At 35.3% G+C, this 44,663-nt stretch carries 40 protein-coding genes, 1 tRNA gene and 1 pseudogene (1 of these 42 only partly in view); 22 read left to right on the top strand and 20 right to left on the bottom strand.

Features of this window, described 5'->3' with window-relative positions; translation table 11 throughout:
• The first annotated feature begins 52 nt into the window (after window positions 1-52).
• On the top strand, window positions 53-214 hold the full coding sequence (locus CQA38_RS09235; protein WP_170999488.1) for a hypothetical protein: 162 nt from the start codon (window positions 53-55) through the stop codon (window positions 212-214).
• Between the two features lie 51 nt (window positions 215-265).
• On the opposite strand, the gene CQA38_RS07255 is transcribed toward CQA38_RS09235, so the two are convergent.
• From CQA38_RS07255 to CQA38_RS07245, 3 genes are all read right to left on the bottom strand, one after another.
• Window positions 266-2,047 (bottom strand): aminopeptidase P family protein, encoded by a 1,782-nt coding sequence (locus CQA38_RS07255; RefSeq protein ID WP_137633332.1) that lies wholly within the window; start codon window positions 2,045-2,047, stop codon window positions 266-268.
• A complete protein-coding gene (locus tag CQA38_RS07250) occupies window positions 2,044-3,555 on the bottom strand; it encodes a peptide MFS transporter (RefSeq protein WP_137633331.1) in 1,512 nt (503 codons plus the stop codon). Before CQA38_RS07250 ends, CQA38_RS07255 begins: the two co-directional genes overlap by 4 nt.
• A gap of 133 nt (window positions 3,556-3,688) precedes the next feature.
• A complete protein-coding gene (locus tag CQA38_RS07245) occupies window positions 3,689-4,957 on the bottom strand; it encodes a M20/M25/M40 family metallo-hydrolase (protein ID WP_137633330.1) in 1,269 nt (422 codons plus the stop codon).
• A gap of 135 nt (window positions 4,958-5,092) precedes the next feature.
• Here CQA38_RS07245 and CQA38_RS07240 point away from each other — a divergent pair, with 135 nt between their 5' ends.
• The 12 genes from CQA38_RS07240 to CQA38_RS07185 all read left to right on the top strand — a co-directional run bounded on the left by CQA38_RS07240 (window position 5,093) and on the right by CQA38_RS07185 (window position 18,502).
• Window positions 5,093-5,341 (top strand): hypothetical protein, encoded by a 249-nt coding sequence (locus CQA38_RS07240; protein WP_137633336.1) that lies wholly within the window; start codon window positions 5,093-5,095, stop codon window positions 5,339-5,341.
• Window positions 5,338-5,760, top strand: coding sequence for a 2-oxoglutarate:acceptor oxidoreductase (locus CQA38_RS07235; RefSeq protein WP_137633329.1), 423 nt, complete (start codon window positions 5,338-5,340; stop codon window positions 5,758-5,760). Before CQA38_RS07240 ends, CQA38_RS07235 begins: the two co-directional genes overlap by 4 nt.
• Window positions 5,729-6,886 (top strand): CCA tRNA nucleotidyltransferase, encoded by a 1,158-nt coding sequence (locus CQA38_RS07230; RefSeq protein ID WP_137633328.1) that lies wholly within the window; start codon window positions 5,729-5,731, stop codon window positions 6,884-6,886. Before CQA38_RS07235 ends, CQA38_RS07230 begins: the two co-directional genes overlap by 32 nt.
• A complete protein-coding gene (gene purU, locus CQA38_RS07225) occupies window positions 6,852-7,679 on the top strand; it encodes a formyltetrahydrofolate deformylase (RefSeq protein ID WP_137633327.1) in 828 nt (275 codons plus the stop codon). The genes CQA38_RS07230 and purU overlap by 35 nt, the downstream gene beginning before the upstream one ends.
• A 69-nt stretch (window positions 7,680-7,748) precedes the next feature.
• Entirely contained in the window at window positions 7,749-10,127 is a 2,379-nt protein-coding gene (locus tag CQA38_RS07220) for an autotransporter outer membrane beta-barrel domain-containing protein (protein ID WP_137633326.1), read from the top strand.
• A gap of 243 nt (window positions 10,128-10,370) precedes the next feature.
• The gene (locus tag CQA38_RS07215; RefSeq protein WP_249355236.1) at window positions 10,371-11,174 is read left to right on the top strand and encodes a ChaN family lipoprotein; all 804 of its coding nucleotides are present in this window, start codon (window positions 10,371-10,373) and stop codon (window positions 11,172-11,174) included.
• Window positions 11,175-11,357: 183 nt separating this feature from the next.
• Window positions 11,358-13,562 (top strand): TonB-dependent receptor, encoded by a 2,205-nt coding sequence (locus CQA38_RS07210; protein ID WP_249355234.1) that lies wholly within the window; start codon window positions 11,358-11,360, stop codon window positions 13,560-13,562.
• Window positions 13,563-13,726: 164 nt separating this feature from the next.
• On the top strand, window positions 13,727-16,018 hold the full coding sequence (locus CQA38_RS07205) for a TonB-dependent receptor (RefSeq protein ID WP_137633323.1): 2,292 nt from the start codon (window positions 13,727-13,729) through the stop codon (window positions 16,016-16,018).
• A gap of 9 nt (window positions 16,019-16,027) precedes the next feature.
• A complete protein-coding gene (locus CQA38_RS07200; RefSeq protein WP_137633322.1) occupies window positions 16,028-16,849 on the top strand; it encodes a MotA/TolQ/ExbB proton channel family protein in 822 nt (273 codons plus the stop codon).
• The gene (locus CQA38_RS07195) at window positions 16,843-17,244 is read left to right on the top strand and encodes a biopolymer transporter ExbD (protein ID WP_137633321.1); all 402 of its coding nucleotides are present in this window, start codon (window positions 16,843-16,845) and stop codon (window positions 17,242-17,244) included. The genes CQA38_RS07200 and CQA38_RS07195 overlap by 7 nt, the downstream gene beginning before the upstream one ends.
• Window positions 17,241-18,056, top strand: a complete 816-nt coding sequence (locus tag CQA38_RS07190) for an energy transducer TonB (protein ID WP_137633320.1) — start codon at window positions 17,241-17,243, stop codon at window positions 18,054-18,056. The genes CQA38_RS07195 and CQA38_RS07190 overlap by 4 nt, the downstream gene beginning before the upstream one ends.
• A 68-nt stretch (window positions 18,057-18,124) precedes the next feature.
• Window positions 18,125-18,502: a TM2 domain-containing protein gene (locus tag CQA38_RS07185; protein WP_137633319.1), complete on the top strand. Its 378-nt coding sequence runs from the start codon at window positions 18,125-18,127 to the stop codon at window positions 18,500-18,502.
• Window positions 18,503-18,518: 16 nt separating this feature from the next.
• On the opposite strand, the gene CQA38_RS07180 is transcribed toward CQA38_RS07185, so the two are convergent.
• A complete protein-coding gene (locus CQA38_RS07180; RefSeq protein WP_137633318.1) occupies window positions 18,519-18,914 on the bottom strand; it encodes a pyridoxamine 5'-phosphate oxidase family protein in 396 nt (131 codons plus the stop codon).
• A 146-nt stretch (window positions 18,915-19,060) separates the two neighbouring features.
• Between CQA38_RS07180 and CQA38_RS07175 the strand changes: the two genes are divergently transcribed.
• The 5 genes from CQA38_RS07175 (at window position 19,061) to dnaE (ending at window position 25,537) form a co-directional block, all read left to right on the top strand.
• Window positions 19,061-19,528: a tRNA (cytidine(34)-2'-O)-methyltransferase gene (locus CQA38_RS07175; protein ID WP_137633317.1), complete on the top strand. Its 468-nt coding sequence runs from the start codon at window positions 19,061-19,063 to the stop codon at window positions 19,526-19,528.
• 70 nt (window positions 19,529-19,598) lie between these two features.
• Window positions 19,599-21,047, top strand: a complete 1,449-nt coding sequence (locus CQA38_RS07170) for an alanine/glycine:cation symporter family protein (RefSeq protein WP_137633316.1) — start codon at window positions 19,599-19,601, stop codon at window positions 21,045-21,047.
• A gap of 2 nt (window positions 21,048-21,049) precedes the next feature.
• Window positions 21,050-21,193, top strand: a complete 144-nt coding sequence (locus tag CQA38_RS09230) for a hypothetical protein (RefSeq protein WP_170999487.1) — start codon at window positions 21,050-21,052, stop codon at window positions 21,191-21,193.
• The gene (locus CQA38_RS07165) at window positions 21,190-21,738 is read left to right on the top strand and encodes a DJ-1 family glyoxalase III (protein ID WP_137633315.1); all 549 of its coding nucleotides are present in this window, start codon (window positions 21,190-21,192) and stop codon (window positions 21,736-21,738) included. The genes CQA38_RS09230 and CQA38_RS07165 overlap by 4 nt, the downstream gene beginning before the upstream one ends.
• A gap of 214 nt (window positions 21,739-21,952) precedes the next feature.
• Complete coding sequence (gene dnaE, locus CQA38_RS07160; RefSeq protein WP_137633314.1) at window positions 21,953-25,537, top strand: DNA polymerase III subunit alpha; 3,585 nt, start codon at window positions 21,953-21,955, stop codon at window positions 25,535-25,537.
• A gap of 176 nt (window positions 25,538-25,713) precedes the next feature.
• Here dnaE and CQA38_RS07155 read toward each other — a convergent pair whose 3' ends face one another.
• Window positions 25,714-27,798: an RNA degradosome polyphosphate kinase gene (locus CQA38_RS07155; protein ID WP_137633313.1), complete on the bottom strand. Its 2,085-nt coding sequence runs from the start codon at window positions 27,796-27,798 to the stop codon at window positions 25,714-25,716.
• 160 nt (window positions 27,799-27,958) lie between these two features.
• Between CQA38_RS07155 and CQA38_RS09225 the strand changes: the two genes are divergently transcribed.
• Both CQA38_RS09225 and CQA38_RS07150 read left to right on the top strand, forming a co-directional pair.
• On the top strand, window positions 27,959-28,120 hold the full coding sequence (locus CQA38_RS09225) for a hypothetical protein (RefSeq protein WP_170999486.1): 162 nt from the start codon (window positions 27,959-27,961) through the stop codon (window positions 28,118-28,120).
• A 68-nt stretch (window positions 28,121-28,188) separates the two neighbouring features.
• Window positions 28,189-29,571: pseudogene (locus tag CQA38_RS07150) on the top strand (glycosyltransferase); the annotation flags it as partial.
• Between the two features lie 77 nt (window positions 29,572-29,648).
• On the opposite strand, the gene CQA38_RS07145 reads toward CQA38_RS07150, so the two are convergent.
• Both CQA38_RS07145 and CQA38_RS07140 read right to left on the bottom strand, forming a co-directional pair.
• Entirely contained in the window at window positions 29,649-30,302 is a 654-nt protein-coding gene (locus tag CQA38_RS07145; protein ID WP_137633311.1) for a TrkA family potassium uptake protein, read from the bottom strand.
• Complete coding sequence (locus CQA38_RS07140; RefSeq protein WP_137633310.1) at window positions 30,299-31,642, bottom strand: TrkH family potassium uptake protein; 1,344 nt, start codon at window positions 31,640-31,642, stop codon at window positions 30,299-30,301. The genes CQA38_RS07145 and CQA38_RS07140 overlap by 4 nt, the downstream gene beginning before the upstream one ends.
• 142 nt (window positions 31,643-31,784) lie before the next feature.
• Here CQA38_RS07140 and CQA38_RS07135 point away from each other — a divergent pair.
• A tRNA-Phe gene (locus tag CQA38_RS07135) sits at window positions 31,785-31,860 on the top strand.
• Window positions 31,861-31,908: 48 nt separating this feature from the next.
• Here CQA38_RS07135 and CQA38_RS07130 read toward each other — a convergent pair.
• From CQA38_RS07130 to glmU, 9 genes are all read right to left on the bottom strand, one after another.
• The gene (locus CQA38_RS07130) at window positions 31,909-33,144 is read right to left on the bottom strand and encodes an MFS transporter (protein WP_137633309.1); all 1,236 of its coding nucleotides are present in this window, start codon (window positions 33,142-33,144) and stop codon (window positions 31,909-31,911) included.
• A gap of 51 nt (window positions 33,145-33,195) precedes the next feature.
• Window positions 33,196-34,065, bottom strand: coding sequence for a cysteine ABC transporter substrate-binding protein (locus CQA38_RS07125; RefSeq protein ID WP_137633308.1), 870 nt, complete (start codon window positions 34,063-34,065; stop codon window positions 33,196-33,198).
• Window positions 34,066-34,182: 117 nt separating this feature from the next.
• On the bottom strand, window positions 34,183-34,899 hold the full coding sequence (truA, locus tag CQA38_RS07120) for a tRNA pseudouridine(38-40) synthase TruA (protein WP_137633307.1): 717 nt from the start codon (window positions 34,897-34,899) through the stop codon (window positions 34,183-34,185).
• On the bottom strand, window positions 34,900-35,925 hold the full coding sequence (locus CQA38_RS07115) for an LptF/LptG family permease (protein WP_137633306.1): 1,026 nt from the start codon (window positions 35,923-35,925) through the stop codon (window positions 34,900-34,902). It lies immediately after the preceding gene.
• Window positions 35,909-36,691 (bottom strand): A24 family peptidase, encoded by a 783-nt coding sequence (locus CQA38_RS07110; protein ID WP_137633305.1) that lies wholly within the window; start codon window positions 36,689-36,691, stop codon window positions 35,909-35,911. The genes CQA38_RS07115 and CQA38_RS07110 overlap by 17 nt, the downstream gene beginning before the upstream one ends.
• A complete protein-coding gene (uppS, locus tag CQA38_RS07105; protein ID WP_137633304.1) occupies window positions 36,688-37,356 on the bottom strand; it encodes a polyprenyl diphosphate synthase in 669 nt (222 codons plus the stop codon). The genes CQA38_RS07110 and uppS overlap by 4 nt, the downstream gene beginning before the upstream one ends.
• Window positions 37,357-37,358: 2 nt before the next feature.
• Window positions 37,359-37,976 carry a hypothetical protein gene (locus tag CQA38_RS07100; RefSeq protein WP_137633303.1) on the bottom strand — a complete coding sequence of 206 codons (618 nt, stop codon included), beginning with the start codon at window positions 37,974-37,976 and terminating at the stop codon, window positions 37,359-37,361.
• Entirely contained in the window at window positions 37,977-39,134 is a 1,158-nt protein-coding gene (coaBC, locus tag CQA38_RS07095; RefSeq protein WP_137633302.1) for a bifunctional phosphopantothenoylcysteine decarboxylase/phosphopantothenate--cysteine ligase CoaBC, read from the bottom strand. It lies immediately after the preceding gene.
• Window positions 39,131-40,423, bottom strand: coding sequence for a bifunctional UDP-N-acetylglucosamine diphosphorylase/glucosamine-1-phosphate N-acetyltransferase GlmU (gene glmU / locus CQA38_RS07090; protein ID WP_137633301.1), 1,293 nt, complete (start codon window positions 40,421-40,423; stop codon window positions 39,131-39,133). Before glmU ends, coaBC begins: the two co-directional genes overlap by 4 nt.
• Window positions 40,424-40,599: 176 nt before the next feature.
• Between glmU and fliP the strand changes: the two genes are divergently transcribed.
• Window positions 40,600-41,337, top strand: a complete 738-nt coding sequence (fliP, locus tag CQA38_RS07085; RefSeq protein WP_137633300.1) for a flagellar type III secretion system pore protein FliP — start codon at window positions 40,600-40,602, stop codon at window positions 41,335-41,337.
• A gap of 35 nt (window positions 41,338-41,372) precedes the next feature.
• Here fliP and CQA38_RS07080 read toward each other — a convergent pair whose 3' ends face one another.
• The 4 genes from CQA38_RS07080 to trmA all read right to left on the bottom strand — a co-directional run.
• Window positions 41,373-42,269 carry an EamA family transporter gene (locus CQA38_RS07080; RefSeq protein ID WP_137633299.1) on the bottom strand — a complete coding sequence of 299 codons (897 nt, stop codon included), beginning with the start codon at window positions 42,267-42,269 and terminating at the stop codon, window positions 41,373-41,375.
• A gap of 27 nt (window positions 42,270-42,296) precedes the next feature.
• Window positions 42,297-42,698 carry a CoA-binding protein gene (locus CQA38_RS07075; protein WP_137633298.1) on the bottom strand — a complete coding sequence of 134 codons (402 nt, stop codon included), beginning with the start codon at window positions 42,696-42,698 and terminating at the stop codon, window positions 42,297-42,299.
• A 14-nt stretch (window positions 42,699-42,712) separates the two neighbouring features.
• A complete protein-coding gene (gene ilvA / locus CQA38_RS07070) occupies window positions 42,713-43,924 on the bottom strand; it encodes a threonine ammonia-lyase (protein ID WP_137633297.1) in 1,212 nt (403 codons plus the stop codon).
• A 112-nt stretch (window positions 43,925-44,036) separates the two neighbouring features.
• A protein-coding gene (gene trmA, locus CQA38_RS07065) for a tRNA (uridine(54)-C5)-methyltransferase TrmA (protein WP_137633296.1) crosses the window boundary here: on the bottom strand, window positions 44,037-44,663 show its 3' portion. It continues 420 nt past the right edge of the window; only the last 627 of its 1,047 coding nucleotides appear in the window; the start codon falls outside the window, past its right edge — the gene reads right to left on this strand; it ends in the stop codon at window positions 44,037-44,039.

Genomic DNA, 44,663 nt, shown 5'->3' with positions numbered 1-44,663 from the left:
ATTGTATGAATGCAGATGAAGCAGGAAAGCTATGGAAGTAAGAGACTAAAAGATGAAAAATAAAAATAGCTATTTTAATGTTCAAATAGACAAAAACAACGATGAGGAATTTTTATATCTGCTTGAAAAAGCTCCTTATACTAGCGAAGAAGAAATAGGTGAGCTTTTTTCTCACCTTGCTGTTCTTGATGAAGTGCAAAATTTGATTGATTAAAGCCGTATTTAATTTTTAGTTTTTCTATAAAATACGGCTTTGTAAGCAAGTTTATAAAGCCTTTGTTTTTCTTTTCAGCCAAGCTAGAGCTTCGCCTTTGAGTTTTACAGAAAGTTTTTTAAATACAAGTTTATGATAGTCATTTAGCCATTTTTTTTCACTTTCATCAAGCATTTTAAGCTCTATGCAAGTCTTTTCAAAAGGACAAAGCGTAAGCGTTTCATAGCTCATAAACTCGCCAAATTCGTTTTTGTGCTCTTCTTTGATCACGACTAAGTTCTCAAGCCTTACGCCGTGCTTATTTGCTTTGTAAATTCCAGGTTCTATAGAGTGAAAAACACCTTTTAAGGCTATATTATGTGCGTTTAGGGGAGCATACACTGAAAGCACAGCTGGTCCTTCATGCACATTTAAAAAATACCCTACTCCATGTCCGGTGCCGTGCATATAATCAAGATGGTTTTGCCATAAATTTAATCTTGCTATGCTATCAAGCAAAGGCAAGGCGATATTTTTTGGAAAAACAGCCCTACTCATAGCAATCAACGCCTTTAATACTAAGGTGTAGTCTTTCTTTTGTTCTCTTGAAATTTGATGTATTGGCACTACTCTTGTGATATCTGTAGTGCCGTTTTCATACTGAGCGCCTGAATCAATAAGCAAAAGTCCATTACCTTTGATCTTGCTAAAACTTTCCTTAGTCGCTCTGTAGTGAGGCAAAGCCCCATTTTCATTAAAGCCAGCGATGACACTGAAGCTATTGCTTATAAATAAAGGATTTTTAGCTCTAAAGGCTGTGATTTGATCATTAATATCAAGTTCGCTAAGCTCTTGTTTTTGCTTTAAAGCCTTTTCTAGCCACGCAAAAAATTCGCATAGTGCAACTCCATCACTTATCATAGCGTTTTTGATATTTTGAATTTCTTTGTCATTTTTGCAAGCTTTAAGCAAAGTGCTAGGATTTGGTGCTTTAACGAGCTTTAAGCCTTGTTTTTTAAGAGCTCTTGCTATAAAAACGCTTGTTTTAAGTGGATCTATGAGTATATGGGATTTTGGAAGTGTTTTGATAGTATTTATGAGCTCTTCATACTCTTTAAGCTCAAAACCCTCCTTTAAAAGCTTCGCTTTAAGCTTCATATCAATACTTTTTAAAGAGGCAAATAAAACAGCTTCTTTTTTACCTATACACAAAAAAGATAAAAAAACGGGATTGCATTCTATATCTTTACCTCTTAAATTCGTGATATAAGCGATATCATCAAGACTTGAGATGAGATGATAAGAGGCGTTTAACTCTTTCATTTTGGCTCTTATTTGAGCTAGTTTTTCACTCCTGCTTGCACTGATAAAAGCCTTTTTTTGCTCATAAATTTCTTTTCTAGGTAAAGGAGGTTTTGGCACAAACAAAGGCTCGCTTAAGTCCTTAAAAATAAGCTTGTTTTTTTGAGCTTTTAAACTTTTTTTAAACTCCTTGCAAGCACTTACACTTAAGCTTTTTGAATCCACAGCTACGCAGGATTGTTTTAAATGCTTGCTTAGATAACTTATGTAAGAATTTGTCGGGCTAAGTTTCTCAAGCCTTATGCCACTTCCCTCAAGTTCTTTTAAGGCTTGCAAATGATAGCGCCCATCAGCAAAAAGCAAAGCCTCATTTTCAAGCACCACTAAAGTGCCAGCCGAGCCTGTAAAGCCACTGAGAAAAGCTCGCTGTTTAGCGCAAGCTGGCAGGTATTCATTAAAATGTATATCACTACTAAGCACCACAAAAGCTGAAATTTTTTCTTTTTTCATACTTGTTTGTAAGGCTTTGATGCGAGAGGCGTAAATACTCATTTTTCTTCCTTTTTAAGCATAGCATAAATTGGTTTTTTAACAATAAAAAGCACTAAAGCAATGATAAAAAGAGCTAAAGCGCATTGAAAAAACAATGTTGGCAAATTTTCTATCTCATCAGCTCTTACGCCCCCACCTATAAGTCCAGCGACTATATTTCCAAGTGCTGAAGTTACAAACCACAAGCCCATAACTTGATTTTGTATGATTTTAGGAGCGATTTTTGACATTATAGAAAGCCCTACTGGACTAAGACAAAGCTCACCCATAGTCAAAAACCAAATACTCACAATAAGCCAAAGCATAGACACGCTTTGTCCCCCACTTGCTAAAACAAGCTTAGCTGCAAAAATCATCACACCAAAGCCAAGCCCAGCACCGATAACACCTAATGCAAATTTCGTAATAGAACTTAACTCAAAGCCTTTTTTAGCTAAAAATATCCAAAACGCGCTCATCAAAGGTGCAAAGATAATGATAAAAAGAGGATTTAAGGCTTGAGACCAAGCAGCTGGAATTTCATAACCAAAGATAATCCTATCTGTAAAATCTTGCGCAAAAAGGTTGAAAGAGGTTGGTTTTTGCTCAAATGCACCCCAAAAAAACACGGCTGCTATAAAAAGCACGATTAAAACGATAAGATTTTTCTTTTCGCGTCTATCAAGCTTTAAAAAGATGAAAAGATATGCAAAATACACTAATGTGCAAACTAAAATGATAAATATCATATTTTTAGAAAGGCTGACTGAATTGATAGTTAAAAAACCGCTCACACACAAGATAAAAAGTAAAGCAAAAATTGATACTATAGCGACAATAAAGCCTTTAGCAAGACGTGAATTTGTGCCTGTGATCTTGTCCCATTGGGCATTTATAAGGTGCAAGTTTTGAAATTCATAAAAGTCTGGAATAGTTTTAAAATAAAATATAATCAAAGCCACAAGCATACCAAGCCCACCTATACCAAAACCAAGATGGTAGCCAAAATTTTGTTGCACAGCCCCACAGATTAAAGGAGCTACAAACGCACCGATATTTATCCCCATATAAAAGATAGTAAAACCAGAATCCCTTCTTGCGTCCTCTTTGGTATAAAGCATACCCACCATCACAGAAGAACAAGTCTTAAAAAGCCCTGTGCCAGCGACGATAAAAGCAAGCCCTAAGAAAAATGAAGCATGCCAAAAAAAGGACAAGGCGATAAGCAAATGTCCAAGAGCAATGATAACTGCTCCATAAAATACAGCCTTTTTTTGCCCAAAAAGATTATCTGCTAGCCAGCCACCCGGTAAGGCTGCAAGGTATAAACAACCTCCAAATATACCCACAATCGCCGCTGCTTCGCTCCTATCTATGCCAAGCCCACCCTCAAAAAGTGTAGCAGCCATAAAAAGTACGAGCAAAGGACGAATTCCATAAAATGAAAATCTCTCCCAAAGCTCAGTCATAGAAAGAGAAAAAAGCGGTTTTGGGTGCCCTAAAAAAGAAGTGTTAATCTTGTCTTTCATTGTGTATCCTTGTGTTGTTAAAGTTTTATTGTAGCAAATTTTAAAATCATTGTTATGGAAAAACACTTTTTTAAAGCTTTAAATTTCAAATTTACCCTTTTTTGAAAATAAAATTTTCTTTCTTTAAATACTTTCACTGAAAACGAGCGCACAAAGCTTGCACAACTTTGTAAATTTTAACTGTAGAAGCAAGATCAAGACGCTCATCTACAGAATGAGGATTAAAGATATTTGGTCCTATAGAAGCACACTTTAAGGTTTGTTTTTTCTCAAGCACCCCGCATTCAAGCCCAGCATGCACAGCTAAAATTTGAGCTGTTTTAAATTCCTTCTTAAGCTCCTCAAGCACAGCTTCGGTAAAATCATTCTCCTGCCCTTCCCAAGGAGCATAAAAATTTGACGAGCTGGTTTTAAAGCCAAAACCTTCAAAAAAGGTTTTGGTTTCAAACTCTAAGTTTCTTAGTCCCTCAAGTGTATTTGATCTTGCAAAAAGCTCGATTTGTATGGTGTTTTCTTTCATTTTAAGCAAGGAAAGATTAATGCTTGTTTGCACTATGTTTAAATGCTTATCAAATGCTCTTACACCTTGAGAAAAAGCATTTATAGCATAAAGCAAGTTTTGACTTTGCGCGCAAGCTAAAAACTCGGCTTCGTTTATAAATTTACACTTAATATGCTCGCTTTGCAAAGGTTCATTTTCAAAACAAACTAAGGCTTTAGCGTGTTTTGGTATAGAGTTTATCCTCTCACCACCCTCAAATTCTACTATCACTCCATCATTTTTAAAGATAAAGGCTACAAGTTCTTTGATCGAGCTTTTGACATTGTTGATTATATCCATACCAGAATGCCCGCCTTTAAAGCCTACGGCTTCAAGTTCATAAAGTTTTCCTCTCATTTTTTCCCTAGTAAAAGGCAAAATAGCTTCTATATCCACGCCCCCAGCACAGCCAATAACTACTTCATCATCAATCTCGTGATCTAAATTTAAAAGCTTATTTGCTACAAGCTTACCCTCAAAAGCATTTGCCCCTAAAAGCCCTACTTCCTCATCATTTGTCAAAAGACATTCTAAATTTTTAAACTCGCGCATAGCGGCTAAAATCATGGCTAAACCTATGCCATTATCCGCTCCAAGACTTGAGTTTTTAGCCTTTAAAAAGCCCTCTTCCTCAAAAAGTTCTATCTTTGGAGCCTCGCCCATACAAACCATATCATAATGAGCTTGCAGACAAATTTTTGGCTCACCTTTGATACAATGGATATTGCCAGCCTTATCACTTATTACCTTAAAACCAGCTTCTTTTGCAAATTGCTCTAAAAACTGCTTGAGCTTTATGGTATCAAAGCTGCAATGTGGAATTTGGCTAATTTGTGTAAAATATCCTAAAACTTCTTGCATAAATTTTCCTTATATTTTTTTAATTTTTGATTTAAAAGTGTAGCATAAAATTTTAATTTTATCTTAAATTTAAACAACACTTAACTTCTTTTACGCTATAATTTGTCTGCATTTTTTTGAAAAAAGCGAGCGATGATGATTAAAAACACCATAACAGAAGCGTCTATTTATGAAGCTCAAGGGCTTAAAAATGAAGCTTTGGAAATTTATAAAAATATACTTAAAAATGATCCAAATAACCAAAATGCTATTGATGCGATTCGTCGCTTAAGCGGCTTGCGATCAAAGCATCCGGATTTAAATACACAAATGCTCGATTTTTTCTTAAGAATGAAAAGCGAAGAAGAGATTAATGAGTTTAAAAGGTGGTTGATAAAGATATGAATTTGCACGATTTAGCAAAAAAAACTATAGATGAAGTCAGCAAAGAAGAGTTACACGAAGAGGTGGAAAATAAAATCGCTTTAGCCAAAGAGCAAGAAGAAAGCAAGCTTGAAGAAACTCAACTTGATGAGCCAGAAGTAATTGATTTTAATGCCTATGAAAAAGAAATAAACGAGCTTATAGAGAAAAAAAGTGAGGAAAGTAAAGAACCTCAAGTCCTCATCAATGACAAACAAGACGAATTTGCTGGACTTTCTTTTAATGAAGAAGTGTTTTTAAAAAATATAAGAGAACGCGTGTTGGTGCTTTTTGAGGGTTTAAGCAGTAGCGATGAAAAAGATTTGCGTTCAAGGCTTGATTTAACCATAAATTTCTTAGAGTTTTTGCTTGCAAATATCGAAGATAAGCTTAAAAAATAAAGCAAATTTAGATTTTATCAAAGAATACTTCAAGCCTTACACCAAAAGAGCGTATCTTGTGGGCGGAAGTGTAAGAGATATGCTCTTAGGACTTGAGCTTAATGACTTTGATATAGAATTTTATGATATAAGTTTAGAGCTGTTTGATGAACTTTGTATAAAGCTTGGTGCAAGCGGAGTTGGAAAAAGTTTTTTTGTGTATAAATACAAGAATTTTGATCTTGCCTTAGCACGCACGGAAAATAAAATCGCTTACGGACATAAGGGCTTTAAAATCCATATTTGTAACGATGAAAAAGTGGCTGCTAGACGCAGGGATTTTACTATCAATTCGATGATGATTAATATCTTTACAGAAGAGTTTTTGGACTTTTATCAAGGCAAAGAAGACTTGGAGCGAAAAATTTTGCGTTGTGTTGATACCAAAAGCTTTGTGGAAGATAGTTTAAGAGTGCTTAGAGCGGTGCATTTTATCGCAAGATTTAAGCTTAATATCGAACCAAAAAGCCTAGAACTTATGCAAAGTATGGATATAAGCGACTTAAGCCTTGAAAGAATCAATGCTGAACTATATAAATTCTTTAAAGCGAGTAATTTGGTCTTTGGTTTTGAGGCTTTGCAGAGTTTAAATTTAGAACAAAAGCTCTTTTTTTACGATACAAGCAACAATGAAAAATTACCATTTTTAAAACAAATTCTACGCAGTGCAAGAGAATTTATCGCTGATGAAGCTTTGTTTTTATATGTATATCTTAATCTTTTTTGTATCGATAAAAAGGCTTTTTTTGAGAGAACAAAGCTGAAAAAAGAACTTTTGCAAAAAACAAAGCAAGACTTTTTTCAAGATGAAGTAAAAGACTTTGAATTGCTTTATATAGCGTGTCAAATGCCACTTTGTCAGTGGCTTGGACTTTGGGATAAAACACGCATACAAAAGGCAAAAGAACTCAATGTGTATCATCAAGCTTTTCAATGCAAAGTCAATGCAAAAGAACTTGAAAAACAAGGCTTTAAGGGCAAAGAACTTGGTGATAAAATCAAGCTTTTGCGACAAGAGAAAATCAAAAACTATCTTCAAAACAAGGAAAAAAATGAAAAATTATATACTCAAAATCACAACGCATGATGAAAAAGGTTTGATTTACAAAATCTCTGAAATCATTTTCAAGCACCATATCAACATCATTAAAAACGATGAATTTGTAGGTGAAGGGCGTTTCTTTTTTAGGGCAAGCTTAGAAGGCGAGCTTGATGAAAATGCCTTTTTAAACGCCTTAAAACAAACTCTTCCTCAAAATGCAAGCATTAAATTGAGCGAAAAAAGAAAGAAAAATATCATCATTTTAGCCACAAAAGAAGCTCATTGTCTGGGGGATTTGCTCATTCGTCATTATAGTGCTGCTTTGTTTGCTAATATTAAGGCTGTAATCTCAAATCATGATACTTTGCAAGAACTTGTAAAGAAATTTAATCTACCTTATCACAGCATAAAAAGCGAGGGTTTAAATAGGCAAGAACATGAAAAAAAGGTGCTTGAATGCTTAAAACAATACGAATTTGATTATATAGTTTTAGCTAAATATATGAGAATTTTAAGTGCTGAGTTTGTGGCTCATTATGAGGGCAAGATCATTAACATTCATCATTCATTTTTACCTGCATTTATCGGTGCAAATCCTTATAAACAAGCTTATGAACGAGGAGTAAAGATCATCGGTGCAACCGCTCATTTTGTCAATAACAACCTTGATGAAGGACCTATCATCACTCAAGCTGTTTTACCAGTAAGCCATCAACATAGCTGGCAAGAGATGAAAGAAGCTGGAGCAAATATCGAAAAAGATGTGCTTGCAAAGGCTTTAAATTTAGTTCTTGAGGATAGAATTTTTATCCATGCAAACAAAACTATCGTTTTTTAAGCCTAAACAAAGTCAAGTGTAACATTTTTGTGTTAGAATGGAGTTTAAAATACAAAAAAGAGAACTTACATGAATACAAAGATTTTAACCCTGTCTCTTATCTGCGCAAATGCCTTATACGCAGCTGACATCAGTGCTTTATCAGGCTCTGTGAGTTTAAAAGCAGGCGAACAAAAGCAAGATAGTGCCATTTCAAGACAGGGCACTGGACAAGCTAGTATTTTTGGTGAAGTAGGAGGAGTACATAATTTTACCTTAAATGGAGCAAATAACGCAAGCTATACTCTTAGCGCCAAAGATATTACCACTACTTTTTACATGGGTAGTATCACCTTAAATCAAAATTCACAATTTGCTTTAAGTGGTTTTCATACACTAGCTATTGAAAAAACAGGTGTAAGCGTAGGTGCAAACTCGACATTTGCTGTCATTTCAAGCGGAAATACTATTAATCCTCAAGGCACCGATTATGGCGGAGCTTCAAAGGTAAGATTTAGCGATAAATCTACACTTTCACTTCAAAATAATGCAAAGGCAAAATTTTCAAATGCTGATTTTTTTATCCATGATGGAAAGATTATCCTTCTTGCAAACTCAACCCTAGAAGTTGAGGCAAGTAAAGGTATAAGGATACAAAGAACCTTAGAAAGCACAAATGCTACGATTAAATTTGGTGGCGATGTATATAATATAGGTAGTAAACTCTTCGGCTTTCAAACTTCTTCTTCAACCTGGACTAGCAATGGTAGCAAAATAGAAATCAATGGAGATTTTTATAATGGCGGTAATGCTAAGGTTGATGATGGTGGATCAGTAGCAGGTGGCTTTCTAGTCTTTGATCCATATTATGATGGTGGAGGAAATTTGATCTTAAATAACACCACAATGAGTGTTAGTGGCAAGTTCGTATCTAAGGCAAGCAACGATCTTAGCCAAGAATCAAATGTAAAAATTTATGGCAGCACGCTTAGCGTTACGGGTGGCTTTGAAAACAAAGAAGGTTCAAATTTAACCTTTGGTGTGCTTAATAACACTATGGGTAAGCTAGAAGGTGATTTAAGCAATGATAAAGGCAAGGTGTTTATCGATACAGATAATATACAATTTGACACAGCTTATCAAATCGTTACTGGTAGCATTAGCGGTGTTACAAGTATTGAGCTTTTAAATCCAAATTCAAGCTTTTTGAATGTGATTTGTCAAAATGGTTCAGTTACTATTACCCAAAAAACCTCAAGCGGTGGCAGTGGCTCTTGCAATGGTAGTTCAAGTGGTGGATCAGGCGGAGGCGGTAGTTCAGGTGGTGGAAATTCAGGTTCTGGCGGTGGCAACTCAAGCGGAAGCTCAAATCAAACTGCTCTTGATGAATACAAAAGCTCGCTTAATACCCAAGATCAAAAGCTTCTTAGCTCCCTAGTTAATCGTTTTGGCGGAGCAGACAAGCTTTTAACTAGCGATCTTGATGTCAAAGAAACAATGAAAACGATTAACAAAAGCGTAGAGGATAATCTCATCACGCGTCCAAAAACACTTCTTTCAGCGTTCAAAAGCGATGCTATGGTTGCTCCTTTGGCTCAAGGTTTTGTTTCAAGACCTACAGCTTCAAATGACTTGATCCGCTTTGATAATGGAAGCTTAGTAAGCGGACTTGATTACAGCGGTAAAGATTTTTATGCAAATGCTTTTGGTGGGGTTTTAAGAGCTGATGATACAAAGGGCTATTTGGGTGGTTTTAACTTAGGCTTAAGCAGCTTTGATGAAAATTACCTCGTTCAAGGACAAATTTCTTATGCAAGAGGTTCAAGCACACAGGATTTAAGCACACAAAGCTCTAAAACGACAGGTGATTTTATCCAACTTGGATTTTTTTCAAGGATAGATTTTGTGCCTGCTTTAGAGCTTGATTTGAATTTAAATGCTATTGCTGGCTTTTTTTCGGTTCAAAGTGATAGCTTTATCAACCCTCTTTTAAGCTCAAAGTCTAAATTTAACACTCAAGAGCTCAATGGAGGCTTTACTTTAGGTTATAGGTTTGGTGAGCGATTGTCATTTAAGCCTTTTGCTGGTTTAGAGCATTATCTTATACACCAAGGTGGCTTTAAAGAAGAAGGTGGGCTTGGTATAGAATCAAAAGCCTATACACACTATGCTTTAGGCGGAGTTATAGGAGCTGAAACGCGTCTTGAGCTTGATAACTCAGCCTTTGTTTTTGCTAAAGTAAGCTATGAGGACAAACTCTATCATTCACATAAAAATATCTTTTTTAGAGTCAATGATCAAAGCCTAAAATACAAAAATGAAAGCTTTGATAGCAGTTTGCAAGCAAGTATTGGGGCGCAAATTTTTGCTATAAACAACGCTAGGCTTAATGCTGAAATGATTTACAAGCACTATGATTCAGGTTTGAATTATTATGGTGGAAATTTAATGCTCAAATATGTATTTTGATCTGTAATCACTCTTCGCTTTTTAGATATATTCTTTGTTTAGAGCACAAAACTTAGAATATATCTTTTTTAAAGACTTTCTCTTTTTGTTTTTTTAAATTTTACATTAAAATAAATTTTGATTTTTGTTTTTAATTAATACAGCTTTAAGTTAAAAAAGTATAAGATTTGTCATTTTATTTTAATTTAGAGAATGGTTATTATGAAAAATATTTTTTTATTAAGCTTTTTAGCTTTAGTTTTTATGGCATGTTCTGTTTCTAAAGTCGCAAGTGCTAGGGCAGAATTTAAAGATGAAAATTTCATCATCTATGAAAGTCTTACTCAAAAACAAATTAACTTTGAAGCCTTTATGAACGAGCTTTTAAAGCAAGACATCATCTTACTTGGCGAAAAACACGATGAAGTGCTTCATCATCTAGCTGAAGAACGACTTGCAAAAGAGCTTTTAAAGCATAAAAAGATCAATATCGCTATGGAAATGATTAGCACAGATAAGCAAAGCTTAATCGATAAGGCAAAGGCTGAAGGAGTTTCTGCAGATAAACTTCAAACAGCGATTGATTGGGATAAGCGCTGGAATTATGAAGATTATAAAGATGTGGTTGAACTTGGCTTTTATGAGGCAAGATTAAGTGGAGCAAATCTTTCAAAAGCTGAGATAAGCACCATTCACAAAGGTGCTATGCCTTTAAATGGCGTGCTTTCAACCACAAAAGAAGTTAAAAACAATATCAAAAAAATCATCGCTTATAATCACAAAGTCGATCTAAACGATAGCGCACAAAGTGCTATGCTTGATAGTTTCGTTGAGGCTCAGCAGTATAAAGACAGACGCATGGCAGATGTGTTGGTGCACTCACACGAGCCAGCTTTACTTGTAGCTGGACGTTATCATGTAGACAAAAGCATAGGCGTGCCTTTGCATATAAAAGACTTTAAAAGCAAAAAGAAATTTGCTGTAGTAATGCTTGGTGTGGATAAAAGCGATATAAACGCAAGCACGGCTGATTTTGTATGGTTTTTAAAGCCTTTTAAAGATCAATGATTTATCACTATACTTTAAACATATATCAAAAAGAAAGGAAATGAGCGTGAATGAGCTTTTAGAGCATTTATTTTTTACCTGTTAATTAATTTTAAAGGATAAAAATGAAAAATGCTATTAAAATTTCTTTCATAGCTTGTTTTGCTTGTATGCAATTACTTGCACAAGAAGGGGGGGGGGGCATTGCAAGAGGAAACTCTTGAATTTGACACTCTAGAGGTTTCAGGCACAGGTGTAAAAAATGACGAAAAAGCCTTTGTAACATCCGGAGCAGTAAGCTCAAGAGAAGGCATAGGCTCAAATACACAAAGTATAGATAGTATAGTGCGTAGCGTGCCCGGAGCCTACACAAACACCGATCAAGCTCAAGGTGGCGTTCAGGTAAATTTACGCGGTATGGCTGGCTTTGGACGCGTTAATACTATGATTGATGGGGTAACTCAAACTTTTTTTGGCGGCAGTGCAGATCAAGGCTATCATAGCAATCTTAGCACTTCAACAGGAACTTCTGCTTTTTCAGCTCCAGTAGATAGCAATTTTCTTATCAGCGTTGATATAGAAAAAGGCTCATTTAGTGGCGGACATGGTGGGCTTATGGGTTCAGCAAATTTTAAAACTATAGGCGTAAATGATCTTGTGCGCGAGGGCAATGTCTTTGGGTTTTTAGGACGCTTTTCTTATGGGAGTAATGGACTTGGACCAAGTTATATGGGTTCAGTGGCTGGCAAAAGCGAGCTTGAAAATGGTGGATACATAGGCGTGCTTTTTGGCTATAGCGGAAAAAGAATTACTCAAAATTACACTATAGGTGGAGGTGGCAAAATAGGCGATCAAACTGCTCCTGATCCAGATTCTCCAAGTGGACAAAGTCCAGCTGCACCTTTTGATCCAAGTCTTTTAACCCAAAAACCAAATTCACAACTTTTCAAACTCGAATACGCTCCAAATTCTTTTACTTCAGCTATTTTTAATTATAGAAGATATCAAAATGAGCTTGCCGGCAGAAAGATAAATAATGATAACTATCAACTTGACTTTTGGCACAATCCTCTTTCTTGGATAGATATACGATTCTTGGCTGCATATAATGCAGGCAAACAAAGATATAATTCAGATGCTAATTTTTCCTTCTCTCCAGATGCTATAGCCAATAAAACTACACGTAATCAAGGTTATACTTTTGATATAAGCAATAATTTTTACAATGAACTAACAGGTGGCTTTATATTAAATTCAAGGTTTGGAACAAATGTTTTGATTAACAAATACAAAAATGATTTTTCAACCAATGCAAACGATCAGAACAATGCTTACAATACAGCTTTTCAACCAAAAGGCGAGCAAAGAATTTTTACTTATTATATGGATAATAACCTTAAGTATGATATTTTTGAGCTTGGACTAAATTTAAATTTGTATGATTGGAATTTAAAAGGCTTTAAACCAGAATGTGCTAGTGCTGATGCAAGTTGTTTTCCTCATGAAGCTGTAGATATTGATAAAAATGGACTTCGATTAAATGCCTCTATTATGCTTTCAGCTGCTTTTCATGAGCTTTTCACACCTTTTGCAAGTTTTGCAAGAACAAATAGAGCTCCTAATGTGCAAGAAATGTTTTTTCCGTATTATTATGGCAATAGTGTCAATCCCTACTTAAAACCAGAGCAAGCTAATACCTGGCAAATAGGCTTTAATAGCTTCAAACATGGGCTTTTAAAAAACGATGATCGCTTTGGTTTAAAAGCTTTGTATTACAAAACACTTATAAAAGATTATATTTACAACGAATATTTTTCTCTTGCGAGTGGCGAAACAATCATGCTTTTTAGAAATGCTCTTGATAAAAGTGAATTTAAGGGTTTTGAAGTGGAACTAAGCTATGATTTAGGCTTTGCTTATACTAAAGCAAGCTATTCAAGACAAGAAAGCAAACAACCTGTTTCTTATACCTCAGGTGGATATTCTGGTTCCTTAGGTTATAGTAGAATTTCAGAACTTCCAAAAGACTATGCAAATATAGAGCTTGGTTTTAGGCTAAATGATAGGATCAGCTTTGGCGGTATAGCAAAATACACTGGTAAAGCAAAAAGAGTTACTGGAAATCCAAACAATTTAAGCGATCCAAATTCTGATATTATGACTTTGCAGACTGAAGAACTACCAAATATTCCTACTATAGTGGATTTATATTGGAATATAGAATGGCTTAAAAATTTCACTATGAGAGCTGAAGTGCAAAATGCTTTTGATGAAAACTATATGGACGCACTCAATGCTTACAATAGCACAGGTGGAATGGGTTATGATCAAGATTATAACGAAATTTACCTTTTTAACAACTCCGCACGCGGACGCACTTTTGTAGTAAGTTTTGAGTATAAATACTAAAGGAAATATAAGTGTTTTTAAGGTTTTTAAAAAATTTAAAACAAAACAATTTAAATTTAATACTAAAGGACAAGTAATGAGATATTTATTTAAATTCTCTCTCGCAACTTGCTTTGCTTGTATGCAACTACTTGCGCAAGAAGAACAGCTGAGGGGGGGGGGCATTGCAAGAAGAAATACTAGAATTTGACACTCTAGAAGTTTCAGGCACAAATGTCAAAAATGACGAAAAGCCCTTTATCACACCAGGTGCTGTATCAAGTCGTGAGGGGATTAATACCGATACGCAAAGTTTAGATAGTATAGTGCGTAGTATTCCGGGTGGCTTTACGCAGGTTGATGAGTCTCAAGGCACTATTTCTGTAAATATTCGTGGACTTACCGGACTTGGGCGCGTTAATACACAAGTTGATGGTGTTACACAAACATTTTTTGGTAGCAGTGAAGATCAAGGGCGATATCACGCAAATGGGAAGATTGTCGGCACTTCAGCCTTTGGCGCGGCAATCGATCAAAATTTACTAGTAGGTGTTGATATGCAACGAGGAACTTTTTCAGGTGCTGGCGGGGCTAATGCGCTAATGGGTTCTGCAAATTTTCGCACTATAGGCATAAGTGATATTATTAGCGACAATCGATCATTTGGCGTGCTTACTAAATACAGCTATGGCTCAAATAAACTTGGTCCAAGCTATATGGGCGCTGTAGCAGGTAAGTATAATTTTACAGACGATGGCTTTTTGGGTCTTATGTATGCTTATAGTGGGCGCAAACTTTCACAAGGTTATAAAATAGGCGGTGGCGGACTTTTAAGCGATTTGGGTGGAAACGATGCAGATGGTGATGGGCGCCCTGATAATGCAGCCTTTGATCAAAGCAATCTTACGCAAAAACCTATAAATAAACTAGCAAAAGTTGAATTTCAAAAAAACGCAAGTTCAGCCGTGCTTTCTTATAGGCGCTATGATAACGAATTAGCTGGGCGTGAAATCAATGATGATAACTATCAACTTAACTACCGCTTTGATCCTGAGACAGAACTTGTGGATTTGCGTTTTTTAGCAGCTTATCACAAAGCTGATCAATACTACAACGAAACAGCTTCTTTTATGCAAGGAGCAGCTGGTAAGATGAAAGGCGTAGCGACTAATACAGCTATAACGCTTGATCTTAGTAATGCTTTTTATTTTGATTTAAATGAAGCGCAGAATTTAACAAGCACTTTAGGTGTAAATTTCTTAAGCAATTCTTATGATAGAGATTTTGATACAAGCTCTTGTGATCCAAATGATAGTATGTGCTATGATTATGATAATGGGACATATATTAATTATTTTCGTTATGGTTTTGCGCCTGAGGGGAAGCAAAAAATCACTACGATTTATTTAGATAATACTTACAATTATGAAATTTTTGAGCTTAATGCTAATGTTAATGCTATGTATTATGAGTTAAGTGCTGATAAAGGGGCGTGTCGTGAGGTGAATTCTTACTGCGAACCAAAAGAGGCTGGGTATTTTAAACAAAAAGATATGAAATTTAACACCTCACTTATGGCTAGCCTTAAGCTACACACGCTTTTTACGCCTTTTATCTCTTACTCACGCACACACCGAGCACCAAATGTGCAAGAGTTCTTTTTCTCAAGTACTTATGATGATTTTCAAGATATAAACACAGGACTTAGACCAGAATTTTCTGATACTTATCAAATCGGCTTTAATTCTTTTAAGCATGGATTAATCAGCGAGCATGATGTTTTTGGTTTTAAGGCGACTTATTTTTATACCGATGTTAAGGATTATATTTATAACAAATCCATCGGAAATATTAACGATACGGCAGATTCTCCACTTTTGTTTCTGTCCTTTAATGGCGAGGCAAAATTTAGCGGTATTGAAAGTGAGCTTTACTATGACGCTGGCTTTGCTTATGCAAAAATTTCTTACACACACCAAAACGCAGATAGACAAATTTCAGAAAATGAAGCCAACGCAGGTGGTGGAGGTAGTGCAAATATCAAACACACCGGACAAAGCCAGTTTTCAACTCTGCCAAAAGATATCGCAACAGCTGATTTGGGGCTTCGTTTTTGGGATAAACGCATAGTTTTTGGCACACTTATCAAATACACCGGAAAAACCGAGCGTGTTAATCCAATCCTTACAAATGTTAGTAATGGCACTACTCCGGGTGCGCCAGAGGATAATACTTGGGCTTTTAGCACACAAGAGTTGCCAAAAATTCCAACTATCATTGATCTTTACGCAAGTTTTGAACCTTTGAAAAACTTCGTCATTCGCAGTGAAGTGCAGAATTTACAAGATCGTAATTACATGGATGCGCTTTATACTTATAATTCTAGCTCCGCGCAAGTTGCTGGAAATGACATTACGCTTTTTAACAATGCTGCTAGAGGACGCACTTTTGTTATAGGCTTTTCATATAAATACTAAAGGAGAACTATGAATACCTTAAAATCTTTTTTCTTGCTTTCTTTACTAGCAAGTTTGAGCTTTACTTGGCTAAATGCTGAGGGAAATTTAAGCGAGCAAGACTTAAATTTAAATCAAGCAGTTTTAGAGCAAAACAGCACTGAAAAAACACAGGCTGGGCAAATGCAAGCTAGAGAACAAGAGCCACATAAAACGCTTGAGTTTTCTTTAAGCTCGCTGTATTCAAACGCTGATGCGGTGGTAAAATCAGTCATTGTTATATTAGTGTTGTTTTCTGTGCTTTCTTGGGCTGTGTTTTTCGCAAAAAGCTTGCGTTATAATGCCTTGCTTAAGATGACAAAAAAGGATAAGCAAAGCTTAAGCGAGCTTTCAAATTTAGATCAAGTGGCTAATCTTAGCCCTTTAAGCCTTGCTTTAGTGCAAGAAATTCAAGATGAAAGACAAAAAAGTGAGGCAGACGCGCACCTAGAAAAACGCATTCAAATTCGCCTTGAAAGCAAGCTTAAAGAACTTGTTTTTAATGCAAAGCTAGGCATAGCTCTTTTAGCTTCTATTGGCTCAAGTGCTCCTTTTATAGGACTTTTTGGCACGGTTTGGGGGATTATGAATGCTTTTATTGGTATTTCAAAAAATGATAGCGTAAGTTTGGCTGTAGTGGCTCCTGGCATAGCCGAGGCTTTATTTGCTACAGCTTTTGGCTTAGCTGCTGCTATACCTGCGGTGCTTTTTTATAATTATTTGTTGCGTTTAAGCATTAAATTTGCTCAAAGACTTGATGAAAACGCCACTATGCTTTTTGTGATGAGCTTAAGAGGAAACAAGACATGCTAACACACAGCGATGAACAAGAGCTTAGCGAGATTAATGTAACGCCATTTATCGATATAATGCTTGTTTTACTCATCATTTTTATGGTGGTTGCACCTTTGATCACAAGCTCGGTTAAGGTAGAGCTTCCACAAAGCTCATCAAGTGCAAAAAGCGATGAAAACAAGCTTTTTATACTTTATATCAACGAAAATGAACTCTCGCTCAATGATACAAAGCTCACTTTAAACGAGCTTATCCCGAGTTTAAAAGCTAAAAGCGTGCAACAAGATGAGTTGATTTATCTTTATATCGATAAGCTTGTGCCTTATGAAAGGCTAGCTTCAATCATAAATGAGCTTAAAAATGGCGGCTTTCACAAAATCGCCCTTGCAACCCAGATCAAGAACGCACCATGAGCGAACAAAAAGCCCTAATCATCGGTATAATCCTAGCTTTAAGCGTGCATTTGGCTTTTTTAGCCTGTTTGCTTTTTGATTTTTCCGCGCGTCAAAAAGAAGAACTTGGTGGCTTTGAGGCGGATTTAAGTGATAGCTTTCAAAGTGTGATGATAGTAGCAAATGTCCCACTTGGCGAGCTTAAAGAGCTTTCAAATCCTTCGCAAAAATCCCTAAAAAGCGACAAATCAGAGAAAAAAACCAAGCAAGAAAAGCAAAAAACTGACAAAAAAAGCCTTGATCTTGAAGATGAAGACTTAGCTAGGCTTAAACTCAATCAAAGCAAGGATTCAAAGCCAAACAATGAAAGCAAACAAGTTCAAAGCCAGCAACAAAGCAGTCAAGCCTCAAATTTAAACTCGGATTTAGATAGGGCTAAGAAAGATGACTTTTCCTCAGCCCCAGTGCAAGGCACAAGCAAAGAAGCAAGCACGGTTATTCGTGGTTCAGCAAGAGCACAAATTAAAAGCTATCAAGGGCTTATAATGGCTCATCTTAATCGCTTCAAACACTATCCAAGCGAGGCTTTAACAAAAGAAATTCAAGGTGTAGCCTTGCTTGAGATCAAGATAAACGCACAAGGGGAAGTGCTTTCTTGCGTGCTTAAAAAAAGCAGCTCTGAAACTTTGCTTGATGAAGCAAGCTTAAAACTTATTAGCAGTGCAAATCCCCTACCAAAACCGCCAGCTGAGATACTTAAAGGTAAGCAGGTGCTTAGCTTTAGCATACCAATTGATTATAATATCAAAGCATATTATTTAAACAAGCGTTGAAATTTTAAGCAAACATAAAAGCTTGATAGGCTAAAATTAAGCCTTTAATTTATTTTAAGGAGAAAAAAATGGACGCAAATGCGGTGCTTTTATCAATCAAAGATAAAATTCCAGACTCTAGCCTTGCTATCGTGCAAGATAAGCTCAAAGCAGCAAGTGAAGACAAGCTAAATACTCTAATGGTACTTCCTTTGAAAAATGTAATCATCGGACTTGTGCTTGGGCTTTTGTTTGGTGGTTTTGGCATAGATCGCTTTTATAAAGGCGACATAGGACTTGGTATAGCAAAGCTTGTTTTGTGGATACTTGGTTGTGCAACGGCGATGATTTATATAGGGATTGCGCTTTTGATTGTTTGGTGGGTATGGGTAATCGTTGATTTTTTCCTTGTATGGAAAGGTATCAAGCAAGATAATCTAAACAAAATTCTAGCTGTTTTAAGCTAAAAAAGAGGCTTGTTTATCAAGCCTCAAGCCTCGTTTTAACACCTTTTACACTCAGATCAGCCTTCACATTTTCAAGATAAAATACCTTAAAATTTGGCTCATCAACGCTTTCAAATCGTGTCTTTTTACGCTTTATAAACTCAGCCTTTATAGCCTTATCTTCATCAAATTTTACTTCGCCAAATACCCTAATCCAAGAAAAATCCGCCGCACACACACAAATACATACATTAGGATTAGCTAAAAGTTCTTCATACATAGCCTTGTCTTTATTCATACAAAAATAAATTCTATTCTCAATCAAGCTTGCACTACCTATAGGGCGAGAAGTGGGCTTGTTTGCAACACTGGTGCTAAGAATTTGTATAGGATTTTGCTCTAAAAAAGCAAAGATTTTGTGTATATCACTCATTATTTTTTCCTTAATGCTTATTAAAAATTAAAAATAACCCTCATTATAGCAGATTTTAAAAAAGTTTTAATAAATTTATGTCCCATAAATCTCATACAAAAATAAGCAAAATTTGCTATACTATAAGCTTTTAAAAAGGCTTTATTATGTTTCATATCGTGCTAGTTAATCCAAGAATTCCTCAAAATACCGGTAGCATTGGCAGAATGTGCTTTAATGCTGGCTTTCATTTGCATATCATCAAACCTTGTGTATTTAGCCTTGATGAGAAGGCTTTAAAAAGGGCTGGGCTTGATTATTGGGGGAAGCTTGAGCCTATTATCTGGGAGAGTTTAGAGGATTTTTTAAAGGCAAATGAGGACTTTAAAGAACGTTTTTTCTTTGCGACAACAAAGAGCAAAAAGCCTTATTTTGAAGCTTGTTTTCAAAGGGGTGATTTTTTATTTTTTGGCAGCGAAAGCTTTGGCTTACCAAAAGAACTTATGCAAATAAATGCAAAAAATATGATCACCATACCCATGAAAAGCTATGGTAGAAGCTTAAATTTAGCCACAAGTGCTGGCATTATCGCTTATGAGGCTTTAAGGCAAAATTTTGCTGATTTTACACATTAGAGTTTTTAGGGCTTTGTCTTAAAGTCTTTATAACAAAGCTTGTGTTAAAATAAAATTTTAAGGAGAAGAAATGCCAAATTTAGCTGATTTTATAGGCTCGCAAATCGTTCCAAGAACTGATCTTATAATGATATTTTGTCTTATAGTTTGTGGATTTTATTATAGTTTTAAGCTTTCTTTCGTGCAGTTTAGAATGCTACCTTTTGTCTTTAAAATCCTCACAGAAAGACAAGATAAAAGCCACAAAAGTAAAGATCATATCTCACCTTTTGCAGCTTTGATGATCTCAACTGCTTCAAGAGTAGGTATAGGAAATATAGCAGGTATAGCTACAGCTATTACCTTAGGAGGTGCTGGAGCCTTGTTTTGGATGTGGGCTATGGCGTTTTTTGGTGGGGCTTCTGCTTTTGCTGAAAGTACTTTAGCTCAAGTATATAAAAGTAAAGATGGAAAAGGCTTTAAAGGAGGACCAGCTTATTATATACAAAAAGCTCTTGGTATAAAATGGCTTGCTATTGCTTTTGCGATCATTTTAGTGCTTACTTATGCTTTTGGTTTTAATGCCTTGCAAAGCTATACTATGACTTCAGCCTTTGAAGTGTATTATAAAAATATAGCTGAAACTGGTGTGAGTTTTGCGGATTCAAATTTTCCTCTTATCATAGGAGCGATTTTAGCACTTTTTGGGGCTTGGCTTTTCTTTTCTCATCATAGTCTTATTGGTAAAGTAAGTTCTATCATCGTGCCTATTATGGCTTTGATTTATATCGCTCTTGCTTTTGTGGCTATTGTGATGAATTATGAGCTTATCCCTAGTGTTTTAAAGCTGATTTTTGAAAGCGCTTTTGATTTTGAGGCTATTTTTGGTGGTTTTGCAGGTTCAGCTCTTGTTATAGGTATTAAAAGAGGTTTATTTTCAAATGAAGCTGGCATGGGTTCAGCACCAAATGCAGCTGCAGCTGCAGTTACAAGCCACCCAGCAAAACAAGGCATAGTGCAATCTTTTGCCGTTTTAATCGATGTTATCATCTGCACAGCTACAGGCTTTTTGGTTTTGTTTTCAACAGCATATTTTCAAAATTTTGATGCCAGCGGTCAGCCTATTTTAAAGGCTCTTCCTTTGGTGCAAGAGGCAATGAAGAGTTATTATGGAGGCATTGGGCTTCACTTTGTTTCTTTTTCTGTAGTGCTTTTTGCTATAACCTCTTTGATAGGCAATTATTATTATGCTCAAGCAAACATCAAATTTCTTACTAATTCAAAATCAGTAATGATGATTTTTAGAATTTGTGCTGTGGCTATTATTTTCATCGGTGCTCAACTTACCTTAGAACTTGCTTGGAATTTTGCAGACTTAACTATGGCTTTTATGGCAACGACAAATATCATTTCTATCTTGCTTTTAGGCGGTATAGTCAAAAAAGTTATGCAAGACTTTTCAGCTCAAAAGGCTATGGGTATAGATCCAAAATTTAGCGCAACAAAACTTGGCATTAAAAATGCTGAGTGCTGGGAGTAAAAATGGGAATTTTCAAGGCTTTAATCTTCTTGCTTTTTATCGCATTTATTGCTATCTTAGTCATAGGTTTTAACCGCCAAATGATGCAAAGAAACGAGGAGAGAGAACAAAGATATAAAAAACTTAAGGAGAAGAAAGAAGAATGAAAAGCGTTTTAGTACCTATAGCAAAAGGTTTTGAAGAAATCGAGCTTGTAAGTATAGTAGATATTTTAAGAAGGGCTGGTATAAAGGTATGTTTAGCAAGCTTAAATAATGAAAAACTCGTGCTTGGAGCTCATAATATAAGCATTGAAGCTGAGGCAAACTTAGAAGAACTTGATTTTTTAGAATTTGACGCCATAGCCTTAGCTGGTGGGCTTGATGGTATGCTTAATCTTAAAGCAGACACCCGCTTGCTTAAAGGCATACAAGCTATGTATGAAGCAAATAAACTTGTCAGTGCCATTTGTGCTTCGCCAGTGGTTTTGGCAAGTGCTGGGGTATTAAAGGGTGATTTTACTTGCTATATAGGCTTTGAAAAGGATATAAATGCAAATTATCAAAAAAAGGCTGTAGTGGTAGATAAAAATATCATCACCGCTGCAGGACCAGCTTATGCCGCCCAATTTGCACTTGAGCTTGTAAGGTATTTGTGTGGTGAAGCAAGTTATAAAAGTGTGAGCGAAGGGCTTTTGTTGAATTTATTTTAATCATTTTTAGATGATTTTAGCAAACCTTGTGAATTAAATTTGCAAGGTTTTGTTTAGAAAGCTTTCTTTTTTGGAATAATACTACTTAAATTTGAAAATAAATCTTAAAATTTTATCTTTACTTTTCACCTTGTTTAAGCTACAAACAAGCTCTTTTTTACTTTTTTTTCAGTGCAAATTCTATATAATCAAGCTAAAAAAATAAGGATAAAAGATGAGTCAATTTACCCACTTGCACTTACATACTGAATACTCTTTACTAGATGGAGCAAACAAACTTAAAGAGCTTGCAAAAACGCTTAAAGCTCAAGGTGCGACAAGTGTAGCAATGACTGATCATGGCAATATGTTTGGAGCGATTGACTTTTATCAAACGATGAAAAAAGAGGGCTTAAAGCCTATCATCGGACTTGAAGCATATATACACAATGGCGAGGAGCTAAACGACAAGAGCACCAGACAACGTTTTCATCTTTGTTTATATGCTAAAAACGAGATAGGCTATCAAAATTTAATGTATTTAAGCTCTCAAAGCTATATCAAGGGCTTGTATTATTATCCACGCATTAACAAAAAAATTCTTAAAGAACATAGTGAGGGCTTGATTTGCTCTTCAGCTTGCTTGCAAGGTGAGGTAAATTGGCACCTAAACACCCAAAGTGAAAAAAATCAAAAATTTGGAGCTAAAGGCTATGAAGCTGCCAAGGAAGTGGCTTTGTGGTATAAAGAGGTTTTTAAAGATGATTTTTATCTTGAGCTTATGCGTCATGGTATAGGCGATCAGCTTTTTATCGATGATCAAATTTTAAGATTGGCTAAAGAGCTTGACATTAAAGTTATCGCGACAAATGATACGCATTATACTTTTAAAGATAGAGCTGCAGCGCATGAGGCTTTGATGTGCGTAAATATGGGTGTAAAGCTCAATGATCCAGATCGTTTAAGACACAGCGTGCATGAGTTTTATGTCAAATCAAGCGAGCAAATGAACGAGCTTTTTGCAGACTTACCTGATGCTATTGCAAACACTCAAGAAATTGCCAATAAATGCAATCTTGAGCTCAATCTTGGCAATCCAACCCCGCCAAATTTTAAATTCACAAGAGAATATGCTAAAGAACACGGCTTAAGCTTACCAGAACCAGAGCTTGAGTTTAGCTTTAAAAATGATGATGTTGTTTTTGAGCATTTATGTAAAATCGGACTTGATCAAAGGCTTGAATTTATCGATGAAAATAAGCACGAGCAGTATAAAGAGCGTTTAGCTATGGAAGTTGAAGTGATTAAAAATATGAAATTTTCTGGCTATATGCTTATAGTGCATGACTTTATCGCTGTGGCAAAAAGCAAAGATATACCAGTTGGACCTGGGCGAGGTTCTGCAGCTGGTAGCTTAGTATCTTATGCTTTAAAGATAACTGATCTTGATCCTTTACCTTACAATCTGCTTTTTGAACGTTTTTTAAATCCAGAACGCGTATCAATGCCTGATATCGATGTGGATTTTTGTCAAGATAGACGCGATGAAGTGATTGATTATGTGATCGATAAATACGGCTTTGATAAAGTCGCTCAAGTCATCACTTTTGGTAAAATGCTTGCAAAAGGCGTAATCCGTGATGTAGCTCGTGTGCTTGATATCAGCATACAAGATGGAGATGAACTTGCTAAACTTGTGCCTGAAGAGCTTAAGATCACACTTGAAGATGCTTATGCCAAAGAGCCAAAGATTAAAGAATTTTTAGATAGCCACACTAAAGGTAAAGAATGGTGGGAGTTTGCGCTTGCACTTGAAGGGCTAAATCGCCACGCTGGCGTGCATGCGGCTGGACTTGTGATCTCAAATGAAAGTCTATGGAAAAAAACACCTTTATTTCGCCCAAGTAAAAACGATGAAAAGCACCTTGTAACGCAGTATTCAAAGGACTTTTTAGAAGATGTGGATTTAATCAAATTTGACTTCTTGGGCTTAAAAACCCTAACCGTTGTTGATAATGCTGTAAAGCTTATTAAACAGCGATTTAACAAAGATATCATCTGGGAAAAGATAGATTTAAATGATAAAAAAACCTATGAAACTATACAAAGTGGAAATACACTTGGTATTTTTCAAATCGAATCAGGCGGTATGCAAGCTTTAAATTCAAGGCTAAGACCCGATTGCTTTGAGGACTTGATCGCTGTTTTGGCTTTGTATCGCCCAGGACCTTTAGAAAGTGGTATGGTTGATGATTATATTGATATAAAACATGGCAGAAAAAAGGCTGTGTATGCCTTTGAAGACTTAAAACCTATACTTGAAGATACTTATGGTGTTATAGTTTATCAAGAGCAAGTTATGCAGATCGTGCAAAAAATCGGTGGCTTTAGCTTAGGTGGTGCTGATAATGTGCGCCGTGCTATGGGTAAGAAAAAGAAAGAAATACTTGATGGCTTAAAGGCTGAGTATTTAGAAGGGGCAAAAAAACAAGGCTATGACGCACAAAAAGCTGATGAGCTTTTTGAACTTATCTTAAAATTCGCAGAATATGGCTTTAACAAGTCTCATTCTGCTGCTTATGCGCTTATCGCCTTTCAAACAGCTTATCTTAAGACTTATTATCCAAGTGAATTTATGGCTGCGTTACTTACTAGCGAGCAAAATAAGGTTGAAAAAGTCGCTCAATACATAGAAGAAATGAAAAGAATGAATATCAAGCTTTTACCACCTAGCATTAACAAAGCTCAAGGCGAGTTTAAGGCTATTGAGCTTGAAGATGGCAGTGAGGCTATAGTGTATGGGCTAGGAGCGATCAAATCAGTTGGCACGCCAGCAGTTACAAATTTAATGAGCGCGCGTCCAAAAGAAGGCTTTAAAGATATAGATGAGTTTATGAGTAAAATCGATCCAACTAAAGTTAATAAACGCACTATGGAAAGTCTTATAAAAGTCGGTGCTTTTGATGAATATGGCTTTACGCGTAGGTGCTTGATCGAAAATTTACCTCATTTGTGCGAAAACTCAAGAAAGATAGCTGAGCTTAAGAGAAATTCAGCTTCATCGCTATTTGGCATTGATGAAGTAGCTGATAATATCAAGATTAATTTAAAAAATATAAGCGAATACGATCTCAAAGAAAAGCTAGATTTTGAAAAAGATATCTTAGGCATTTATGTTTCAGCGCATCCGCTTGATGAATTTAGCGAGCAAATTGCTGAAATTGAGTATTATAAAAGTCTTGATTTTGAAAATCTTAAGGGCAATGGGCAAATTTTGTGCGTTGGACGCATAGAGGATTTTAAGGCGATGATGAGTAAAAACGGCAAACGATATGCCAAAATGCAAATTTTAGACTTTTACTCGAGCTTTGATGTGGTTGTTTTTGAAAAAAATGTAGCTGAACTTGAAGAAATTTTTAAAGATGAAAAAAGAAGAGTAAAAGCTTATGCTTTTGTCATTAATTACAGAAAAGATGAAAGCGAGTCAAGCTTTATGGTTAATGAAGTTTTAGAGCTTGAGGACGCAAAGAAAAGAGAAATAAAAGCTAAAGTTGGCTTTAGAAATAAATACAAAGAAAAAGAATTTACCCAAGCCCCAAAAGAGTTTGAAAATATGGTGCTAGAACTTGATCTAAGTAAGCTTAATAAGGACATAGTATATGAGATACACGAACTTGCAAGAAAGGCTCACGACCCAAGCAATACCGAGCACAAAAAACTTGTCTTAAAAGTAAGATATGTCGGCTCTTGCTTGCTTTATAACACAGGCTTTGTTGTTTCAAATCAACTTGAAGAACAAATCAAACAAAAATGTGTTTGATTGTATAAATTACGTGTCATTTTTCTTGGCAATAATTTAGGTTAATTTTGATTTGATTTCTTAAAGCGATATATTAGCTTGCCAAACTTGCAAAAATGCTATCATGAAATTTTATCGCTTTTATTCAAAGCCTTATTATTGTCAATTTTTTATAATTTAAAATTATATCGTCAAGCTCAACTTTCCTTAAAAAGCTTAGATACAAGCCTACTTGCCCTACTTTGATCGCTATGTTTTGTGATGCTTTTATAAATTCTACTCATATATGCTTCTAGCACTTCTTGAGAATTCATACTTTTTTCAGTATGTGGCTTTTTGATATATTCTCCGCTACTTTCAAGCTCATACGCAAGCTCATTATCACTAAGCTGAAGCCTTAAAAGCTCGGCTAACTTAGCCTTTAAAGTCTCATCAAATATAGGTGTCATCAACTCTAATCTTCGCTCTAAATTTCTTGGCATAAAGTCCGCGCTTGAGATAAAATAACTCGGATTTGAATGCTTAAAATAAAAAATTCTTGCATGCTCTAAATACTTACCAATGATACTTTTTACACAAATATTTTGGCTGTATTCCTCCTTAGGTCTAAGGCAGCTTATACCCCTGATAATAAGATCGATTTTTACTCCAGCTTTTGAAGCTTCATACAAAGCTTTAATGATATCGCTATCCACAAGTGAATTCATCTTTGCGATGATCACACCCTCTTTACCTTTAGCAATCTCAACGCCTATCATTTCAAGCACTTTTTCTTTGATTTGATTTGGGCTCATTGCTAAGGTTTCTAAGCGACGATTTTTTGAAAAGCCAGAAAGTATGTGAAAAAAGGTTGTGCTATCTTTAGCGATCTCTGCCCTACTTGTAAAATAGCTCACATCAGTGTAAATTCGAGCTGTGCTGGCATTATAATTACCTGTGCTTAGATGAATATAAAACTTAAGCTTCTCGCCCTCTTGTCTTATCACTTGACAAATTTTTGCATGCACCTTAAAGCCAGCTATACCATAAATCACATGAGCTCCAGCATCTTCTAAAGCTTTTGCCCAATGCAAATTATTCTCCTCATCAAATCTCGCCTTAAGCTCCACCATAACCGTAACTTGCTTGCCTTCATTTGCCGCGTCAATAAGCGCTTGGACTATATTTGAGTTTTTCTCTACTCTGTATAAAGTCATGCGTATGGAGATCACCTTAGGATCAGTGCTTGCTTCTTTGATGAGCCGAAACACCGGATCAAAGCTCTCATAAGGATGAAAAAGCAAAACATCTTCTTTGTCTATGCACTCAAACACAGACATATTTTCACTAAATGGTGGTAAAACTTTTGGCGTATAAGAAGGAAAAAGCAAATGTGTAAAAGCTTTGTTGCCGATGATTTGCCAAAGAGAAGGGAGGTTTAAAAGTATCTCGTATTCATATACATCTTTATGAAAAATTTTCATATGCGTGTTTAAGAAATTGACGATTTGCTCATCAGCATTTTTTTGAATTTGAAGACGAACAAAAGCTCCTTTTCTACGAAGTTTCAACCCTCTTTCAAGTATCATCATAAAATCATCTGCTTCTTCTTCTTCTATGCTAATATCAGCATTTCTTGTTACCCTAAAAGCTGCTGAAGCTAAAAGTTTATAGCCCGGGAAAATCTCTTCTGCGTGGCGATGAACTATACTTTCTATAGGCACATAAACATTCGTGCTTACCGCATAAAAACGCGGCAAAAGCCTTGGTATGCGGATCATTCCAAATTTAATCAACTCAGGTTGCAAAGCATCACAAAGCTTTACAGCTAAAGAAAAAGAAAGGTTGTTTAGGTGTGGAAAAGGGTGCGTCGCATCAACAGCGATTGGCACGATCACTGGAAAGATATTTGAGAAAAAAAACTCATCACATTTTTCTTTAAGCTCGCAATCAAGCTCCTCATAAGGCTTGATAAATAAATTTTCTTTTTCAAGCTCGCTTCTAATCTGCATAAAATACTTTTCAAGCAAGGGTTTTTCTTTGTGAAGGTATTTGCGGATTTCTTTAAGCTGCATTAAAGGCGTCATCTCATCAGCCCCACTTAAACTTACTCCAGCGGCAAAAAGTTGCTTAAGCCCAGCTACGCGTATCATATAAAACTCATCTAAATTTGTGCAATAAATGGCTATAAATTTGAGTTTTTCAAGCAAGGGTATATCACGAGAGCACTGATCTAAAACGCGAGTGTTAAATCTCAGCCAAGAAAGCTCTCTATTTAAAAACATTTTTGGGTTATTATGCATCTTTTAGCCTTTGAAAAGAAAATTGCTATATTTTAGCATATTTTTTCTCTCTTGGATAAAAAATAAAAATTTGATTTTTTTGATATAATGCGTTTTATTTTAAATGGGACTTAAAATAAAATCAAGCCAAATTTAAAAAACAAATATAAAGGGAACAACAATGTTTCACATAGTCTTTAATGCTGATGAAAATTACATCAAGTATTGTGCTGTTTTAATGACAAGTATAGTTAAAAACACTGATACTTCCAAGAATTTTAAAGACTTTTTTGATGAAGAAGCCTTAAATTCAGCTATGGGGGGGGGGCTTATAAAAATTTAAGCTCAAGTTATAAACTTTTAGACTATTCTTGCTTAAGTCCTGAAGAAAAAAGCGAGGGCTATGTTTTTCATATACTTACTGACTGCATTACAGCTCCTACCCAGCAAAAGCTTAATCAGCTTCAAGATGAGCTTAGCCAAATTTATCCTTGCAAGATAAAAATACATAAACTTGATGTTGAAATTTTTAAAGATGCTCCTTTGTGGGGTGATAATTATATGGCATACCTTAGGTTAAAAATTCCTGATATTTTACCTGATAATCTAGAGCGTTGTTTATATCTTGATGTAGATATGCTGGCACTTAAAGACTTGCGCATACTCTTTACGCTTGATTTAGCAAGTTACTGCGCTGGAGTTGTGTATGACTTTGCTTTTCAACATAAAAGAATTTTAGAAACTAAGGATATAAATAAATATCCAAATTTATCTTTTCACAAAGAGTATTTTTGCTCGGCTTTTATGCTTTTGAATTTAAAGACTATACGAAAAATCGATTTCTGGCAAAAAGCTATAAATTTAATGCGAAATTATAAGCTAAAATTTGCAGATCAAGATGTACTTAATATAATTTTTGCAAATAAAGTTTTAAAATTAAACTTTACTTATCAGGTGCATATTGGTATATTTACTCATGTACTTTCTATAAAGACACTAAATGATGAAAGCGAAAATTGGGATCTCAATTATACAAGAGCTGAATTTGAATACGCAAAAGCAAATGTCACGATTTATCATTACTCATCTCCTAGAAAAGTTTGGGCAGATGCTTTTTCTTGTCCTCATTTTTGGAGGTGGAATATTTACGACCCATTTTGTGACACAAACAAGCAGCTCAAATACGCCTATAACCTTTGGTGGAAAATGGCTCTTTGCACTCCAATTTTTAAAAATGAACTTCTAGCTTTAAAGTTTGAGCTTGAAAGGCTAGATCTAGAATATTATGCTTTAAATCTCTCAAACAAACTTTATACTAAAGATCAAGAAAATCAAAAACAAAATCTAATTTTAAGTGAAAAAGTGATAAAGCTTGAAAATGAAAACAAAACCTTGCAAAATGAGATTATAAATCTAAAACAAACAAAAGGAGCAGCTTTAAGAGCACAAAATCAACTTGCCTATAAATTAGGAACCACTCTTATGTCATACTCTAAAACAAAATTTTTCTATCTTAATCCTAAATTTTATCTTACTTTGCTCAGTATCAAATCAAAGCATAAAAAGTCTAAAAAAGCTTATGAAAATTTAATCTTTTCAAATCCTAGTTTTAAACTACCCTTGCTTGAAACTTATGCTGATTATGATGAAGCTTTAAAAGTGCAGAACTTTTTTTCTTATAGACTTGGACTTGAATTTATTAAAGCGAGTAAAACTTGGTATAAAGGTGGATTGGTAAAATTTTATTTTAAAGCAAAGAATTTAAAAAAGGAATTTAAAAAGAAAAAAGTATAAAATGCAAGATATCCTTCGCTTTGCATTTGATTCAAGAAAGCACCTTTGCACTTTCTTGAATTTAGCTTTCAAAAAATTTAATGCTCAAATTCCTCTAATTCTTTTGCTGTGCCGAGCAAAATGACGCTATCTCCAGCATCAACTAGGGTAGTAAGAAGTTCTGGCAAAAGCTCCCAATCACTTGAGCCTTTCTTTTTATATCCTATCAAGCGCATATTTTGAGCGATTTGCTGCAAACTGCGTCCCACTAGACTATCATTGATGATGATTTTCACAGCACGGATAGTATTTGCTGAGATATCAATCACCTCAAATTCAGTATGTAGCAAAAACTCCTTAGCAAGCCTTATGGCACTTTCTTTTTCTGGATAAATCACCTTTGAAGAGCCGAGTTTTGAAAGAATTTGTCCGTGTATCAAAGAAGTGGCTTTTGTGATCACGGTTTCAACGCCAATGTCTTTTAACGCCATTAGAGTAAGTATGCTTTTTTCGACATTTTCGCCTATACTCACGATAACAATATCGATATTGTGAAAGCCAGCCTCCTTAAGAGCAACAGCATTAGTTGAATCAAGTATATACGCGCAACTTACCTTGTCTTGTAACTCTTTAAGGCTGTTTTCATCTCGATCAGCAACAATCACGCTTTGTCCGCCGTTAATCAGTTCATTTGCAATCACTGAACCAAATTTACCAAGCCCTATAATCCCATAAGTTTTTCCATTTTTCATAGATAAATTTTCCCTTCTGGATATTTGATATATTTTTCCTTATCTTTTGTAAAAATTGCCACTAAAAAGGCAAAAACGCCAATCCTTCCACTTATCATCATCACTATGATAATAAGCTTTGCATCATCACCAAAAAGCGCACTTAAAGAAAGCGTGCCTCCATCACCAACAGATACTCCAACGGTTGCAAAAGCAGAACTTGTCTCAAAAAGCAGATAAATAAAACGAACCTCGCCCTCAAGCAAACTCAAGAGCAAAACACAAATTACCATATAAGCAGCCGATCCAACAGCAATAACAAAAGCTCTTTTAATCACCTCATCTGGAATTTCATAATGAAAAACCCGCACGCGTCCATCTTTAATCACCCAATAAGTATAAATAATCAAAACCGCAAAAGTTGTTACCTTTATACCGCCTGAAGTTCCACCCGGTCCCCCACCGATAATCATAAACAAAGAACCAAAAAATAAACTTGCATCTTTAAAGGTGCTTAGATCAAGCGTATTAAAACCAGAAGTTCGGTAATTGACTGCTGTAAAATAAGAGCTTAAAAGCTTGTCAAAAAAAGAAAGTGCGCCAAGACTCTTAATGTTTGCATATTCAAAACAAAATACAGCCAAAGTTGCACTTAAAATCAGTGCGAGCGTGCTAATAAGCACTATCTTAGTATGCACACTCAAACTTGCAAGACGTTTCCTTTGAAACAAATACAACTCCAAAAGCACAAAATACCCTATACCACCAATGATAACAAGACTAGTGATGATAAAATTAATCCAAAAATCACTCCTATACGCTACTAAACCTGTTTCAAAGATGGAAAAACCAGCATTATTAAATGCTGAGATTGAGTGAAAAAAACCAAACCAAAGAGCCTGATTTATAGGCATATCAAGGGCAAAGCGTAAAAAAAGTAAAATTCCTCCGACAAATTCTGCTATAAAAACAAAAAATAAAATTTTTCGTAAAAAATCCACAACTCCTTCCATATGAGGATAAAGCAAGGATTCTTTAAGCATATTTCTTTCATGAAAGCCAATTTTTTTACGGATTAATACATAAAAAAATACCCCAAGTCCCATATAACCAAGCCCACCAATTTGTATTAAAAACAAAATGATAATTTGTCCGCTCAAATTAAAATCAACAGCAGTATTTTTTACGATAAGCCCAGTCATAGAAATAGCTGAAACGGAGGTAAAAAGGGCATCGATAAAGCCAAGTTCTTCTTTGGCTACACCTTCAATGCGTAGCAAAAAAGCACCAAAAAAAGCAATGATAATATAACCAAGAAATAAAAATCTCACGGTTTTTCTATCAAAATGCGTTTGCTTCAAAACAACTCCAATATAAATTTTGTATCAAAAAGTTTGTATTGTAGCACAAAAAACTTAAATTTAAGGATAAAAATTAAGTTTTTAAATTTTAGCTTTATCTAAGCAAAAAAAAGCTATAATCTCAACTTCTATTTTAAATCGTGGTTGGATAGCTCAGTCGGTAGAGCAGCAGACTGAAAATCTGCGTGTCGGCAGTTCGATTCTGCCTCTAACCACCATTTTAAGACTTCATTTGCTTATAATTTTATTTAGTTCAAAAATTACTTTTAAACTCTTCTTAAATAAGTATTATTTAAATGCCTCACCAAAAACGCGCAAAGCAAGCTACAAAGTGCCACAAAAACAAAATAATACCCCAAATACTTCTCATAAATTCCTCGAATGACAAAAGGCGTTACAAAAGCTAAAAGCGCATAAGATATATTATACGCAAAAGAAAGCCCGCTAAATCGAAGTTCAGGTTTAAAAACACTTGTCATAAAAATAGGTGCAAAAGAAATAATACCTTGCATAAAACACGCCAAAAGATAGTAAAATAAAAAGCGTTCATCATACAAGCCAAGCCCTATGCCAAAAACAGCAAAAAGCAAGCTAAAAAGCACACAAATTTTAAAATTCCCAAAAAAACTTGCCAAAGCTCCTTGTATGAGACTTCCAAAGATGATAGCAACTATAGCTAAATTTGAGTAAATCAAGCTTTGATTTGTATCAAAACCTAAAAGTGCGTTAAAATGCTGGGGAACTATGGTTAAAGTCGCTACCCCACTTGTTAAAACCACGCTCATCAAAGCACACACAAGCATGGCAAGTTTGTGTGTTTTTAAAGCCTCTAAAAGTGGAAAGCTAAGCAAGGTTTCATCTTTTCTAAGTTTTTCAAATACCGGCGTTTCGCTGAGTTTTTTTCTCAAAAAGCAAGCTAAAACCCCAAAAAATCCACCTAAAATAAAAGGCAAACGCCAAGCCCAAGCTTTAAGCTCTTCTTGAGTGAAAATTTCATTGGCAAGCAAGCTTACAAGTCCAGCCAAAAGCAAGCCTAGTGTTAAAGTTGCTGAGATAAAGCCAAGTGCAAGGCTTTTATACTTTTGACTTACAAACTCGCTCACAAAAACCCAAGCTCCACTTACCTCAGCACCTACAGCCAAACCTTGCAAAATACGTATCACAAATAAAATTATAGTTGCTGTAAGTCCTATACTTTCATAGCTTGGCAAAAAAGCAAGAGCAAAACTTGGTAGTATCATTAAAAGCATGGTGATGTAAAATACATCTTTTCGTCCCTTTTTATCACCAAAATGTGCAAAAACAACAGCCCCAAAAGGACGGGCTAAATACCCTGCTCCAAAGCTTATCCATATACCAATCTCAGCCCAAAAAGCATTATTTGGCGGAAAAAATATCTCTGCAAAAAGCTTAGCAAAAAAGACAAAAAGTATATAATCATAAAATTCTAAAATTCCACCCAAAGAAGCGTATAGGGTGTTTTTAACCGCTTTTTTTCTCAAGAAAAGCCTTTTTAAGGATTAGAAGAAAAGAGGCTTAGAGCCTCTTTTGGATTAAAGCTTGCCGCCTTCGATAACAACGCTTTCTGGATTGATATCATCAGTGAAAGCTTCTTTTAAAGTTGCATCATAAGCTTTATGGAAAAACTGCTCATCAGCAAGCTTTACGATAAGATCATTGATAAAGTTTTTAAGCTCATCATTACCTTTTTTTACAGCTGCAGCGATAACATCTTTATTACCGAGCTCTTGGATAGCAACTTTGAAATTTGGCTTATCTTTTACCCAAGCAAATAAAAGCGTATTATCATGAGCTAAGGCTTGTCCGCGTCCATCAAGTAAAGCTGCAAAAGTCTCGGTGTTTTGATCAAATTTCAAGCTTTTGATCTCTGGATAATTCGTAGTAAAAAATGCATCAGCTGTAGTGCCTTTGTTTAAGATAAGAGTTTTATCTTTAAGATCATCAACACTTGTTACATTCAAATCTTGTGGCACAACTACGCCTAAAGCCACTTTCATATAAGGCAAAGTAAAATCAACTTGTTCAGCTCTTTCTGGAGTTTGAGTAAAATTTGCCAAGATAATATCAACTTTATCAGACTTTAAAAACTCAACGCGATTGGCTGCTTCAACAAGCACAAATTGCACCTTGTTTTCATCGCCTAAAAGCTCTTGTGCTATGCGTTTTGCAAAGACAACATCATAACCTTGATTTACCCCTTTTTCATCAACAAAACCAAAAGGAGGCTTATCACCAAAAACGCCGATTCTCACTACGCCGTTATTTTTGATACTCTCAAGAGTTGAAGCTGCTTGAGTGCTAGCAGAAGTTGTGTTAGTATCTTCTTTTGAAGATGAGTTTGAGCAAGCGCTTAGAAACGCTACAAACAATGCCAAAATGGCAGAAGAAATGATTCTTTTCATTTATTCTCCTTGTGAAATTTATGATTGTTAAAAATCATATTAAATTACTACGAAAATGTAGCTTTGGCATTATACACGCTAAAAGTTTAAAGTATGATTAAATTTGTTTTATTTAATTTAATAGCTTATGGAGCTTAAATATAGTCCATTTGCCGGGGCTAAAACTCGGCTTGATATGCTTTTAGCCTCAATTTGATCTTGCAATTGCTTTAGCGTTATCTTGCCTTCAAGCACCCTTAGCACAGCAGCAACGCTAAGGCGAATTTGAGCCCTTAAAAAGCCATCAGCTTGAAAATAAAAGATCGTATAATGCCTAAATGCGTAAGCTTTTGCCTGAAACATTGTTTTAATGGTATTTTTATCACTTTGCTTTTGAAAATACCCAAAATTATGTTTGCCAAGAAATAAGCTCAAAGCAAGATTAGCCTTTTTTAAATCTATCTTTGGATAAAAAGTGCAATATGGGCTTAAAAATGGACTAAAACAAGCATGGTTAAACACATAACGATACGCTCTTTTTTTAGCATCAAATCTTGGCTGAAAGCTTTGAGGCACTTTATAGATAGCTTTTATATCTAAATGCTGGCGAGCGAATTTGTTGATTTGTTTTTTAAGATACTCAAGATCGCTAAAATGCTCGCCACATTCTACGCTTGCGACATTTCTTAAGGCGTGCACACCCTTATCAGTGCGAGAAGCAAATAAAACTTGATTAAAAATACCAAGATGAGCTAAAGCAGAGCTTAAATGATCTTGCACGCTATTTTTGTGAGGCTGGGTTGCTGAGCCTTGAAATTTAGAGCCATCATAAGCTAAGATAAGTTTAAGCTTCACTTAATACCTGCTAAGAATTTTAAATTTAAAATACAACACAGAAGCAAGTAAAAAGATCAAAAAGATTAAAATCACAGCAAGCAAAGGTGGTTGATAAAACACGCTTAAAGCCCCAAAATAAAGTGCAATCACCCCAAAAATCCCAAAATACACAAAACCCTTTTCATAGCGGTAGGTTACCAAACCAAAGCACAAAGCAAAAAAGGTGCTAGCCACTGGAAAAAGAGCGATGAGAGTGTAAATAACAAATTCTTTTGCCTTTTTTTCATTTGAGTTTATATCATTCCAATACCTATAAAAAGGCTCTTTGTTCGTATCAAAACCGCTCAGCAAGGTATTGACAACTAAAGTATCAAAATGCCCCAAATACCAAGTATTGTTCTGCTCGAAGCTATAGACCTTGCCATCACTTAACTTAAACGCAAGGCTTTGATCGACTCGATCAAGCACGCCTTCTTTAGCGATGATGAGCTGTTCTTTAGGATTTGTTTTAGTGCTTGGGTGATACATAATGATATTTTCATATAAGCTTTGATTTTCTTTTTCTATGAATACAAGCCAGTCTAAGAATTTTTGTCCAAATTCACCGGTTTTAAGATTAAGCTTTACTTGAGTTTTTTTAAAATCCACAAAATTACTCTGCAAAGCCGCTGCAACTGGGATAAACACTAAAGCAACTACAAGCATAAAAGCACTAAGCAAACAAGCGATTTTTAAGAAAAAATAGCCTATTTCTTTAGGCGAGAAACCAAGTGCAAAGCACACTATGCTTTCATTTTCCCTTGATAAGCGGTAAAGAGCTAAAGTTAGAGCGATAAAAAAACTTATCGGCAAGGTAAAAATAAGTATGCGAGGGATCATAAAGCTATAGAGTTTTAAAAAGTCTAAAAATGAAATTTCAATACTTGCTGTTAGGCGAGCAAGCTGGATAAAAAATACCATAGAAACGATGAGAAAAAGCACTAAAAAAAGTGATAAATTTGTGCTTAAGAAATGATTTAAGCTGTATTTATAAACGAGTTTCATAATACCTTTCCATAAAAAAAATACAAACAAAAGCTAGGCTAAAAAAAGGAATCATCGCGATTTTGGGGCTTTTTTCACCTTTAAATTTCAAAACAAGCAAAAAAGGTAAAGCTAGGCAGGCTGCTAGAAAAATCATCAAAAAACCAAGCTTAAAGCCCAGCACTCCTGCTAAGGCTGCTACGATTAAAACATCAGCCTCGCCCATACTCTCAAGCACTTCATTTTGCTTTTTAAAATTGATGATAAAACTTACAAAGCTTTTCAGTAAAAACATAAAACCAGCAAATACTAAAGCACAAAGCAAAAAACCTTGCTCAAAATGCTCCAAAAAGACTAAATTAAAGAGCTCTTCACTTTTAAAGCCAAGCAAAAAAGCACACACAAATGCTAGCCACAGCAAAAACTCAGGCACGCTTAAGAGATAAAAATCGATCAAAGATAACAGCAAAAGCACACTTAAAAGCAAAATAAGCACAAAAAATTCACTCAAACTTGAGCTAAAAACAAAACCAAGCACAAAAAATAAAGCAGATAAACACTCCATGATCAAAAGTTCATAAGGAAGTTTAGCCCCACAAAAGCCGCATTTTCCTCTTAAAAAGACAAAAGAAAAAAGAGGGATTAAATGATAAAACTTTAAATCATTTTTACATACAAAGCAAAAGGACCTTGCCTTAAAAAGTGGCATTTGAAAGCAAAATCTTTGAATTAGAGCAGTCAAAAATGAGCCTATGCAAAGTCCTAAAATTCCCACTAAAATTATCATTTACCAAAGGTTCTTTCGCGTTTTTGAAATTCTTTGATGATTTTTTTAAATTCTCTTTTGGTAAGTCCTGGAAAAAGGGTATTGCTAAAGCAAATTTCAGCATAAGCACACTGCCAAAGCAAGAAATTTGAAAGCCTCTTAGCATCCCCTACTCTTAAAAGCAAATCCACATCTAAAGGTAGATCTAAATTTGCGCTGATATGAGCTTCATTTGGCTCCAAGCCCTTTTCAATACACCTTTTTACTGCACGCACTATCTCATCTTTTGAGCCATAACTTATAGCTAAATTGACACATAAAAGCGTGCAATTACAAGTGAGCTCTTGAGCTTTTTTAATCTTAGCTTGCAAATGAGGCTCAAGGCGGCTTAAATCCCCAATAGCCCTTAATCTCACATTATTTTGCACAAAACGCTCAAGGCTCTCATCAAGCACCTTTTCAAGTAGCTTAAAGATAAACTCAATCTCATCTTTTGGACGCGCCCAATTTTCAGTACTAAAAGCAAAAAGACTAAGCTCTTTTACACCTTCTTCAACGCAAACTTGCATTAATCTTTCTATGGTTTTTAGCCCTCTTGAATAGCCAAGTTTTGCTAAAAAGCCATTTTGCCTTGCCCAACGCCTGTTGCCGTCCATTACCACTGCAAGATGATTGAGTGTGTTCATATTTATCCTTTAAAATCAAGCCGTTTTTTTACTTTAAAAAGAGCTGTAAGTTTAGTTTGCTGAAAAATAGCAAATCCTAAATGCTTGCTTAAAAAATTCGCCACCTTAAAAAAAGGCGTATAAAGCTTTACACCCTCTTCTTCAATGATAAGCTTTAAGCTTCCAAATACGCTAAAATACAAATAAAGCTCGGTTTTTTTTGCTCCTACTCTAAGCTGAAACAAACAAGCCTTATCTTCAAAAACAAAGGGGATATGATAGATATTTTCATAACTTGCAAAAAGCATAGCCTTAAAAAGCTCAAAGCTTGCCTTATCTTTAGCATTGATTAAGTTTTCAATCACAAAAGCCTTAAAATCAAAATCTTGTTCTAAAAGCCTTAAAATAAGCTTAAGTCCCTCTTCATAATATATAAGTTCTGGCTTTTGAGCAAGATTTTTAAAAGTGATCACACCGCCTTTATCTGTATAAAGCTCAGCCAAATACTCAGCCCCTACCTCAAGCTCAATATGACTTTTGGTGCTGACTTTTTTATGATTTAAAAGCAAGGTATAATTATTATATCCTGTTTTTTCAAGCACCTTCATTTGCACTGGTAAGGTTGCATTAATCATACTCATTTATAAGCCTTTACACAAATGAGCGATTTCAAAAGCAAGTTCTTCTTTATCTTTAAGATCAAGTTTTACACTTTTATCCTTGAAAAAAAGCTCAAATTCGCTTTTTGTAGAGCCAAACTCAGCCTTGCCTTTGCTGAGTATATTTAAACATACCATATCAAGCTTTTTTTCTTGAAGCATATTTTTAGCATTTTGAAGGGCATTTTGCTTATCAAGCTCCATCTTAAAGCCTATTTTTTTACCCTTAAATTCACAAGTTTTAAGCACATCGATATTTGTTTTTAAATGCAAATCAAGTCCTTGTGGGTGATCTTTTTTCTTTATCTTGCCCTTAAAACCCTCGCACACAAAATCACTTACCGCAGCTGCCATAAACAAATAATCCTCATTTTTATAAGCTTTAAGCAAGGTTGCAAGTTCTTTAGAGCTTTCAAAAAGCTTTAATTCATAAGGCGTATCAAAATACACCGAGCTTAAAAGCGTAACCTTAGCCCCTAAAAAATAAAAAGCATCAGCTAAAGCCTTAGCCATTTTTCCGCTTGAAAAATTACTAATGCACCTTACCTCATCAATCTTTTCTTTAGTGCCTCCACCAGTGATAATAATGCTCTTATCAGCCCAAAAATCTTGCTTTAAAAGCATTCTTTTGCTTTCATTAAAAATGCTTTGAACCTCAGCTAAAGCTCCCACGCCCTCATCTTTGCAGGCTAAAACTTTTGAAATAGGCTTAATGATAAGGGCTTTGTTTTGCTCTAAAAGCTTTAAAGAATTTTGGGTGCTAAAATGCAAATACATAGCCGTATTTGCAGCAGGAGCGATGATAAGAGGAGCTTTTGCGGCAATTAAAGTTTGGATAAAAAGTGTATCGGCTATACCTAAGGCAAGTTTGTTGATAGAGTTTATACTTGCTGGAGCAAAAAGGATAAGATCACAATCCTTACTAAAAGCAATATGATTTTTATCATTTTCCCAGCTTTCATTTAAGCCGTGTAAAACCTCATCAGCCAAAGCCTCAAAGCTCATAACGCTTGCAAATTTAAGCACACCATCACTAAGTAAAACCTTGACCTTAAAGCCTTCTTTTTTAAACAAAGAAATGAGCTCATAAGCCTTATAAAAGGCTATGCTTCCACTTACGGCAAGTAAAATCGTTTTCATTGAAGTCCAAATTTTTTATAAAAAAAGTCTTTGACTATCTTTTTTTCGGCTCTATTGATAAATAAAGCTCCCTTTGGCACACACCCACTTACACTACTACCAGCTGCGATAATAACCTCATCTTCTATCGTAACAGGAGCGATGAGCTGAGTATCTGAGCCTATGAAAACTTTTTTACCTATGATGGTTTTGTGTTTTTTAAGCCCATCATAATTACAAGTGATAGTCCCACAGCCCACATTCGTGCCCTCATCTATCTCGCAATCGCCCAAATAGCTTAAATGCCCAGCTTTTACGCCCTTAAGTTTAGCGTTTTTACACTCTACAAAATTACCAATGTGAGTATTTACAAGCTCGCATTTTGGACGCAAGTGGGCTAAAGGTCCTAGATCTGAGTTAATCACAACGCTATCTTCAACCACACTTGAGCTTTTAATGATAGAGTTTTCAATCACACTTTTACCCTCTATACGCACATGTTCATAAATTTCGCATTCTCCTTTAAAAACAGCTTCGCAGCTGATAAAACTTGAGCTAGGATTATGAAAAATCACGCCTTGTAGCATAAGCTCTTTTTTAATACGATCTTGCATTAAGGTTTCAGCTGCGCTTAGCTCAAATTTATCATTTACGCCCATAAACTCAAGCTCATCAACAAAGCAAGCTTTCACACTAGTATTTAAGTTCTTAGCTAAGGCAATAGCATCAGTTAGATAATACTCCTTTGCCGCATTTTGGTTTGAAATTTGAGGCAGTACCTGAGCAAGAATTTCACTTTTAATCACATATACACCACTATTGCAAATGCTAATTTTCCTCTCGTTTTCATCTGCATCTTTAAATTCGACGATTTTTTGTACTTCATCATTTTTAAGCACCACTCTGCCGTAATTTTTTGGCTCTTTGCTTTCAAAGACAGCTACTCCAAAATCAGCTTGTAAATCCCTCATTTTTTCCAAACTTTTTTGAGTGATTAAGGGCATATCCCCACACAGCACTAAAAGCCTTTCATATTTTGGTGTATAACTTTTTAAAGCTCCTGCAGTTCCTGGGTAATGCTCTAAATCTTGAGTAAAAAAACGCACATTTTTAAAGTCTTTGCAAATTTCTTCTTCTATGAGTTCTTTTTGATGAGAAAGCACCACACTCACATCATCGCTGATTGCAAAAGCTTGCTTGAGTATATGAAAGATCATAGCCTTGCCACTTAGACTTTGTAAAACTTTAGCCTTATTTGACTTCATTCTTGTTCCAAGTCCAGCTGCTAGGATAACTACAGAAATGCTCATCTTTTTTCCTTGAAAAATTTCTTATATTGTATCAAGTTAAAGTTAAAAAGGCTTGATTTTAGGGTATAAATTGGCTATGGAATTTTTGAATTTATCTTAATTTTTACACGCCTTTTAACCCAAATTTCAGTGATGAAATTCTATAATCAGCTTTTAGATTAAAATAAGGCTTTATTTTGAAAATTATCTCTTTGCTTTTTTTGCTTAGTTCTGTTTTATTTGCTGCTCCTGAAGCAACTATACCAAGCGTAAATTTAAGCCTAAGTGCACCAGATAGCCCACAACAGCTCGTTACCGTGATGAATATCATCATCGTTTTAACCATACTTGCCCTAGCTCCTACCATAGTTTTTGTAATGACTTCTTTTTTAAGGCTTATCGTGGTATTTTCTTTTTTAAGACAAGCCTTAGGCACCACAACCATGCCACCAAATACCATACTTTTAACCTTTGCTTTAGTGCTTACCTTTTTCATCATGGAGCCAACAGCAACAAGGGCTTATAATGAAGGCGTGCGTCCTTACTTAGCTGAACAAATAGGCTATGAAGAAGCATTTGATAGAGCAACTCGCCCTTTTAAAGACTTTATGCTTAAAAACACAAGAGAAAAGGACTTAGCTTTATTTTACCGCATACGAAACCTGCCAAATCCTCAAACTATCAATGATGTGCCCTTAACCATCATCGTGCCAGCCTTTGTGATTTCTGAGCTAAAAACAGCATTTGAGATAGGCTTTTTGATTTATTTGCCTTTTTTAGTTATTGATATGGTCATTAGTTCAGTTTTAATGTCTATGGGTATGATGATGCTTCCGCCTGTGATGATTTCACTACCTTTTAAGCTACTTATCTTTGTGCTAGTTGATGGTTGGAATTTGCTTGTGCAAAAACTTGTTGAAAGCTATATGTTCTAACTTTTCTAGCAATGATAAAAAAGTAAAAACAAATTTTAAATTTTCGCCTCTTTTTCATAACGCTTGATGATTTTATAATGAATCCACAAAGAAAAAAACATCAAGGCTGTGCCCGTGCTTATACGCACAAGTTCAGCTATGCTAAAATGAACTTGTTTTTCTGGGAAAAAGAGCCAGATTAAAAGTGCATTAGCTAATACAGCAGCTGGTATAAGGGCGTTATTCATAATGGCAAGCACCCCGCTATCTACCATAGTTGCTCCCTTGTTCCACCAAAAATACCCAAGCCCAGAGGCAATAAGCCCAAGATAGATCAAAACAGCCCAAGAGCTTGCACTTTTTGGTAAATTTGAGCTATCTCCAAGTGTAAAAAAGGCTAAGCCAGCGATGAGACTTGCTCCTAAATGAAAATACCCAAAAATACTTTTTTGATCCTTGATAGGCTCTTTTTCAAGCACGATTTTATAAAGACTTTGAGCTGTGCCAAAGACTAAATTTGCTCCCTGAATGAGTAAAAAGCCTATGAGGAAATTTGAGCTTAAATCATTTGCTTTGATAATATAAGCTCCAAGCACGCAAATACTTATACTTAAAAGATAAAAGGCTCTAAAGCGATGAGAAAATAAATCATAAATCAAGCTCACATAAAAAGGCGTAAAGATGGTAAAAAGAGCCACTTCAGCTACGCTTAAATACAAAAAAGAATGATAATAAAATATATACATAATACCAATTTGCAAGCCACCTATGCCCATAAATTTAAGCTTTAAAGAGTTTTTGCACCGCCAATTCAAAAAAGGCAAAAATACCAAAAAAGCTAAAAATACACGCATAAAAATGGCAAAAAAACTATCCATTTGTCCGCTAATAAAATAGCCTATGAGCGGAAAAGAAAAAGCCCAAATACAAGTAACAATGATAAGATAATTCATACAATCCTCATTTAGCTTAAAACTCTATTATATACAAGCTCTTTTTTCAAGCTCGATTTTCATACACCTATCTTGCACAAAGCAAATTCCAGCTTTTTTGCATTCTTCTTTGACTTTTTCATTTGTGATACCAAGCTGGAGCCAAAAGTTTTTAATGCCTTTTTTCTTGATGATAGGCAAAAGCTCATCTGCAAATTCGCCCTTTCTAAACATCAGCACTAAATCCACTTTTTCATTTAGCATTTCAAGACTAGGCACAGCAAGCTTATCAAAAAGCATAAGCTCTTTTGGATAGATAGGAAAAACCTCAAAACCATGCTCTTGCAAGCATTTGCTCACATAATGACTTGGCTTGCTCTCATCTGGACTTAAGCCAACAACGGCAACTTTTTTGCAATTTTTTATGATATATTCGATATTTTCTTGCATTTTTCTTCCTTTCTTTAGCTGTTTTCGCTGAAAATAAAGCCTTTAGAGTGCAAAATTTGCCTCAAGCTTTCTTGGTGTTCTTTGCCCTTAGTTTCAAGCGTAATGCTAATCATAGCATCGCCGTAATTTAGCTTAGTTGAAAAGCGATCATAGTCAATTTTTATGATATTTGCTCCGGCTTCTTTTAAAGCTTCACTAAGCTCTAGCAAGGCTCCGGGTTTATCCACAAGAGTAACTGAGATAAGCATTTTGCGGTGTGCCTTAAAAAGCCCTTTTTCTATGATGATATTAAGCATTTGCACATCTATATTGCCTCCGCTTAGCACTACGCCTACTTTTTCATCGTTTTGAAATTCTATCTTGTGCTGAAGTAAGCTTGCAACGCCTACAGCCCCAGCACCTTCAACGATGATTTTATGTTTTTCAAGCAAGAAAAGCACAGCTCTAGCAATCTCCTCATCATCAAGCTGCACAAACTCATCAACACATTCTAAGATGATGTCTAAATTCATCTTATGAGCGTCACGAACCGCTATGCCATCAGCTATAGTGCGAACGGATTTTGAGTTTTTAATCTTTTTTGCCTTAAAGCTATCATGCATTGCAGGAGCGCCTTTTGCACTTGCTGCTATGATTCTTATTTTTGGATTGATTTGTTTTGCAGCACTTGCTATGCCTGAGATGAGCCCACCTCCACCAACAGGCACGATTAAGGTGCTTAAATCGCTGATCTCATCAAGCATCTCAAGAGCAAGCGTGCCTTGTCCAGCCATAACCTGCTCATCTTCAAAGGGATGTATGAAGCTAAGCTTGTGTTCTTTGGCATATTGTAGAGCAAAGCTATAGGCTTCATCAAAATTATCCCCTTTTAAAAGCACTTCAGCACCTAAAGCCCTAGTGGCTGAGACTTTAAGAAGGGGAGTTGATTCAGGCATGATGATGATGGCTTTGGCTTTAAACTCTCTTGCAGCTATAGCTACACCTTGGGCGTGGTTGCCAGCACTTGCTGCTATTACTCCAGCTTCTAGGGCTTTTTTATCAAGGTTTGCGATTTTATTATAAGCTCCTCGTATCTTATAAGCTCCAGTAAGTTGTAAATTTTCATTTTTAAGATAAATTTTTGCCTTGCAAATTTCACTGAGCTGACTTGAGTAAGTAAATGGTGTTTTTATGATAAAATCAGCGATTTTTTGTTTGGCTTGATAAATTTTATTGAGCTCTATCATTTTGAGTATTCCTTTTTTTGCTAAGCATTAATCATAGCTTTATTTTGCTTAAATTTTGCAAAAATAAAATACAAGCTTTATCTTAACTTTAAATACAATTTCAAAGCTAAAATTATTTTCTTTCTAAAATCACTCCACATTCAAGATGAGGAGTGTGAGCAAATTGATCAAAGATCGCAAAATGTTTGATTTTGTGGCTTTTGCTTAAAGTGTTAAGATTAGCTTTCAGTGTAAGTGGATTGCATGAGATATAAATGATATTTTTAAAGCTAGAAATAAATTCTAAACTAAGCTCATCAAGCCCAGCTCTTGGAGGATCAACAAAGACATGAGAGAACTTAAATTCATCTAAGTTTATATGCCTTAGTCTAAAAAATGCTCTTTCTTTTTTAAAGGCTTTGACAAGCTCCTGACTTGAAAGGCGGATAAAATCTATATTTTGACTTTGATTAAGCTCGCAGTTTTTAAGGGCAAATTCTATATTTTTCTTTGAAATTTCACTGGCTAAAACCCTATGAAAAAGCTTTGAAAGGGGCAGGGTAAAATTTCCATACCCACAATAAAGCTCCAGTAAATCACTTTTATCATCCTTTTTGAGCTTATTTAGCACCCAAGAAATCATAGTTTCATTCATAAAAGTATTAGGCTGCACAAAGCAATCATTGCTAAAGATATATTCAAATTTATCTTCATTTATATCAAGGCTTTGTTTGAGTTTTTCATCACCAAAGATAAGTTT

Source organism: Campylobacter sp. MIT 12-5580 (genome assembly GCF_005406235.1).
Classification (GTDB): Bacteria; Campylobacterota; Campylobacteria; order Campylobacterales; family Campylobacteraceae; genus Campylobacter_D.
This window is presented reverse-complemented; position numbering and strand designations above follow the sequence as displayed.

Coding starts and splice junctions, on each gene's coding strand:
- CQA38_RS09235 (WP_170999488.1), top strand. CDS start 53: ATGAAAAATAAAAATAGCTATTTTAATGTTCAAATAGACAAAAACAAC.
- CQA38_RS07255 (WP_137633332.1), bottom strand. CDS start 2,047: ATGAGTATTTACGCCTCTCGCATCAAAGCCTTACAAACAAGTATGAAA.
- CQA38_RS07250 (WP_137633331.1), bottom strand. CDS start 3,555: ATGAAAGACAAGATTAACACTTCTTTTTTAGGGCACCCAAAACCGCTT.
- CQA38_RS07245 (WP_137633330.1), bottom strand. CDS start 4,957: ATGCAAGAAGTTTTAGGATATTTTACACAAATTAGCCAAATTCCACAT.
- CQA38_RS07240 (WP_137633336.1), top strand. CDS start 5,093: ATGATTAAAAACACCATAACAGAAGCGTCTATTTATGAAGCTCAAGGG.
- CQA38_RS07235 (WP_137633329.1), top strand. CDS start 5,338: ATGAATTTGCACGATTTAGCAAAAAAAACTATAGATGAAGTCAGCAAA.
- purU (WP_137633327.1), top strand. CDS start 6,852: ATGAAAAATTATATACTCAAAATCACAACGCATGATGAAAAAGGTTTG.
- CQA38_RS07220 (WP_137633326.1), top strand. CDS start 7,749: ATGAATACAAAGATTTTAACCCTGTCTCTTATCTGCGCAAATGCCTTA.
- CQA38_RS07215 (WP_249355236.1), top strand. CDS start 10,371: ATGGCATGTTCTGTTTCTAAAGTCGCAAGTGCTAGGGCAGAATTTAAA.
- CQA38_RS07200 (WP_137633322.1), top strand. CDS start 16,028: ATGAATACCTTAAAATCTTTTTTCTTGCTTTCTTTACTAGCAAGTTTG.
- CQA38_RS07195 (WP_137633321.1), top strand. CDS start 16,843: ATGCTAACACACAGCGATGAACAAGAGCTTAGCGAGATTAATGTAACG.
- CQA38_RS07190 (WP_137633320.1), top strand. CDS start 17,241: ATGAGCGAACAAAAAGCCCTAATCATCGGTATAATCCTAGCTTTAAGC.
- CQA38_RS07185 (WP_137633319.1), top strand. CDS start 18,125: ATGGACGCAAATGCGGTGCTTTTATCAATCAAAGATAAAATTCCAGAC.
- CQA38_RS07180 (WP_137633318.1), bottom strand. CDS start 18,914: ATGAGTGATATACACAAAATCTTTGCTTTTTTAGAGCAAAATCCTATA.
- CQA38_RS07175 (WP_137633317.1), top strand. CDS start 19,061: ATGTTTCATATCGTGCTAGTTAATCCAAGAATTCCTCAAAATACCGGT.
- CQA38_RS07170 (WP_137633316.1), top strand. CDS start 19,599: ATGCCAAATTTAGCTGATTTTATAGGCTCGCAAATCGTTCCAAGAACT.
- CQA38_RS09230 (WP_170999487.1), top strand. CDS start 21,050: ATGGGAATTTTCAAGGCTTTAATCTTCTTGCTTTTTATCGCATTTATT.
- CQA38_RS07165 (WP_137633315.1), top strand. CDS start 21,190: ATGAAAAGCGTTTTAGTACCTATAGCAAAAGGTTTTGAAGAAATCGAG.
- dnaE (WP_137633314.1), top strand. CDS start 21,953: ATGAGTCAATTTACCCACTTGCACTTACATACTGAATACTCTTTACTA.
- CQA38_RS07155 (WP_137633313.1), bottom strand. CDS start 27,798: ATGCATAATAACCCAAAAATGTTTTTAAATAGAGAGCTTTCTTGGCTG.
- CQA38_RS09225 (WP_170999486.1), top strand. CDS start 27,959: ATGTTTCACATAGTCTTTAATGCTGATGAAAATTACATCAAGTATTGT.
- CQA38_RS07145 (WP_137633311.1), bottom strand. CDS start 30,302: ATGAAAAATGGAAAAACTTATGGGATTATAGGGCTTGGTAAATTTGGT.
- CQA38_RS07125 (WP_137633308.1), bottom strand. CDS start 34,065: ATGAAAAGAATCATTTCTTCTGCCATTTTGGCATTGTTTGTAGCGTTT.
- CQA38_RS07115 (WP_137633306.1), bottom strand. CDS start 35,925: ATGAAACTCGTTTATAAATACAGCTTAAATCATTTCTTAAGCACAAAT.
- CQA38_RS07110 (WP_137633305.1), bottom strand. CDS start 36,691: ATGATAATTTTAGTGGGAATTTTAGGACTTTGCATAGGCTCATTTTTG.
- uppS (WP_137633304.1), bottom strand. CDS start 37,356: ATGAACACACTCAATCATCTTGCAGTGGTAATGGACGGCAACAGGCGT.
- CQA38_RS07100 (WP_137633303.1), bottom strand. CDS start 37,976: ATGAGTATGATTAATGCAACCTTACCAGTGCAAATGAAGGTGCTTGAA.
- coaBC (WP_137633302.1), bottom strand. CDS start 39,134: ATGAAAACGATTTTACTTGCCGTAAGTGGAAGCATAGCCTTTTATAAG.
- glmU (WP_137633301.1), bottom strand. CDS start 40,423: ATGAGCATTTCTGTAGTTATCCTAGCAGCTGGACTTGGAACAAGAATG.
- CQA38_RS07080 (WP_137633299.1), bottom strand. CDS start 42,269: ATGAATTATCTTATCATTGTTACTTGTATTTGGGCTTTTTCTTTTCCG.
- CQA38_RS07075 (WP_137633298.1), bottom strand. CDS start 42,698: ATGCAAGAAAATATCGAATATATCATAAAAAATTGCAAAAAAGTTGCC.
- ilvA (WP_137633297.1), bottom strand. CDS start 43,924: ATGATAGAGCTCAATAAAATTTATCAAGCCAAACAAAAAATCGCTGAT.